General features: G+C 61.9%; 52 protein-coding genes and 1 pseudogene (2 of these 53 cut by a window edge). 15 read left to right on the top strand and 38 right to left on the bottom strand.

The window, feature by feature from the left end; all coding sequences use genetic code 11:
- From BLW25_RS22320 to BLW25_RS22185, 28 genes are all read right to left on the bottom strand, one after another.
- Positions 1–678, bottom strand: the 5' portion of a protein-coding gene (locus BLW25_RS22320; RefSeq protein WP_092904286.1) for a membrane dipeptidase. The gene continues 327 nt to the left of window position 1, outside the view; only the first 678 of its 1005 coding nucleotides appear in the window; its start codon is at positions 676–678; its stop codon lies beyond the left edge, outside the window.
- Positions 679–727: 49 nt separating this feature from the next.
- Positions 728–1360 (bottom strand): glutathione S-transferase family protein, encoded by a 633-nt coding sequence (locus tag BLW25_RS22315; protein WP_092904284.1) that lies wholly within the window; start codon positions 1358–1360, stop codon positions 728–730.
- Positions 1361–1372: 12 nt separating this feature from the next.
- Complete coding sequence (locus BLW25_RS22310; RefSeq protein WP_171909717.1) at positions 1373–2788, bottom strand: amidohydrolase family protein; 1416 nt, start codon at positions 2786–2788, stop codon at positions 1373–1375.
- Positions 2789–2946: 158 nt separating this feature from the next.
- A complete protein-coding gene (locus tag BLW25_RS22305) occupies positions 2947–3924 on the bottom strand; it encodes a LysR family transcriptional regulator (RefSeq protein WP_092904280.1) in 978 nt (325 codons plus the stop codon).
- A 357-nt stretch (positions 3925–4281) separates the two neighbouring features.
- Positions 4282–4986 carry a TRAP transporter large permease subunit gene (locus BLW25_RS22300; RefSeq protein ID WP_216279489.1) on the bottom strand — a complete coding sequence of 235 codons (705 nt, stop codon included), beginning with the start codon at positions 4984–4986 and terminating at the stop codon, positions 4282–4284.
- Positions 4987–5266: 280 nt separating this feature from the next.
- Complete coding sequence (locus BLW25_RS22295) at positions 5267–5734, bottom strand: TAXI family TRAP transporter solute-binding subunit (protein WP_253188623.1); 468 nt, start codon at positions 5732–5734, stop codon at positions 5267–5269.
- A 233-nt stretch (positions 5735–5967) separates the two neighbouring features.
- Positions 5968–6564, bottom strand: a complete 597-nt coding sequence (locus BLW25_RS22290; RefSeq protein ID WP_092904278.1) for a dihydroxyacetone kinase subunit L — start codon at positions 6562–6564, stop codon at positions 5968–5970.
- A complete protein-coding gene (locus BLW25_RS22285) occupies positions 6561–7559 on the bottom strand; it encodes a dihydroxyacetone kinase subunit DhaK (protein ID WP_092904276.1) in 999 nt (332 codons plus the stop codon). Before BLW25_RS22285 ends, BLW25_RS22290 begins: the two co-directional genes overlap by 4 nt.
- A 41-nt stretch (positions 7560–7600) precedes the next feature.
- Entirely contained in the window at positions 7601–8644 is a 1044-nt protein-coding gene (locus BLW25_RS22280; RefSeq protein WP_216279488.1) for an ABC transporter permease, read from the bottom strand.
- Positions 8641–10158 (bottom strand): sugar ABC transporter ATP-binding protein, encoded by a 1518-nt coding sequence (locus tag BLW25_RS22275; RefSeq protein ID WP_092904274.1) that lies wholly within the window; start codon positions 10156–10158, stop codon positions 8641–8643. Before BLW25_RS22275 ends, BLW25_RS22280 begins: the two co-directional genes overlap by 4 nt.
- A gap of 65 nt (positions 10159–10223) precedes the next feature.
- Positions 10224–11213, bottom strand: coding sequence for an autoinducer 2 ABC transporter substrate-binding protein (locus BLW25_RS22270; protein ID WP_092904272.1), 990 nt, complete (start codon positions 11211–11213; stop codon positions 10224–10226).
- Positions 11214–11240: 27 nt separating this feature from the next.
- Positions 11241–12737 carry an FGGY-family carbohydrate kinase gene (locus BLW25_RS22265; RefSeq protein WP_092904270.1) on the bottom strand — a complete coding sequence of 499 codons (1497 nt, stop codon included), beginning with the start codon at positions 12735–12737 and terminating at the stop codon, positions 11241–11243.
- Positions 12737–13843 (bottom strand): M20/M25/M40 family metallo-hydrolase, encoded by a 1107-nt coding sequence (locus tag BLW25_RS22260; protein WP_092904268.1) that lies wholly within the window; start codon positions 13841–13843, stop codon positions 12737–12739. Before BLW25_RS22260 ends, BLW25_RS22265 begins: the two co-directional genes overlap by 1 nt.
- Entirely contained in the window at positions 13840–14820 is a 981-nt protein-coding gene (locus BLW25_RS22255) for an ABC transporter permease (protein WP_092904266.1), read from the bottom strand. The genes BLW25_RS22260 and BLW25_RS22255 overlap by 4 nt, the downstream gene beginning before the upstream one ends.
- A gap of 56 nt (positions 14821–14876) precedes the next feature.
- Positions 14877–15026: a hypothetical protein gene (locus BLW25_RS24560; protein WP_171909716.1), complete on the bottom strand. Its 150-nt coding sequence runs from the start codon at positions 15024–15026 to the stop codon at positions 14877–14879.
- A 623-nt stretch (positions 15027–15649) separates the two neighbouring features.
- Positions 15650–16339: a GntR family transcriptional regulator gene (locus BLW25_RS22245; protein WP_092904262.1), complete on the bottom strand. Its 690-nt coding sequence runs from the start codon at positions 16337–16339 to the stop codon at positions 15650–15652.
- Positions 16340–16414: 75 nt separating this feature from the next.
- Positions 16415–17743 (bottom strand): aspartate aminotransferase family protein, encoded by a 1329-nt coding sequence (locus BLW25_RS22240; RefSeq protein ID WP_216279487.1) that lies wholly within the window; start codon positions 17741–17743, stop codon positions 16415–16417.
- Positions 17744–17748: 5 nt separating this feature from the next.
- On the bottom strand, positions 17749–18897 hold the full coding sequence (locus BLW25_RS22235; RefSeq protein WP_253188622.1) for a phosphotransferase: 1149 nt from the start codon (positions 18895–18897) through the stop codon (positions 17749–17751).
- Positions 18898–18943: 46 nt separating this feature from the next.
- Positions 18944–19738 carry an SDR family NAD(P)-dependent oxidoreductase gene (locus BLW25_RS22230; RefSeq protein WP_092904260.1) on the bottom strand — a complete coding sequence of 265 codons (795 nt, stop codon included), beginning with the start codon at positions 19736–19738 and terminating at the stop codon, positions 18944–18946.
- Positions 19735–20844 (bottom strand): ABC transporter ATP-binding protein, encoded by a 1110-nt coding sequence (locus BLW25_RS22225; protein WP_092904258.1) that lies wholly within the window; start codon positions 20842–20844, stop codon positions 19735–19737. The genes BLW25_RS22230 and BLW25_RS22225 overlap by 4 nt, the downstream gene beginning before the upstream one ends.
- A 13-nt stretch (positions 20845–20857) precedes the next feature.
- Complete coding sequence (locus BLW25_RS22220; RefSeq protein ID WP_092904256.1) at positions 20858–21280, bottom strand: diol dehydratase small subunit; 423 nt, start codon at positions 21278–21280, stop codon at positions 20858–20860.
- On the bottom strand, positions 21277–23556 hold the full coding sequence (locus tag BLW25_RS22215; RefSeq protein ID WP_092904254.1) for a propanediol/glycerol family dehydratase large subunit: 2280 nt from the start codon (positions 23554–23556) through the stop codon (positions 21277–21279). Before BLW25_RS22215 ends, BLW25_RS22220 begins: the two co-directional genes overlap by 4 nt.
- Positions 23553–24446 carry a carbohydrate ABC transporter permease gene (locus BLW25_RS22210; RefSeq protein ID WP_171909715.1) on the bottom strand — a complete coding sequence of 298 codons (894 nt, stop codon included), beginning with the start codon at positions 24444–24446 and terminating at the stop codon, positions 23553–23555. Before BLW25_RS22210 ends, BLW25_RS22215 begins: the two co-directional genes overlap by 4 nt.
- Before the next feature lie 75 nt (positions 24447–24521).
- Positions 24522–25823, bottom strand: a complete 1302-nt coding sequence (locus BLW25_RS22205) for an extracellular solute-binding protein (RefSeq protein ID WP_092904250.1) — start codon at positions 25821–25823, stop codon at positions 24522–24524.
- A 53-nt stretch (positions 25824–25876) separates the two neighbouring features.
- A complete protein-coding gene (locus tag BLW25_RS22200) occupies positions 25877–26698 on the bottom strand; it encodes a carbohydrate ABC transporter permease (RefSeq protein ID WP_092904248.1) in 822 nt (273 codons plus the stop codon).
- A 200-nt stretch (positions 26699–26898) separates the two neighbouring features.
- Complete coding sequence (locus tag BLW25_RS22195; protein WP_092904246.1) at positions 26899–27549, bottom strand: HAD family hydrolase; 651 nt, start codon at positions 27547–27549, stop codon at positions 26899–26901.
- Positions 27546–29030 carry an FGGY-family carbohydrate kinase gene (locus BLW25_RS22190; protein WP_092904244.1) on the bottom strand — a complete coding sequence of 495 codons (1485 nt, stop codon included), beginning with the start codon at positions 29028–29030 and terminating at the stop codon, positions 27546–27548. Before BLW25_RS22190 ends, BLW25_RS22195 begins: the two co-directional genes overlap by 4 nt.
- Before the next feature lie 29 nt (positions 29031–29059).
- The gene (locus BLW25_RS22185) at positions 29060–29935 is read right to left on the bottom strand and encodes a DeoR/GlpR family DNA-binding transcription regulator (protein ID WP_249497604.1); all 876 of its coding nucleotides are present in this window, start codon (positions 29933–29935) and stop codon (positions 29060–29062) included.
- Between the two features lie 239 nt (positions 29936–30174).
- On the opposite strand from BLW25_RS22185, the gene BLW25_RS22180 reads away from it, so the two are divergent.
- From BLW25_RS22180 to BLW25_RS22155, 6 genes are all read left to right on the top strand, one after another.
- Positions 30175–30975 carry an SDR family NAD(P)-dependent oxidoreductase gene (locus BLW25_RS22180; protein WP_092904437.1) on the top strand — a complete coding sequence of 267 codons (801 nt, stop codon included), beginning with the start codon at positions 30175–30177 and terminating at the stop codon, positions 30973–30975.
- Positions 30976–31050: 75 nt separating this feature from the next.
- Positions 31051–32160: an ABC transporter ATP-binding protein gene (locus BLW25_RS25255; RefSeq protein WP_092904242.1), complete on the top strand. Its 1110-nt coding sequence runs from the start codon at positions 31051–31053 to the stop codon at positions 32158–32160.
- Positions 32157–32957 carry a carbohydrate ABC transporter permease gene (locus BLW25_RS22170; RefSeq protein WP_216279486.1) on the top strand — a complete coding sequence of 267 codons (801 nt, stop codon included), beginning with the start codon at positions 32157–32159 and terminating at the stop codon, positions 32955–32957. Before BLW25_RS25255 ends, BLW25_RS22170 begins: the two co-directional genes overlap by 4 nt.
- Before the next feature lie 43 nt (positions 32958–33000).
- Positions 33001–34272: an extracellular solute-binding protein gene (locus tag BLW25_RS22165; RefSeq protein WP_092904240.1), complete on the top strand. Its 1272-nt coding sequence runs from the start codon at positions 33001–33003 to the stop codon at positions 34270–34272.
- Positions 34273–34335: 63 nt separating this feature from the next.
- Positions 34336–35211, top strand: a complete 876-nt coding sequence (locus BLW25_RS22160; protein ID WP_092904238.1) for a carbohydrate ABC transporter permease — start codon at positions 34336–34338, stop codon at positions 35209–35211.
- Between the two features lie 73 nt (positions 35212–35284).
- The gene (locus BLW25_RS22155; protein ID WP_092904236.1) at positions 35285–36091 is read left to right on the top strand and encodes a BtpA family protein; all 807 of its coding nucleotides are present in this window, start codon (positions 35285–35287) and stop codon (positions 36089–36091) included.
- Between the two features lie 345 nt (positions 36092–36436).
- On the opposite strand, the gene BLW25_RS22150 is transcribed toward BLW25_RS22155, so the two are convergent.
- The 4 genes from BLW25_RS22150 to BLW25_RS22135 all read right to left on the bottom strand — a co-directional run bounded on the left by BLW25_RS22150 (position 36437) and on the right by BLW25_RS22135 (position 40905).
- Positions 36437–37114 (bottom strand): cupin domain-containing protein, encoded by a 678-nt coding sequence (locus tag BLW25_RS22150; RefSeq protein WP_092904234.1) that lies wholly within the window; start codon positions 37112–37114, stop codon positions 36437–36439.
- Positions 37115–37201: 87 nt separating this feature from the next.
- Entirely contained in the window at positions 37202–38485 is a 1284-nt protein-coding gene (locus tag BLW25_RS22145; protein ID WP_092904232.1) for an NAD(P)/FAD-dependent oxidoreductase, read from the bottom strand.
- An 8-nt stretch (positions 38486–38493) separates the two neighbouring features.
- Positions 38494–39399, bottom strand: a complete 906-nt coding sequence (locus tag BLW25_RS22140; protein ID WP_092904230.1) for a dihydrodipicolinate synthase family protein — start codon at positions 39397–39399, stop codon at positions 38494–38496.
- Positions 39400–39411: 12 nt separating this feature from the next.
- The gene (locus tag BLW25_RS22135) at positions 39412–40905 is read right to left on the bottom strand and encodes an aldehyde dehydrogenase (RefSeq protein WP_092904228.1); all 1494 of its coding nucleotides are present in this window, start codon (positions 40903–40905) and stop codon (positions 39412–39414) included.
- Positions 40906–41072: 167 nt separating this feature from the next.
- On the opposite strand from BLW25_RS22135, the gene BLW25_RS22130 reads away from it, so the two are divergent.
- The 7 genes from BLW25_RS22130 to BLW25_RS22100 all read left to right on the top strand — a co-directional run bounded on the left by BLW25_RS22130 (position 41073) and on the right by BLW25_RS22100 (position 48443).
- The gene (locus BLW25_RS22130; protein ID WP_092904226.1) at positions 41073–41672 is read left to right on the top strand and encodes a helix-turn-helix domain-containing protein; all 600 of its coding nucleotides are present in this window, start codon (positions 41073–41075) and stop codon (positions 41670–41672) included.
- A gap of 117 nt (positions 41673–41789) precedes the next feature.
- Positions 41790–42641: an ABC transporter permease gene (locus BLW25_RS22125; protein ID WP_092904224.1), complete on the top strand. Its 852-nt coding sequence runs from the start codon at positions 41790–41792 to the stop codon at positions 42639–42641.
- Positions 42638–43447 (top strand): ABC transporter permease, encoded by an 810-nt coding sequence (locus tag BLW25_RS22120; protein ID WP_216279485.1) that lies wholly within the window; start codon positions 42638–42640, stop codon positions 43445–43447. Before BLW25_RS22125 ends, BLW25_RS22120 begins: the two co-directional genes overlap by 4 nt.
- Entirely contained in the window at positions 43444–44595 is a 1152-nt protein-coding gene (locus tag BLW25_RS22115) for an ABC transporter ATP-binding protein (RefSeq protein ID WP_253188621.1), read from the top strand. The genes BLW25_RS22120 and BLW25_RS22115 overlap by 4 nt, the downstream gene beginning before the upstream one ends.
- A gap of 27 nt (positions 44596–44622) precedes the next feature.
- A complete protein-coding gene (locus BLW25_RS22110; RefSeq protein WP_216279484.1) occupies positions 44623–45684 on the top strand; it encodes a polyamine ABC transporter substrate-binding protein in 1062 nt (353 codons plus the stop codon).
- 160 nt (positions 45685–45844) lie between these two features.
- Positions 45845–47293, top strand: coding sequence for an FAD-binding oxidoreductase (locus BLW25_RS22105; protein ID WP_092904220.1), 1449 nt, complete (start codon positions 45845–45847; stop codon positions 47291–47293).
- A gap of 43 nt (positions 47294–47336) precedes the next feature.
- A complete protein-coding gene (locus tag BLW25_RS22100) occupies positions 47337–48443 on the top strand; it encodes an alpha-hydroxy acid oxidase (RefSeq protein ID WP_092904218.1) in 1107 nt (368 codons plus the stop codon).
- Positions 48444–48578: 135 nt separating this feature from the next.
- Here BLW25_RS22100 and BLW25_RS22095 read toward each other — a convergent pair whose 3' ends face one another.
- From BLW25_RS22095 to BLW25_RS22075, 5 genes are read right to left on the bottom strand one after another with little or no spacing between them, the layout of a single operon-like run.
- Positions 48579–49385, bottom strand: a complete 807-nt coding sequence (locus BLW25_RS22095) for a carbohydrate ABC transporter permease (protein WP_092904216.1) — start codon at positions 49383–49385, stop codon at positions 48579–48581.
- On the bottom strand, positions 49382–50260 hold the full coding sequence (locus BLW25_RS22090; RefSeq protein WP_092904214.1) for a carbohydrate ABC transporter permease: 879 nt from the start codon (positions 50258–50260) through the stop codon (positions 49382–49384). The genes BLW25_RS22095 and BLW25_RS22090 overlap by 4 nt, the downstream gene beginning before the upstream one ends.
- Positions 50261–50270: 10 nt before the next feature.
- On the bottom strand, positions 50271–51566 hold the full coding sequence (locus tag BLW25_RS22085; protein WP_092904212.1) for an ABC transporter substrate-binding protein: 1296 nt from the start codon (positions 51564–51566) through the stop codon (positions 50271–50273).
- A 7-nt stretch (positions 51567–51573) separates the two neighbouring features.
- The gene (locus BLW25_RS22080; RefSeq protein ID WP_092904210.1) at positions 51574–52623 is read right to left on the bottom strand and encodes an ABC transporter ATP-binding protein; all 1050 of its coding nucleotides are present in this window, start codon (positions 52621–52623) and stop codon (positions 51574–51576) included.
- A gap of 9 nt (positions 52624–52632) precedes the next feature.
- Entirely contained in the window at positions 52633–53409 is a 777-nt protein-coding gene (locus BLW25_RS22075; protein ID WP_092904208.1) for a DeoR/GlpR family DNA-binding transcription regulator, read from the bottom strand.
- Between the two features lie 357 nt (positions 53410–53766).
- On the opposite strand from BLW25_RS22075, the pseudogene BLW25_RS25130 reads away from it, so the two are divergent.
- Positions 53767–53945: pseudogene (locus tag BLW25_RS25130) on the top strand (TraM recognition domain-containing protein); the annotation flags it as partial.
- Between the two features lie 253 nt (positions 53946–54198).
- Here the strand turns inward: BLW25_RS25130 and BLW25_RS22070 are convergent.
- Complete coding sequence (locus tag BLW25_RS22070) at positions 54199–54993, bottom strand: helix-turn-helix domain-containing protein (protein WP_092904206.1); 795 nt, start codon at positions 54991–54993, stop codon at positions 54199–54201.
- A gap of 139 nt (positions 54994–55132) precedes the next feature.
- Here BLW25_RS22070 and BLW25_RS22065 point away from each other — a divergent pair, with 139 nt between their 5' ends.
- Positions 55133–57093, top strand: the 5' portion of a protein-coding gene (locus tag BLW25_RS22065) for a CocE/NonD family hydrolase (RefSeq protein WP_092904204.1). 19 nt of this gene lie beyond the right edge of the window; the window shows 1961 of its 1980 coding nt (coding positions 1–1961); the start codon lies at positions 55133–55135; the stop codon falls past the right edge of the window.

Genomic DNA, 57093 nt, shown 5'->3' with positions numbered 1-57093 from the left:
CGCGGGGAACAGCACCATCCCGAACATGCCGCCGGTTTCGGCAACCTTCTTCAGCACATCATCGGATTTCAGCCGGTGGGTCAGCTCGAATTTATGGCCGTATTTCGTGCCGAAGCTGGACGGGTTGGAATGGGTGACGGCGATCGGCTGGCTCGAATGCTCGATACTGTCCAGCGTGGTGCGCAACCCGCAATGCGACACATCGACGATCATGCCGAGGCGGTTCATCTCGGAAATGATCTTCTTGCCGTAAAGCGACAGCCCGCTGTCATTTGGCTCCAGGCAGCCCGAACCCGCAAGACCCTGGTGATTATAGCTCATCTGCAGGCAACGGATGCCCAGATCATAGAAGATCTCGACCAGCGCCAGGTCATCTTCCAGCGGCAGGGTGTTCTGAAATCCGAGGATGACGGCGGTGCGGCCGCTTTCGGCGATCCGGGTGATGTCATCGGCGGTCCGGGCCTGCTCGATCAAATCGGGATGGTGCCGGAAGGCACGCCGCCAGCGCGAAAGGGCGGACAGCGCGTCACGTGTGTTGTCGAAGGTGTAGTTCATGCAGGTGGTGTGAACACAGGACAATCCGCCCCGGTTCCATTCCTGGAAAACCTCGACATCGCATTCATCGGCCTGCAATCCGTCGATCAGGATGCGGCGTTTCGGAGGGGTGAGTTCGGACATGGTTGCCTCGTCGGTCAGTGATCGGGGGTCGGGTCAGGGAGTGGAGATGTCAGAAGAAAGGGGCGGTGATGGATTCCGCCTGGAAACTGCGCTGTACCGCCGGCCGTTCGACCAGGCTGTCGAGATGGCGGGCGAGATCGGGGAAGCTGCGGGTCGGCTTTGACAGCAGGCGGCACCAGCGCCCGAGGAGCAGCAGGTAGAAATCGGCAATGGAAGGCTGTTCACCGGCAAGCGCGCGCCGCCCCTGCAAGGCCGTATCCAGCACGGCCAGATGGCGCAGAAGATGCTCCTCCATCCGCGCCCGATAGGCAGGCTCGTCTTCGGGCGACACGTAGAATTCGGGGCGGTAATACTGCCAGAAATCCACCTGGACCGTGTTGGTCAGAAAGGTCAGCCACTGATAGGTCAGGGCGCGTTCGCGGCTGCCGGGCGCAGCAATCAATCCGGAATCGGGATGACGGTCCGCCAGATGCAGGCAGATCGCCGCCGCCTCGAACAGCGTCAGATCGCCATCGACCAGCGTCGGAATTCTTCCGTTCGGGTTCAGCGCCAGATAATCCGCGCTTTGATGCTCGCCCTTCTTGCGGTCGACGAGGATCAGCTCATAAGGCGCGCCGATTTCGTTCAGCACAAAATGGGGCGCGAGACTCGCAAGTCCCGGCGCGTAATAGAGTTTGTACATTCTGGAGTTTCCTCAGGTGAGGCCGTTGCTCTGCGGCCGGTCCGGCTGCCATCGCGGTTTCATATCGAGGCGTTCCAGCATCCGCAGATGCGAGCGCCGCGCCTCGTCATAGGCTTTCGCGGCATCAACCAGCTGCGGATGACCGTCCGCCCAGACGAGGACGCCGTTGACGATCACCCTGTCGACCGATTTCGAACCGCAATTATAGACCAGTGACTGCACCGGGTCAGACCAGGGATGGGCCTCGGGCAGATCGGTGCTGCGGATGACGATATCGGCGTATTTTCCCGGCTCCAGCGAGCCGAGATCGGCTGCCATTCCCACCGCTTTCGCGCCGCCGATGGTGGCCAGTTCCAGCACATCCATCGCGGTCATCTGCTGGCCATCGCCCTTGGCGCGGGTGCCCAGAAGCGCCACAAGCCCCTGAAACCCCACATCATAGCGGCAGCCGGAGGCAACACCGTCGCTGGCCAGCGAGACATTGGCGCCGTGGCGCCGCAGCTCGAGATGCCTCGCATGTTTTGCCGCCTGCGCCCCGAGGTTCATCGAGGTCACCGGGCACCAGACCGCCGTCACCCCGGCTTCTGCCGCCAGCTTCGCCTCATCGGGATCGAGGTCATTCATATGGCTGAACGTCATGTTCTCGCCCAGCAAACCGTGATCGGCATAATGGCAGATCGCCCGTTTCCCCAGACGCGCGGCATCGGCCCCGGCATCATGGTGGTCAAAGGACTGATGCATGGTCAGGATCGCGCCATTTGCATCCGCCACCGACTTTGCGGCCAGAAGCAGCTCGTCCGAGGCCGAACCCAGCCCGAAAACCACGACACAGCCGCGGATCAGCGGCTCCTTCTCAGCCGTATTGCGCTTCAGCTGGCCACCCAGCAGACCAAGGCTGCGGTCAAGATCGCGCGCGGCCCGCGACATGTCGTATACGCCATCGCTGATCGGCAGATCCCACAGGAACGGATCCCCGATAAAGCCCCTGATGCCAAGCTCAGCGGCAGCTTCGGCGGCGGCATCGGCATATTTCAGGGTTCCGGCCTCAAGAAAGCAGGTCGTGCCATTCGAGAGCATTTCGAGGCAGTTGAGCATGGTCGCCGCGCGCTCATCGGCAAGATCAGAGAGATCCCACCACCGGCGCAGCACATTCATCATCGTGCCGGTTTCCAGCGTATCCGGCAGCGCGCCCCGGGCCGTGTTCATGAAATGCACATGGGTGTCGATGAAGCCGGGATGAACCGTGCCGCCCTTGGCGTCGATCACCTGATCCGCGCGGTAGCGGGCAAGGAGCTCCGCCTCTGGGCCGACATCAACGATACGCCCGCCACTGATCGCGATCGCCCCGTTGGGCAGGCAGCGCCGCCCGGTATCCATGGTGATGACAAAGCCGTTGCGGATCAGACTATCGACAGGCAGCTGCTCCATGACATAGGCTCCGCTAAGGCTATTACCTCTGGCACCCCTCAGGCAGGCGCGCCGGTTCTCCTCAAGCATAAAGGGTCAGCCGGTTCGCTCAAATACTTATTACGACTTTGTTGATAGATATTTCGTATCAATAGCGCCAGGGGAGGAGCCGGCCCTGATCAGATAATCCCTGCCGGCAGTTTTGCGGCATGGGTCGGGGCCGCCCTGCCGGGGCTTCCGCCCGGAGGTTTTCCGGCACTGACGGAACCTGGGCGGGCAAGGGCCCGGCCTGACGCCTGATCGCGGATCGCATCCATGATCGACATGACGGCCGGGCTGCTGGCCGCTGTCTCAGGAAAGACCGCGTGCAGCGTGCTGACGGCCGTCAGATCCGGTGGGCACAGGACAGCGACCCCCCTCGTCACGGCGGCCACGCTTTCCGGAACGAGGCTGTAGCCGCAACCGGCCGAAACCAGCGCGACCATCGTCAGGGTGGAGCCCACGACCTGCGACACTTCGGGCGAGAAACCGGCGGTCATGCAGGCCCCCATGACGGCATCGAAATAGCCCGGTCCGATATCGCGGGAAAAGAACACAAAAGGTTCGACGGCCAAATCTGCCAGCCGCAGCGTCGGATCTCCGACCCGGGGATGATCCTCGGCCAGCACAAGGACGAGACGGTCAACCGACACTTCTTCCGTCACAAAGCCCGGCGCGCGCCAGGGGCCCCGGATCAGGGCGACATCCAGTTCGCCTTCCAGCAACATCTCGCCCTGGCGCACCGAATTCGCCTCGGTCAGACGAAGCTCGGTTTCGGGCCAGGCCTCGCGGAACCCTTTCAGGATCGCCGGCAGCAGCACCGAGGACGAGCTGACAAAGCCGAGGCGGAGCGTCTCTCCCTCGGCCCGCTGCACGGCCCCGAAAGCGATCTCGGCTGCCTTAAGCGCGCGCCGCGCATGGGGAAGGAGCCGGCGCCCTGCCGGGGTCAGCCTGACCCCTTTGGTGTCACGGTTGAACAGCGCCTGCCCGACATAGTCCTCAAGCTGGCGGATCTGCTGGGACAAGGGCGGCTGCGAGATATGCAGCTTTTGCGCTGCATTGCGGAAATGCAGCTCCTCCGCGACGGCGACGAAATATCTAAGCTGACGCAGATCCATATTTCATCAACTCCCTTGCGGCAGAATATGAGATGGGCGGGGACGCAAAGTTTCTGGCTGCCCCGGTGAAGGCGATGACTATAGGGCCGGATCCGGGCGCCAGCCACCTGAGGTCCCGGAACCATGTTCTCTTCTTCTTCGCTTGCATAGCGTTAACCTGCTAAAGGTTGCCCGCATCGCAAAACTGGACCCGATCTGCCCGGAACAGTCACGCCTGTGACAGATTTCTCATGCGGCGTGACGCCCGCCCTGATGGGCGCGCTCACTGACGATAGCCTTCCCCGAAATTCCACCCGGAAACGCCTTGCGATCCGCCTGCGGGAGGGATGACAGGTTCGGGGCTGTGCCCCTGACGCCTCAGGAAGGCAGCCTGCCGCAGTGCCGGCGGAACAGCGGGCGCAGGAAGATCGGCAGGAAGATCGCCGTGCCGATGATGGTGGTGACGATCTCGGGGGCGACCAGCAAGACGGCGGCAATCGCGAGACGCCAGCGCTCCCACATGTAAAGACGGTCGGTCAGATAGTCCGGGAAAGCCGCCGTGGTGGGGCCGCCGGTCCCCATCAGGATACAGACGATTGCGGTCAGCAAGAGCGCCAACAGCAGCGTCAGGCCCTCGGGTGTCATGATCCCGACCGTGGCTGCCGCCGCCCCTGCCGCCAGCGCATATTTCGCGGCGACCACAAAGGCCGAAAAGACATCGCCAATCGTCATCCGGTCGCGCGGATTGACGAGGCCGATGATGATGCAGAAGGTGATGCCCCAGAAGGCGGCAAGGTAAGGCGTATTGCCGTTCGTCAGCACACCGAAAAGGTGCATGAAGGCCGACACCAGTGCCGCGATCATGATATGGGTATAGGGGATGCCGAGGAATTCGATCCTCAGGAAGGCGGCGGCAAAGTGGCGCTGATAGCCGTCCCGCACCAACGTGGGAATGGTCAGCGCACCGGTTGTGACCGCATTTGCAATCGACGAGCCGGTAATCGTTCGCATCATCGCCGATGAGAGCACCGCGACCTTCGCCGACCCGCCGGCATAGCGCCCGGCAATAAAACGTGGCGGCATCAATGAACAGCTGGCCAAACCCCATCCGGGCCGCCAGGCCGCCTGCGAATTTCCCCGGCTCGCGGAACCGCATTTCGGGGTTGAACTTCTCTTCCAGCGCGCAGGCTTCTGCCTCATCAGGCCGGATGTCGCGGGGCACTGCCGCCCCTTGTCTTTGCGGATCGCTCATCGGAACACTTTCTGTTCTGGAGGTTGGCACGGAAAGACGAAAAGCCGAAAGGTCGGGGCGCCGTGTGCAGAGGGGGCGGGGCTTTCACCACTCCGCCCACGGTTTCATCCTTCAGCACAGCTCACTCAGCGGCGGGGATCTCGGGCCCTGCCTCGCGGCAGAACCTTTCGGCGCCCGGATGCAGCGGAATGCCAACGCCATCCAGCGCATGAACCGGCACGATTTCCTTGCCTTTGGCGTGACCCGCATCCTGAAACCCCGTGAGTTCTTACTCCAGAGGGCCCTGGTGATCCAGAGCGAGCCCACCGCCAGCGTTGCCACGTCCTGATCAACACCCTGACAGGTGCCTGCCGGAATGGTGTTCGGCGCAAAGAAACCATAGTCTTTCAACACAGCCCCGGCCTCTGGGCCGGTCAGCGAAACCTTCCTACCGCTGAGGTCAGCGACCGCATTGCCCCCCGAGCCAGCCCGCGCCACCAGGTGGATCGAGCCCGGGTAAAGGTTTGAGATGGCATACAGTGCGGCTACCGGCTCCTGGCCGTCGAAAACGCCGGTGCCGGTCCAGGCGCAACAGGCCACGTCAGATTGCGAAAAGCCCGATTCAATCGCGCCGCCCCTGTCGCCGGAGACCGAGTGGACAGCCCTCAGGATTTGTCGGATCCGGAGCAGACTGCATGCTGACGACCTTGCCCCAGAGCGTCTCAGCGACCCGTGGAGAGGGCATCCGCAACCGCGCCAGCTCAACCCGCGCTATACCAGTACAATCGAACGCCCACGAAACCGGCCGCCGCGCAGGGTGCTGCGCCCCGGGCCTAAGCGGGATGCAAGCCTTCTAGGATCCGCTGAAACGCCAGCTGGCCGGGATCGGGAAGTCCGACAGAACGCTCTCCAAACATCCGGGCCCGGCCGAGAAGACAGGGCCGGGACCGAAAAGCTTCGACGACCTCGCCTGCGCTGGTTGCTGCGACGCGCGCCATCTGCTCAGGTGGCACCCCCACTAGCGAGCTCGCCACTGCGTCGAGACTGTCCAGCACCGTCTTGTCACCCAGATTGCCCTTACCGCGCGCCATCATCGCGTCCCGTCCCCCTCCGACGAGGTCCGCAATCCGGGCGGGATCAAGGCTGTCAGAGCCTTTCAGCTCTTTCGCTGCCGACATAAATCCAGTTGCAATCAGCGTGCCATAGGAAGAGGACGACACCCGCTGAAAGGCCTTTGCCACTTCCAGAAGGGCGAGGCCGAAATCAGCCGGGAGATCAATCCGCGCCGCCTCGGCAAAGCCATTGGTGACGGTGATCCCCAGATCGCCGTCACCAAGTTCGCCATCAGCGCGGCAAAGCTCATCCGAAAAGCCGGCGGTATAGGCTGCCACCCGCTCCAGCCCCGCTTTCAGATCGGCAACCGTAATCATGCGACGCTCCAGAAGGCACAATGCGCCGGCGCCTTCAGCCAGCGCTCCAGATCCGCGTCCAGTTTAAGTACCGTCAGTGTCATGCCCGTCATCTCCATCGAGGTGGCGTAACGCCCGATCAGCAGCCCGGCTACAGTCACGCCAAGAGCGTCAAGCCTGGCACTGAGACGGCGGTAAAGGATGTAAAGCTCCTCCTGCGGGGTCGCACCCAGCGAATTGACCAGAAGCGCGATGCGCGCCCCCGCTTCAAGCGGCTGATCAGAAACCAGCTGGTCCAGCATCTCATCGGCGATCTCGTCGGCGGTTTTGATGGCCGAGCGGTAAATGCCGCGCTCGCCATGAATGCCCATGCCCATTTCCATCTCATTCTCGCCCAGCTCGAAAGTGGGTTTGCCATGCTGCGGAATGATGCAGGGCGTCAGCGCCATGCCGATCGACACGAGATTGTCGGCGGCCTTTTGTGCAGCGGCGGTCACGCCTGCGAGGTCAAGCCCTTCATCCGCAGCGGCTCCGGCGATCTTGAAGGCGAAAACCATGCCTCCGACACCACGGCGCTTTGCAGCCTCGCTCCTCGGGGCCGAAACCACGTCATCGGTCAGAAGAACGGTCGATGTGGAAATGTCATTCTCCAGATCGACCATCTCGCAGGCCATGTCGAAATTCATCACATCGCCACCATAATTGCCGTAGAGGCAGAGCACGCCTTTGCCGCGATCGGCAAGCCGGATCGCCTCGGCCATCTGTTCCGCTGAAGGGCTGGCGAAGACATCCCCGACCGCGCAGGCTGAAAGAAACCCCTCGCCGACATAGCCGGTGAAAACCGGCAGATGGCCCGAGCCCCCCCCCGAGACGATGCCGACCTGGCCCTCGGCCGCGCCGCGCGCCCGCGCCACCACCCGGCGCGACGGCTGGGCATAGATGTCCGGATGGGCGAGGATCATGCCCTCAAGCATCTCATCAACGTAATGCGCGGCCTGGTTCAGGATTTTCTTCATCGTGGCGTCCTCCCGGGGTCTGTGGTTCTGGTTTTTCTTCGTCACGCCCGGCTGCGGATGCTGCGCGCCTGCCAGCGCTCCATCGCGATGGGCAGTGCTGTGCCGATGATGATCAGGGCGCCGACCACCACTTTCTGCCAATAGGATGGCACACCCACCATCAGAAGGCTGGTATTGATCATGGTGATGACCAGAACGCCCAGCATCGTACCGACCACCGTGCCGTAGCCGCCCGTTATCCGCGCGCCACCTAACACGACAGCTGCGATGACATTCAGTTCCTGCCCGACCAGATCGAAAGGGTTCGCCATACGGGCCAGCGTCATATGGGTTATCCCGGCAATCCCGGCAATCGCCCCTGCCATCACGAAGACAGCAACCTTGACCCCCGCCACATTGATCCCAAGCCGCCGCGCGCCTTCCTCTGAACCGCCGATCGCGTAGACCTTGCGGCCAAATATTGTGAATCGCAGAATCAGCCCGACCAGAACCGACACAGCTGCGAGAGCCCAGAAGGCCTTTGGCAGCGAGACCATCTGGCCCATCTCATTCTCGATCCGCACAATATTCGATCGTGCAAAGCTGACCACTTCGCGCGGCATATTGGTGACATAGACGGTGCCAAGGAAGGTCAGAAGCGCACCGCGGATCAGGCTCATAGTGCCCAGCGTCACAATCAGCGTGTTCAGCCCGAACCCACCAACCAGAATTCCGTTTATCAGGCCGAGCAGCGCCCCGATCAGTGCCCCCATCGCAAACCAGGCCCAGATCGACAGGCCGGGATCGATGGCCATGATGAGTTTTGCGGTTGCATACATCGCAAAGGCGCCGATGGCCGTGCACGAGACGTCAATCCCCCCGGCGCAGAGCACCAGCATCACGCCGATGGCGAAAATTCCGGTCACCAGCCCGTTGCGCGTGATGTCGATCAGCGTGGCTGCGGAAAAAAAGGCCGGGTTCAGGGCACCCAGAAACAGCGCCAGAGCCAGCGCCATTGCCATGACCACCCCCTGGGGCGAGCGCAGGGTTTGGGTCAGAATGACTGTCATATTTCCCATCGTTTTTCCTGCCGGATCAGCGGTCATGCGGCGCTCTCCCCTTGCGGATGATCGGCAGTGACGGCGGCATAGATTTCGTCTTCAGTGACGGATTCAGCATCGAAAGTGGCGGTCAGGCGGCCCCCGGTCATGACCCTGATACAATCGGACAGCGCCATGGCCTCGTAAATGTCATCGGTCACCACCAATACCGCACAGTCCTGACGCGACAGCGCCAGCACCAGTTCATGGATGGCCCGTTTCGAGCCGACATCTACGCCGACAGTTGGCCCGTTCAGGATCAGCAGCTTCGGGTCGGTTTCCATCCACCGTGCCAGAACCACCTTCTGCGCATTGCCGCCCGAAAGGGTCGAAATACTCGGTCCCGGCCCGGGCGCGCGGACCGAGAGTCGCCGGATCGCGTTGTTTGTGCGGGCTGCCATGGATCTGAGGCTGAGGAACGGGCCGCGCAGGTCATGTTCCATCGTTGCCACGCCGAAATTGTCCCGGATCGGCTGGTCGGCGAACAGGGCCTCGGTCAGCCGGTCTTCGGGAACATAGGCGATACCGCGCGCCATGGCATCTTGCGCGGAGCGCAGGCGGATCACCCCGGATGCGTCCTCAATCGTGCCACTGTCGGGCTGCAACAAACCAAACAGGGACAGGGCCAGCGGCGTGCGCCCCGAGCCGAGCAGGCCGACAATCGAGGTGATCTCGCCAGGATGCAGATCAAGATCCACCCCCTCATAATCGCCCCGGCGCGTCAGACCGCGCAACCGCAGAACCGGGGCCGCTGCAGCGACCGGGCTCCGCGCCAGGCGCTGGCTGTCGATGGGGCGCCCCGACATCGCTTCGACAAGGCCGGCTGGCCGGAATGCCGTGATTGGCCCCGCGACAACCGCCTTGCCGTCGCGCAGCACCGTGACCGTATCGCAGACTGCGAAAACCTCTTCGATCTTGTGAGACACGAAAAGAAAGGCAACGCCATCGGCCTTCAGCTGGCGCACGATCCCGAACAGCTGCGCCACTTCGGCCCGGGTCAGGGCGGTGGTCGGCTCGTCCATCACGATGATGCGCGCCTCGTTTGCCAGCGCCCGGGCAATGGCGACGACCTGTTTTTCGGCCACGGGAATTTCTTCCAGCACCCGGTCGGGATCAAGGCTGACGCCCATCCGTTCCAGGACCTCCAGCGCCAGAGCCCTGCTCCGACGCGCCGAATAGACCTTTGCCCCCGACGAAAGCGCTGACAGGAAAGAGATGTTTTCATGGACCGTCAGATTGGGCAGCAGCGAGAAATCCTGCCAGATCACCGAAAGACCCATCGCAATCGCCGCGCGCGCGCCCTTTGGTGCGCGCTTGCCATCGAACAATACCTCCCCCGCATCGGCGGCAATGACCCCCGAGAGGATCTTGATCAGGGTTGATTTGCCCGACCCGTTCTCGCCGGCAAGACAACGCACTTCACCCGGCCAGAGCGTGAAGCCGACCCCTTCCAGCACCGGGATCGGCCCATAGGCCTTGGCAAGGTTTCGCAGGTCCAGCAGGGGAACGGGTGAGGGCATGGAAATATCCCGAAGAGCGCAGCGCGTGCCCTGCCCGGACCAAACCGGGCAGGGCATGAAACGGATCAGAAGTTGTAATCGCCCATATTCGCCGAGGTCACATCTTCCCATGCCTGGCCATAGATCACATGGCCATCAACCTTAACGTCATTATAGCCCGGGATCCCCAGGTCATCGCCGGTTTTGACCTCCTGCCCCTCGATCGCCATGACCGCCAGCTTGTTCATCGCTTCGCCGGCCTTGGCCGGATCCCAGAATGAAATCATGCTGATGGTGCCTGCCTCGAGATAGGGGCCGGAAACAGATACCAGCGAGGTGCCGACAATGGTCACCTTGCCTTCAAGCCCGGCTTCTTCAACCGCGAGGGCGGCGCCAACCACATCCTCACCGGCCGACCCCTGGATGCCCTTGAGGTTCGGATAGGTGCGCAGCAATTCCTTGGTTTTGGCATAAGCGGTCTGCTGCTGTTCGTTCGATTCCACCTTGCCGCCGACCAGCGTCATTTTCGGATAATGGGCCTCCTGATAGGCGATGGCGGCATCGACCCATTCATTATGGGTTTTTGCGGTCAGATGGCCGACGAACACGGCATATTCGCCTTCCTCGCCCATACCTTCGGCCAGCGCCTTCATCAGATGCTCGCCGTAAGCGCCATTGTCGAAGGCCTCGATATCCCAGGTGACATTCTGCAGCGAGGAAGCCTCGTGGCCGATCACCTTGATCCCGGCATCGAGCGCCTTTTTCAGGACCGGCTCCAGCGCCTCGGGCGAATTCGGCACCACGGTGATTGCGTCAACGCCGCGCGCGATCAGATCCTCGATCATCTGAACCTGCAACGCGGCATCGGCCGAAACCGGGCCAATCGTGGTGGCATTATGGCCAGAGGCTTCTTTGAAGCCGGCCACGCCCTCGGCCATGCGGTTGAACCAGGCGATGCCTTCCAGCTTCACCACGGTCACGATCTCATAGCTTTTGGTTTCGGCCAGCGCCGGGCCGGCGAGACATGTCGCGCCAAGCGCCAGTGCCAGAGCGCCTTTGCGGATGGAAAAACTCATATCGTCCTCCTCTGTTTTGTTTATTTTTCAGTTTTTGCCACCGGCCAGCAGCGGCCGGGTGCTGTGGTAAAGTCTTTGGAAACGCGCTGCACCGTCGTGGTAAAGCTGTGTCAGATCAGAATCAGGTGTCAGCATGCGCGCGCTCGGGTTCCAGCGCGTGATATCGCGGGGAGCGACCATGCCGACCCCGACCGCAGCGAGAAAGGCATCGCCATAGGCTGCACCGGTCGAGCGGGCGCGGATCGTCTGCTCCCGTCCCGTGATATCCGAGATCCCCTGCGCCCAGATCGAATTGCGGGTGCCGCCCCCCACCGCAATCACCTCGGTGATGCGCGCGCCTGCCGCGTTATAGGTATCGAGGATCTGGGCGATGCCATAGCCAACCCCTTCCAGCAGGGCCCGATAGAGATCACCGCGCTGATGGGAGAGGTCGAGCCCGAAAATAACCCCTTTCGCCGCCGCATCATGGATCGGCGTGCGCTCGCCCGAGAAATAGGGCAGCATCAACAGGCCCCGCGCGCCGGGGGGTGAGGCTGCCGCCTCGGCGCTGAGCACCGCAAAAACCTCTGTCTCGGGCAAATCGCGGGCGAACTGGCTGACAAACCAGCGCGTGAGCGTGCCCGCAGTGGCGGTTCCCGACATCAGCGCGTGCTGGCCCGGGAAAAGCCAGGGCGCATACCAGAGGTGCGGGTCCGCAATTCTCTCGTCGGTCACGAGGATCAGGAACATTGACGACCCATACATGAGCATCATCTGACCGGAATCCTGCACGCCCACAGAAACCGCCTCGGCGGCGGCGTCGATTGTTCCTGCGATCACCGGCGTGCCTTTGGCAAGGCCCGTCAGCTGCGCGGCCTCAGAAGAGATATGTCCGGCGATATCGGTGGCCCAGGTCAGCGCGGGCAAAAGCGCGGCCGGCGCGATCAGATCATCGTAATCACGCGTCCAGGACTGGCTTTCGATGTCATAATAGGGATGATAGCTGGAGGCAGAATAATGGTCGATCACCACTCTCCCCGTCAGCCGGAACACGAGCCAGGTGGTCGAATTCATGATGTATTTCGTGCGCGCGAAAATCTCGGGCCGGTTGCGTTTCAGCCAGAGCATCTTGGGCCCGACCGATTGCGAGGTCAGACCATTGCCGGTGCGCCGCAACAGCGTTTCGACGCCGATTTCCGCCGTCAGCTCTGCGATCTCCCGGCTGGCGCGGGTGTCGACGCCGTAAAGCACACCATTCATCAGCGCGACGCCCGCCGCGTCGACCGGCAACATGCAGGGGCCGATTCCCGAGATGCCGACCGCGGCAATCTCTTTCGGATCAACGGCACTTTTTGCCAGCAACTCCCGCGTCAGCGTGACAAAGCCCTGCCACCAGTCGGCCTCGGCATCATGTTCAGCGTAGCCCGGCTCAGGGACCTGCATGTCATGGCGACGCGCAGCCTCGGCCATCACCCGCCCTCTCTCATCGACAAGGCATCCTTTCGCCTCATAGGTGCCGATATCAATGCCGAGCGTATAGCGCATCAGGTCACCAGATCACGGTCGAGACTGAAATCACCTGCCATGCGCGCAATGGCCGCACTGACCAGCCGGGTCAGTTGTGAAAGGTCACGCAAGTCGCACAATTCCAGCGAGGTATGGGTGTAGCGACAGGGAAAACACATATCAATGCAGGCGACGCCGGTGCCGACCAGCTGCACATAAGAGCTGTCGGTAAGAGCGCCGGTATGGGCGGTACGCTGCAGGGGGATACCTTCGGCGGCGGCAGTCTCATCCATCAGTTTCGGAAGCGCCGGATGGGGGATGGTGCCGTTCAGCGTGCCCCGCCCGTGAAAGGAATACAGTGCCATTGCCGGGCCACCGCCCAGGACGACCTCTCCGCGGCTGGTCATGTCCGGCGTGTCCGAGTTCAACGCGAGGTCAATCTGAATCGCCACATCGGGCCGCAGCCCCTGGGCTGCCACCATCGCGCCACGCAGGTTGAATTCTTCCAGCACGGCAAAGACGAAATGCACCGTCGGGCGCTGAGCAGCCGGCAGTTCCGCCAGGGCCGCCGCCGCAGCCATCACCACCGCGCAGCCTGCACGATCATCAATCCAGGTGCCCGCAACGCGGTGCTCGTTCAGATGCACCACCCGGGGCGTATAAACCACCGGCGTGCCGATCCGGATCCCGAGCGCTTCGACAGCGCCCGCACTTTCGGCGCCGATATCAATGAAAAGATCCGCATAGGGCGTGACCTTGTATTTCTCATCTGCCGGGGTCGCGTGGTGCGATTTATTGGCGATGATGCCATGCACATCGCGCCCCTCACCCACGCAGAACGTGACCAGCTGCGCCGGAAGCGCTTTCTCGGGAATGCCGCCAAGCCGCTCGATGCGGATCAGCCCGTTCGCTTCAATCTTGCGGGTCACGAAACCGAGGCTGTCCATATGGGTAAACAGCATCACCGAAGGTGCGGTGTCGGCGCCCGGCAGCGTACAGATCAGATTGCCCAGCATATCGACCGAGACCTGCAATGGCAGATGCGCAAGCTGCCCGGTGATATGGCGGCGGACCCGGTCCTCATGCCCGGCGAGGCCCGGGATCAGCATCAGCGCTTCGAGTGACTGGCGAAGAGAGTCGATCATATCCGTTTTTTCCGCATGAAAAGAGGGCCGAGGCCCAGATTGCCGGCCATCCAGCGCCCCAGCATCACCGCCACCAGCAGGCCGCCATAGAAGAGGTCGCGCGAATAGGCGCTGAAGGCCATAAAGTTCAGACCGCTTGAGATCAGCTGCAATGTCAGCACCGCCAGCACCACTCCGATCACGGTGCCACGGCCGCCATTGGGATCCACCCCGGCCAGCACATTGATCAGGATCACAAGAAGCAGATAAGAGCTGCCGTAATCGGGATTGGCCGAGCTGACCCGCGCCAGCACAACCAGCCCGGCCAGAGCCGCGATACCGCCGCAGATAGCATAGGTCAGCACAAGGGTTGTCGTCTCGGAAATGCCGGCGAAGCGGGCGGCAGTTGCATTGGCACCGTAAAGTCTGCCACGCAGTCCAAGCCGCGTCCGCGCCAGCACAAGTCCCAGCACCAGGGCCACGCCTGCGAAGATGACCAGCGGCAGCGGCAGGATCCCGAAGACCGACCATGTCCCCAAAGCGGCATACCAAGCCGGCAGCCCCGTCAGCGACGGGCCGCCCGTTATGACGATAGCGATGCCGCCAAACAGCTGCATGGTGCCCAGTGTCGCAAGGATCGCGGGCAGCCTGAGCCATGAGATCAGGAGCCCGTTGACCGCACCGCAGCACAGCCCCGTGAGGATCGTTACCGGTATGGCGACTGACGCCGCAACGCCGCCTTCACGCAGCAGAACCGCGCAGATCACCGCGCTCAGATTGGCGACGGCCACGACAGAAAGATCGATCCCTCCGGCAATCATTGCAGGCAGAATTGCCAGGGCCAGCAGCCCGAATTCCGGGAACTGGAACCCCATCGAGGAGAGATTGTTGAAGGAAAGATAGCCCGGCGCGGCCAGTGACAACGCGACGAAAATCCCGACCGCCAGCGCTGCGAGGCCGTACAGATAGCTGGTTGTCGTATCGCGTCTTACGTCCATCGTCTCTCCCCGGTATGGTCTGCCTGAACGTCAGCCCAGGCTGGCTCTCACGATCCTCATGAAGTCATTGCACTCTCCGGATCGTCGGCATTGACATCTGCTGCCTGCAAAGCCTCCGGATCGCAGGCGACCCCTTTGACGATCCCCTTTGTCACCGCCGCCTCATCATAAAGCCGGACCCCCGGCAAAGGCTTCAGGTGGACCATGGCAGTCACCGGTTTCGTGCCCGGAAGCAATTTTGCGAAGTTTGACATAGCTGCCCGCATGGCAATCTAAACATGCCGCGAAAATTGCGCCCCGGGCAAACCTGCCCTGCCTCTCTCTCGATGATAATCCCCCTGCAACCCTGTTTGCGGGTCTGGAGAAAAGGCTAATGGATGGCCTCGACAAGCGTCAACAGGATTCGAACACAATCGAAAAAGAATTCTGTGCCGACATCTGTGACGATCAGAGATTCTCGTTGAATTCTGCCGGTAACTTCATGGCCATCTGTATGGAAATTTTCATACATCAATGATTTTGCTGATGAAAAGTAGTTTATGGGCAAAATCGTGGCAACCGGAGGCATCTTGCGGCATTAAACATTATCGAACATATCAAACAAAATGTTTCACCCGATATGCCAGAAATTCCACCTGCCTCTGCCCCTGCCACGTGGTCAGAGGCCGTGAATGCGATGAACAAACGGAAGCACCCCGGACCAGCGCCACTCCGGGGCTAGGCCGCAGGCCAGGCTCTGCCGCCTAAACTCCTGTGGCACGGCCCCGGGCGCGCAACGCGCCGAAAGGCCCGGCCGCCGAACCGACAATCTGTTAAGGCGATGACCGGCTCAGGGCCGGCCTTTCGGGGCACCGGTATCCTCGGCATAGATCAGATGGGTTGCCAGCACTTCGGCGGCGTCCCCTATGTCCTTCACCAGCGCTGCGGCGATCGCGTCGGGGTCCTGTCTGCGCAGTGCCGAGATCATCTGGCCATGTTCTTCATTAGCGATGACATGGAAGCGCCCTTCATCCGCGAGACGGTTCAGCCAGGGGCCGGTCCGCAACCAGCACAGCCCGATCATCTGCTGAAGGAATGGCTGCTTCGCGCTCTCGTAGATCAGAAAATGGAAGCTCTGATTATCCGCCAGATAGTCGGAAAAACGGCCCTCGGCGATTGAAGCGAACATGCGTTCGTTCAACACTTCCAGCTTTGTACAAAGCTCTGCACTGGCATGGGACAGCGCAGCCTCACCGGCCAGAGGTTCCAGGCGCAGGCGGATCGCGGTGATCTCGGCAAACCGGGCACGCGTCATGACCGGCACCTGCACCGTGCGGTTGGCGGCAAGTTCCAGCGCCCCTTCGGCGATCAGGCGCTGCAGGGCCTCCCGGACCGGAGTGGCCGAAATGCCGAGGCTCGCCCCCAGACCACGGATGGTTACGGATTGTCCGGGGGTGAAGCGCCCCATAAGAAGCGCATTTCGCAAAGCCGAATAGGCCTGCTCGTGCAAGGGTTCGGCGGTCAGTTGGGCAAAATCCATTTTGCTATCTTTCAGGCACTTTGACCGAAACTATCAGTTTCCCCTGCACGGCGCGAGCCTGCTGCCAGCCAGGCCTCAGGCGGCGGCAACCGCGGCACTGATTGCCTCAAGAAACCGAGTCGCTTCGGGCTTTTGCAACACCAGTGGCGGGCGGATCTTGAGAATGTTCGCGCCGGGTCCGGTGGCGCTGATCAGCACACCATTGCGCCGCAGATGGTTGACGATATGGCCCGCTAGCCGGGCATTCGGTTTGTTCGTGCTCTGGCTCTCGACACATTCCATCGCCAGAAACAGCCCCGCGCCCCGCACGTCACCGATATCGTCGCGTCCGCGTACAATCTCGGAAAGCCCCCGCTTCAGAAAGGCCCCGATCTCGCGCGCGTTTTGCTGAAGCCCTTCGGTTTCGATCACATCAAGCACCGCCATTCCGGCAGCACTGGCCACCGGATTTCCCCCGAACGTGTTGAAATACCTGGCTTTCTCGCCGAATTCCGCGACGACTTCCGGGCGGATAGCCGCGCCTGCAACGGGGAAACCATTGCCCATTGGCTTGCCCATCGTTACGATATCAGGCGTGATGCCATGCCGCTGAAAGCCCCAGAAACGATCCCCCGTGCGGGCAAAGCCAGGTTGCACCTCATCGGCGATGAAGAGCCCGCCTTCGGCGCGGATCAGATCGGCGGCCGGTTTCAGAAAGCCCGCCGGATCGGGGTAGAGCCCGTCACTTGAGAAGATCGTGTCGACGATGAAAGCCGCGGGCTCGATCCCGTCAGCGCGCATTTCTGCGATGGCTTTCGCCAGATCCGCCGCCAGTTTCGCCCCCTGTTCGGCGGGCGGGACAAACAGAGCATTGGGCGCATCGATCAGGCGCACCCTCGCGCCCCTTTTAACGAAGCCACCCAGCGAGGGAGAGAATTCCGATACCGACTCGGTCAGCCCGTGATAGGCCAGCCGGGTCACGATCACCCCCTGGCGCCCGGTGTAAGACCGCGCGATACGCAGTGCGAGGTCATTGGCTTCTGACCCGGTGCAGGTGAACATCATATGGCCCAGCTCGGGGGGCATGGTGGCAAGCAGCCTCTCGGCATAGCTGACCACGCCCTCATGCAGGTAGCGGGTATGGGTGTTGAGCGTGGCAAGCTGGCGGCTGATCGCCTCAACCACTTTTGGATGGGAATGGCCGACAGAGGCCACATTATTATAGGCGTCAAGCCAGGCATTGCCTTGGGCGTCGTAAAGCCAGACCCCCTCGCCCCGCACAAGGTGGAGCGGTTCTTCATAGAACAGGCGGTAAGCCGGCCCAAGCGCTTTGCCGCGCCGCTGGATCAGCGCACGATCCTCAGGGGCAAGACCAGCGGTCCGCGTCGGATCAAAAGCATTTACCATGGTGGTATCGGGTTTCATCCGGGTCACTCCGTCGTTTTTGCAGGCAGGGCGGCGCGCAGCAGCCGCGCGGTTTCATCGGCGCCGATGTGATCGATCGCATCAAGTCCGCGCAGCGAGGCGGCCGCGTTCCTCAGGATATAGGGCGCATTTTCGGGATAGCGGGCCGCGCGCCAGGAGGTAACGGCCAGCGTGGTGACATGGCGCATCCGGATCAGATCGGGGAGCAGCGCGATCTCTTCCTCTTCTGGCATCAGAACCGAGGCATAGCCCGCAACCATATCCGCGACCCGCGCAAGCGGCGCGGGACCCTCGGTGATATTATAGGAGCAGGCGACCGCCAGATCACAGGCCAGCGGCGTATGAACCATATCGCCGAAGTCAATGATCCCGGTCGGGATATTGGCCTCAACTCCGTCGACAACCAGATTGTGGGGGTTGAAATCATTGTGCACGACCCAGGCCCGCAGATGCGGCAGGCGCGGGGCGATCTCAGCCTCAAACCGATCGAGATGGGCGCCAAGCCGGTCGCGCAACGCGGTATCGCTGACCGCGGACAGCATCGGGCGCAGGCTGGCCGCCTGTTTAATGTCCCATTGCAGGACATGACCCGCGGCGGGATGGAAAAAGCCGCGCATCCCTTTGCTCAACCGCCCCAGCAGCGCGCCTATGCGGTAGTGCAGATCCGGGCCGGGCGTTGCGGCATGCAGCATTGTGCCGTCAAGCCATGTCAGCAGCCGCACGATATGCTGCTGCCCAGAAGGGCCGGTGACAATGTCCCAGGCCTCACCGTTCAGCGTCTGACAGATCCGTTGCACCGGCAGGTCGGGATCAATCACTGCCAGATGCATCAGCGCCGCCGTCTGCATCGCGGTGACACTGCGGTCCTCGCTGGCATTGGTGATCTTCAACAGCGCCTGAGTGCCACAGGCCAGGCTGACATGAAAATTGGAATCCCGCTCGGATGACAGGCTGCGGAACTGGCCGGCAATGCCGAAGGTCCGCAAGGCGATCTCTTCGGCCTGGGTGATGGAAATGCCGGGCGGGTCCTGCGAAAGCAGTAAATTGGCGTCTGCCGCGCGGGCATCCGGTGCCAGAGCGGGATCGGTGGTCATCCTGAAGGGCGGCAAGCCGCCATGCGCCAGGCTGGCGCTGAGGTCGGACGGGATCTGCACGTCTTTATCCTTGTTCCTGTCTTCGGTAGCGGCCCCCCGGGGCGGCTTACACAGAGGAATTGCTGCCACCGGCGAGGCATTCGCCGCCATCCGCCACAAGGGCATGGCCGGTGATGAAAGAAGAACGGTCCGAGCACAGGAAAAGGATCGCTTCGGCGATTTCTTCCACCCGTCCGAACCGGCCCATCGGCACCAGGGTGCCGACCACCTTCTCCAGCGCAGCCCGTCCGCCAAGCTGTGCCTCATAGGGGCCATTGAAGGGGGTATCCACCCAGCCCGGGCAAAGCGCATTCACCCGGATGCCATCTTTGGCGTAATCCAGTGCGATCTGCTTTGTCATCGTAATGACGGCGGATTTGGTGGTGATATAGGCAAGCATGCCCTTGTCGAGGAACACCCCCGCATTCGAGGCCGTGTTCAGGATCACGCCGCCGCCTTGCGCGCGCATATGCGGCAGCGCCGCCTTGCAGGCCGCAAACTGTGCAACGACATTGATCTCATAGCTTTTGCGCATCTCCTGCGCGCCGATATCCTCCATCGCGCCCGCGATCTGGATGCCGGCGTGATTGTGCAGGATGTTCAACGCGCCCCGATCAGCGACCAGCGCTGCAAAAACCGAGGTGATTGACGCTTCATCCGCCACATCAAGCGCGGCAGACCCCGCCTCGCCCCCGGCGTCCCTGATCCGTGCGGCCGTCGCAGCCGCAGCAGAAGCGTCGCGATCCGTCACCATGACGAAGGCGCCGTTTGCTGCAAGAATTTCTGCCGATGCCGCCCCAATCCCAGATCCGGCGGCGGTCACCAGGGCGGTCTTGCCGTCCAGAAGCCTTTGCGTGGTCATGCTTTTTCCCCCTCACCCTTGGCGGGCTCCCGCAGGCTGCGCTCGGATGCGGCATCAAACAGATGGATTGCGCCGGTATCGGCAAAGAAGCTGCGGCTCTCGCCACGGGCAGGGGCGGTTCCGGGGGCCAGCCGCAGGGTCACCTCCTGGCCCGCGAGATCGCCGATCACATAGACCTCGGCACCGCAGGGTTCGATCAGCGAGGCCGTGACCTGGAAAGCCGGCCAGTCCGCCTGAAGCGGCGCAAGGTGGAAGGCTTCGGGACGAATCCCAAGCAGAACCTTGCGGCCCGTCTCGCCGCGCAGATGGGCAAAACCGGCGGGAAGGGCGAAGGAGGGCCCGGCCCCGACGCGGATTTCACCGCCGGTCAGTTCAGCGGGCAGCAGGTTCATTGCCGGCGACCCGATGAATTTCGCGACGAATGTGCTGGCCGGGCGATTGTAAAGCGTATCGGGGCTGCCGATCTGTTCGATCTTGCCGGCCCGCATCGCGACAATGCGGTCGGCAAGTGTCATGGCCTCGATCTGGTCATGGGTGACATAGATCACCGTCTGTTTTTCTTCGAGATGCATCCGCTTGATCTCGGCCCGCATCGAGGTGCGCAGTTGCGCATCCAGATTGGAGAGCGGCTCATCGAAGAGATAGACCGCCGGTTCGCGCACCATAGCGCGGCCCATGGCAACCCGCTGACGCTGACCGCCCGACAGTTCACGCGGCTTGCGGTTCAGAAGGTGGTCGATATGCAGGAGCTTTGCCGCACGCGCCACCTGATCGGTGATCTTTGCCGCCGGAACTTTCGCAAGCTTCAGGCTGAAGCCCATATTTTCAGCCGCCGTCATATGCGGGTAAAGCGCGTAAGACTGGAAAACCATCGCGATGTCACGGTTCTTTGGTGACAGATGCGTCACATCCCGCGCCCCGATGCGGATTTCCCCTGCCGTTGTCGGCTCCAGCCCTGCGATCATGCGCAAAAGCGTGGTCTTGCCGCAGCCCGAGGGGCCGACCAATACGACGAATTCCCCGTCTTCGATCTTCAGATCGAGATCGCGGATGATGTCATGGGTCCCGAAACTTTTGGCGAGTCGGACGACTTCTACCTCTGCCATAGCCCTGTCCTTCCTAGAATCTTTTGGTGAAAAGGCCGCGTTTCTCGCCGATTTCGGCGGCCTCTTCGATCAGCGCCGCAATCAGGGGCGCATTGAAACTGTCGCGCATCAGCTGCGCGCGGGCGCGCAACTCAGCTGCGGAGCCGGCCCTGCCAGGGCGCAGCAGCTCGTAGGTGTCGAGCAGCATTTCCTGTGGCACAGCGGTCAGCTCGGCCGCGCGCTCAAAGTTCTCGGCCAGTTTATCGCGCCTTGCCGCGCGGGCGATATCCGCCTGAAGCCGCAGCACCTCGGGCGTGATCGCAAGGTCCTGCGGCCCGATCAGCCCCGCCACGGCGGCATCAACGGTGAAGTCATCAAGCCCCAGACCGCCGGGGGTACGCACCAGCTCCGGCGCCTTTTCCGAAAGCGGATAGAGATCAAGTGGAGACTGGCTCATGCGTTGCGCTCCGCGCTGGCGAAAAACATCTCTTCGGGGGCGGCTGTGGGGTCGGTCATCTCGGTCTCGATGGCGTAGAGCAATGCGACACGCGGATGGAACCGCGCTCCAAGTGCCTGGCCGTCATTGGTCACGATGATCGGCTCTGGCAACTCACCCCAGGTCATGCGGCCCGCGTTGCGACCCATTGCGCGATACTGATCAAGGCGGACCAGAGGCGCATTGGAGAAAAGCTCCAGGTTCATATGCGGCAGCCGGTCTTTCTGGTGAATGATCGCTGTACCCTTGGCCTGAATGCCGATGCCGAACCCCGAACCTGCCAGTCGTGCCGCCGTCAGCCCGAGAAATGAGGTATCGGCGGTGTGACGGATGCGGACGACACGCGGCAAGGCCCCGCCTTCGAGAATACCCTTTGTCAGGGCATCCAGCACATCGCTCACGGCGTGGCCGGCGGTGGTCTGGTGCAGCCTTTCCCCGAAGGCCGGAGAGATGCCAATCACCACCTCATGCGGATCACGGCCCGGAGCGGCCTCGCCGATCGGGTAGAACTGCGCGGCGCCCGAGGGGGCCTGGTGGCGGCCCTCGCCAGCGAGGATATGATTGCGGTTGATCGTTCCCCGCACCGCTTTGACGCGGTTCCAGCGGTCTTCGTCCATGCGGTAGCCGGTGCCCGGGCCGGAATAGCGGTTCGGGTCGTTGACGGCCGATACGACGCGCCCGTCGCGCACGATGGCCGAGGTCTGCAGATAGTCACCGCTGACGCGCTGGCGCAGCATGGACATCAGGTTTTCTGCCATCTCACGATGCCCGCGCAGCGCCAGAGCGCGTACCACGTCAATCGCGGTCAGGTCGCGTGCTGCAATGTCCTGGCTGATCTGCAGCGTGCGCAACGGCGAGAATGTCTCTGTTTCATTCGAACCGGAGGCATGGATCACGCTTTCGATCATCTCGGCCCCGGCCTTCGCAAGGCCCAGCTCGTCCAGCACATCTGCCAAAGCCAGGACTGCCTGACGGCGCAGGGCCAGTGCCGTTGTCTCTGCAACCGGCGCAAGCCCGCCATCGGCCTGGAAATCGCGTTGCAGGGTCAGATAGTCCTCCAGTTCTTCGGCATTGAACAAGGAGGGATTGAACGAATTATCATAGGCGCGGATCGAGCCGAACCCCGAGGTGATCAGGTCGGATCCTGCCAGAAGATAGGGCGTGATCTTCGCACCGATCCTGACCTCGGATTCCGAGGTTTTGGTGTCATTCCCGGAGGCGCATTCGAGGCCCAGCCAGACCGCCAGCAGATTTTCTGCCATCAGTTCGCGCACGCCACCGGGCATGGAGGCGGTCAGCGGCGCCCCATCGACGCCACCGTTCTGGGTGCCCTGCACCCCCATGGCGCGTTGCAGACACAGGCAGCGCGCCTCAAGATAAAGGACCGAGCATTTCTCATGAAAGCCCATCAGCAGCTCGGACCCGGCGCCCGACGTGCAGCGCGCCTTGATGCCGCGCGAGGCATAGGCTGCGGTCAGGAAGGTCTTGGACCAGGGCGTGTCATCACCGTCAACAAAGCTGCGCTCAGAGCCGTAGACCGAAACCGTCTCGGCGTAGGTGGCAAGGCCCGCAAGACCGATCTTCAGTTCCTCAGCCTCTTCGATGGAACATTGAAAAAGGGTCGAACCACGCCCCGAAGCTGCGCCTACGGTGCAGGCCAGCGCATTTGCCCATGCATTGCCCGCCACCCGCATCGTCGTCTCGATCTCATCAAAGCCAAGCGCAACAGCAATGGCGCTGTCTGCCGCCAGTTGCAGCGGGTCATCCTTGGCATTGGTCACATGCGCCTGATTGCCGGGGCTGTGGCGCTGGCGCATCTTGGAATAGGCGAAAGTCGCCTCCAGCATCGAAAGCCGCCCGACCACCTCGGCCAGTTTCGCAGGCGTCATGCCGCGGGCCAGCCGCTCCAGCTCTTCGCGCGGCACGTTCACATCGACCAGCATCCGGGCGATCCCGGTGCTGTCGAGTGCCATCGCCTCGGGCGCAACGGCAACATCGAGGTGATGCGCGGCGATGAATGCGTCGAGAATGTCGAAATCCGCAGCCTTGCGGCCATCCATCTCAAGGATCTCGCCTGCCGCACCCAGTACGAGACCCGGCACAGGATCCCAGGGAGAATGGAAGACGGCAAAGCCATGTTCCGGGTTTTCTTCTGAGAAGCTGTCAAGCCGCAGGGGGCGCTGGTCCCATTCCAGCATGCGCTTCCAGCGCGGGGTCTGACCGGCATCCATCTTCATTTCTCTTTCATGATGCGCAGGAGAAGCACGGTCAGGGCCACGACCGCAGCCAGCAGAATGAAGGACACAGCCGCCGCCTGGCCGATATCAAGGAAGCGAAAGCCCAGCCTGTAGGCATAGAAGCTGATCGTTTCGGTGACTTTACCCGGACCGCCCTGGGTCAGCATGTAAATCAGGTCATAGCTCTTCAGCGCGGTGATCAGGCGGATCAGCACCGTCACAAGGATCACCGGCCTGAGCATGGGCAATGTCACATGCCAGAGGATCTGCCAGGAGCTGGCGCCATCAATCCGGGCCGCCTCCACCGGGTCCTGGGGCAGCGATTTAAGCCCGGCATAAAGCATGATCAGCATGAGGGAGGTCTCGTTCCAGATATCAACGAAAACCACTGTCGCAAGGGCAAGATCGGGATCTCCGAACCAGCCCTGTTCGGGAATGCCGACTTGCGACAGTACCCAGTTGATGATGCCCAGATTGGGGTTGAACATCAGCCGGAACATCAGCGCCACCGCGACGGGCGTCATCAGGATCGGCAGCATCAGCACGACCAGATAGAAATTGCGCATCTTCAGCCAGGGCTGGTTCAGAAGCAGTGCAAGCCCGAAGGCGATCAGAAACTCCAGCACGACGACGATCACGGTGAGCTTCATCGTCACCCATGAGACGCCGGCGAATTCCTCGCTCATCATCAGGGTGTAGTTCTCGAACCAGATCAGATCACCCATTCCATAGGTGATGATATATTCGTGCAGGCTGAGCCAGAGCGAGTAAAGCAGCGGCCCCGCCACCACCAGCGCCAGCACGAGGATCGTGGGCGTCATGAAAAGCAGTTTGTAAAAGCCGACAGAGAAGCCGTCGCGGCGGGAACTGTTCGGGGTGGCGCGTGTCATGTCTTCGGGCATCCGTCGCTGGGATCGGGTATCACGGCCCGGCAAAGGCGGGCCGTGACATGTTACAGGTTCCGCTTATTTCAGCAGCGGATCGCCGCGGGTCAGACGCGCGAGCTTGTCTTCCGCATTGGCGATGGCGGTGGCCGGATCGGTGTTATTTGCCAGAACATCGCCCATCACCTCGGCAAAGACCTCGACAAGCTGGGTTGCGCGCGACATCACAGGCAGGCCCTTGGCATGGGCAAGGGCGTCACCGACCGCGCCCATCGCCGGCCAGCGCTCCAGATAGGCGGCATCGTCATAGATCCAGGCCTGGGTCGGCTGTCCGCCCGCCATAGCGCGCTTCATCGCGACATCTTTCGATTCCGCCCATTTGATGAATTCCCACGAGCAGTCGGGATTGGTCGCGTTGGAGGGAATTGCCCAGCCCCAGCCGCCAAGCAGGCTGTCCTTGCCTGGCATCCGCGCAAAGGCCATCTTGTCGACAACCTGGCTTTCCTTCGGATCCTGAAGCGTCGGCATCAGGAAGAGAAACTGGATTGCCATGACGGCTTTATCCTGTTTCAGCGCATTGGCCACATCGTCAAAATTGGCCCCGAGTGCGCCCGGCTGGGCGGCATTCTTCATCAGGTCGGCATAGATCGTCACCGCCTCGATGGCCTCAGGAGAGCTCAGTGCCGGCTCCCAGGTTTCACGGTTGTAGAAATCGCCGCCAAGCGAGAAGAGGTAATTGGTCGCCTCCATCACCACCGGATCGGCGCGCTGACCGGACATTGCGACACCGGCCTTGCCGGTAAACTCGCCCGCCCATTTCGCCAGTTCGGCATATTCCTGCAGGGTCTCGGGCAGGCGCCAGTCACGGCCAAACTTCTCTTTATAGGCTGCCTGGAACTCTGCGCTGTCAGTGATGTCCTTGCGGTAAAGCATCCCCATCGCATATTGCCAGAAGGGCAACATATAGGTGCTGCCCTTAACGTGGCCATTCACCTCCATCAGCGCCGGATAATAGGCCGAGGTATCGACCCCGTCCGCCGCGATCCGGTCATCGAGCGGCAGGATCCAGTTCGCAGTGACAAACTCCCCGGCCCAGTAACTGTCGACCACCAGCACATCATAGGAGCCGGACGAAGCGGTAAGGCTTGGCACCAGCTTTTCATGCATCAGCGAGTAGTTCACCGCTTCCAGATTGAGCTTTGCACCGGAGAGAGCTTCGAATTCAGGCGCGACTTCCAGAAGTGCGGTGCTGTCGGGCACAGTCTCCAGCAGCAGGTTCAGCGTCTTGCCCTGGCAGACGGCGGCCGCATCAGCCAGCGCGCCCGAGGTGGTCAGCAGAAGCGCGGCGGTTATACCGAGCCCGGTTTTCGTCAAACGGGTCATTTCTGTCTCCTTGTTGGTTGTTTCAGGGCTTTGCCCTTGTTTTATTTTGGGGCTCAGCCCTTCACCGCGCCTGAGTTCAGCCCCGAGACGAGGAAACGGCGCATCGCGAAATAGAGGACTGCCATGGGCAGCATGGCGAGGATCGTCGCTGCACTGACCGCGCCGATTGCTGTGCCTTGCTGCGTTACGAGGCTCGAAATAGCGACCGGAAGGGTTTTCGAGTCATTGCCGGAAAGCATCAGTGCAAAGAGAAACTCATTCCAGCTGAGCACGAAGCTGAGGATTGTGGCGGCGCCGATACCAGGCAGAAGGGCCGGCACGATGATCCGGATAAAGGCGGTGAATGGTGTGCATCCATCGATCAGCGCTGCCTCGTCGAGCTCTCGCGGGACGCGCTTCATAAAGCTCATCAGCAGCCAGACCACATAGGGCAGGTTGAAGGCCAGATAGGTGATGATCAGCCCAAGATGGGAATCGGTCAGCCCGATATCTTTGAAGATCAGGAAGAACGGGATCACCAGCACGATGGGTGGCATCATCTGGGTCGCAAGGATGATCACCGGCATTGCCTTGCCGCCAGCCTGGTAGCGGTCGATCGCATATGCCGCCAAAGCCCCGATCACCACCGCCAGCACGGTCGAGGCCAGGGAAATCACCAGGCTGTTAAGGAAGAACGTTCCGAAGTTCATCTCGGAAAGGATGGTCCGATAGTTCTCCAGCGTCGGAACGAAGAAGATTTCCGGGGGCAGCTGATAGGCCACCACCTTATCGGCAAACGAGGTCCTGAGCACCCAAAGCAGCGGCAAAAGCACCACCAGGCTGCAAAACCCGAGGATTGTATGGGTCAGAAGACGCTGGACGAGAGAGGGTTGCATCCGCGATGCCTGTAATTTGTTATAACAGATAACGACCTTGCAAAGAGTCCCGGGGACTTGTCAACTGAAATTCGCAAGACTTGCGCTGGTGAGGAGCAAATTGCCCGCAGTCGCCGCGAAGCGGTTCTGCCAACGGCGAATACCCCCGCCAACAGCGGGGGCCTTGATAAGCGCGGATCAGAACGAGGGTTAAGCCGCGATCAGCGACGCAGACCGGGGATCTGGTTCAATGCGGTGATGCGGTAGTCCGGCTGCAGGTCTCCTGCAGGGTCGGGGTGGCCCGGGGGCAAGAGCAATGCAACACGCATACCGGCACTCTGCGCGGCCCTTATTCCGGTCAGGCTGTCTTCAACTGCAAGAACCTCGCCCGGCGCAACGCCGGCCTGCTCTGCGGCGCGAAGATAGGGATCGGGCGCCGGCTTTCCCTCGCGGACATCGTCAAGCGAGATGGTGCCGCGCATGATCTTGTCGATTTGCAGGGCCGCCAGATTGGCATCCACCACCTCGCGATCAGAATTGGAGGCGCAGACCTGGATCACCCCGAGCGCATCCAGCGCCCGCACCACAGCCACAGCACCGGGAATTTCAGTCAGGCTGCCCGACCCCGCCACATAATTGAGGTTAATTTGCCGGTAGAATCCTGCCTCGGTCAGCCCTTCTTCCAGATCGGCACGAAGGGCCTGCCAGACATCGCGCAGATGGATGCCAACAAATCTGCTTTCCGGCAGAGCGGACAGATCAAGGCCATGCGCCGCACAGGTCGCGAGCAAGGCCCGGTGATGCAGCGGCTCACTGTCGATCAGGGTTCCGTCGATATCCCAGGCAATTGCCTTCCAGGGAAAACCTGTCACGACTGGGACCCGTCCAGTCGGCGATAGAGATCACGGAACGCGGCATAGCCCTCATCATATACTTTGCGATTGGCGGGGTCGGGGGTGAAAAGGCGGTCCTGGCTGGTAAATGCGGTGATCCCACCCCATTCCGCCGCACCAAGCCCCACCGCCGCCGTCCATGCCGCGCCAAGGCAGGAGCCCGGATGCCCGCCAGGCCGGTGCAGCGGTTCCCCGAGCAAATCAGCGACAATTCCCATCCAGACCGAGGATTTCGCGCCGCCATCCGAGACCATGAAGCGCCGCGTCTTATGCCCGATCTCGCGGAAAATCTCGATATGGTGGCGGATCGCATAGGCATAGGATTCAAGGATCGCCCGCCAGATATGGCCCAGATCATGTGACAGCGTCAGCCCGTTCAGGGCGCCACGTGCCGCCGGGTCATGCAGGGGGGTTTTCTCGCCCAGCAGATAGGGCAGGAAGGTAAGCCCCATGGCGCCGGCGGGCCGGTCTGCCGCCAGCGCATCAAGCGCGGCATGACGCGAGCCATCGAGCGGAGCGATCCCGGACGCAAAGGCGTCTGCAAACCAGTTCAGCACTGAACCGCCGGTCGACATGCAGCCATTGGGCATCCAGAGGCCCGGGATCAGGTGGTAATCGAGAAAGAGGCGAGGATCCGGGCTCAGCACATCGGTTGCGGTCAGGATATCCACCGCGCCGCCGAATTTCAGCAATACATCGCCGCCAAAAACCACACCGGCCCCAAGACATGAGGCGATCATATCCGCAGCGCCGCCGATGACGGGGGTGCCCTCGGCAAGGCCTGTTGCCGCCGCTGCGGCAGCTGTAACCTTTCCGAGCACGGCCGAAGAGGCAATCAGCGGCGGAAGCAGATGCGGCGGAATCCCGGTCCGCGCCGCCTGGGAAAGATCGATCCTGCCCGAAGCGACATTGACGATTCCCGCCTCCAGCGCCCAGTTCTGCTCGACCGCCGCGACGCCGGTAAGGCGGAAATTGATATAGTCATAAGAGCCAAGCAGCACCTTTGCCCGGGCCAGAACCTCTGGCTCATGGCGGGCCAGCCAGCGGATCTTGGCACCCACAAGCTGCTGATTGACGCCGCAGCCTGCGGCTTTCAGGAAGTCCGGCTCGTCAATCTCGCGCTTCATCTCCTCGACTTCTGCGCCAGCACGCCCGTCACTTTGCTGGATCGAGCGGCGCAGCACCGCACCCGTCTCATCCAGCAAAACCGTGGCAGGCAGCATTCCGGCCACGCCGATGCCTGCAATCTCAGCACCGGAAATTCCTGCGGTTTCCAGAAGTTCGGGGATCAGATCGCAGCAATTCGCCCACCATTGCGCGGGGTCTTCCTCGGCCCAGCCCGGCTTTTCAGCATAAAGCGTGACAGGGCGCGAGGCGAGCGACAGCACCTTGCCCGCAGTATCCGCGAGGATGCCGATGGTCGAGGTTGTGCCGATATCGAGGCCGAGAAAGACAGTCATTCAGAAGATCCGCTGCGCAGGGTTTCGGGTCAGGCAAGGATCACCCGCACCCCGGCCCCATCCAGCACAGAAGCCAGATCCGGGGGTGGAGGCGCATCGGTGATCAGGGTGGAAAGTTCCGCAAGAGAGGCGATCAGCACCGTGGAGACGCGACGGAACTTTGTGCTGTCCAGCAGCAGCACACGTTCGGCCGAGCGCTGCAGGAAAACCGTCTTCACGGCTGCCTCCTCCGGCGAATAGTCAAAGACACCTTCGGCCGTCATCCCCGAGGCACCGAGCAGCGCGACGTCGAAATAATAGCGCGAAAATCCGTCAACGGCCTCGGTGCCGGTCAGCGACATTTCTTCGGCCCGGATCAGGCCGCCGCTCATGTAGACAGAGAGCCCGGCGCGGGCCATCGCCTGGCCGGCGCGCATGCTGTTGGTGAAAACCCGCATCTGTGGCTGCGGTCCCGCAGCAGCAACCGCACGCGCAGCGGCAAGGACCGTGGTGCCCAGATCAAAGGCAAGCGCATTGCGACCCGCCACATGGCGGGCGGCAGCAAGAGCGATCCGGGCCTTACGGTCGGCATTCTGCCGGGCGCGGGCTTCGAAAGCGGGCTCTATATCATCAATCACCGTCAGCGGGCCGCGGCTCAGACCGATGGCACCGCCATGGACGCGCTCCAGCAAGCCGTCACGTTCAAGCTCCGCAAGGTCGCGGCGCACCGTCATATCTGAGACGCCGAATTCATGGGCCAGATCGGTAACCGTGACCGAGCCCCCTTCATTCAGCCTTTCAAGAATGCGGACCATGCGGGCCTGAGCCGGAGCGCGCGCAATCCCGGTCGCGGCCTGTGGCGCTGCTGCTCCGGGGGAGGCGGGCTCAGGGGGTTCGGTGGCAATCATCTGTTCGGGCGGTATCATGTCCTGGCCTGATCCTTTTCGGGGTAGGGGTATGGTATTCCCTGGCCCGTATCACATCGCGCCAGGAATCTCCCGGCCTTTCCATGTTTTGCCTGCGCAAGTGCTTCGCCACAAGGTCGGAGCGGCGCAAGATCGATCAAATCAAAACATATAAATCGCAGAAATCGAACATACTCAAACATAATTCTTGCGTCATCCAGAAAGTTTTGTTTGATTTCTGCCAGCAAGGGAGATTCCAAATGCGTGCAGATCAGCTGGCCGAGCAGCAACACCCGGGCCTTGACGGCAAGCGGGCCTTCGTCACCGGCGCAGCGACCGGGATAGGGTTTGCGATTGCGAAGGCACTGGCAGCGCAGGGAATTCAGGTGGTGATTGCCGACCTGAACCTTGAGGCGGCAAAGGCTGCGGCGGCATCGCTCGGCGCTGGTCATCATGCTGTCAGAGCAGATGTGCGCGAACGCGATTCGGTTCAGGCCGCGTTCGACCAGGCGCTGGAACTGGCTGGCGGAATCGAGATCTGCATCGCCAATGCAGGGGTATCCACCATGCGCGCGGCCGTTGATCTGACGGACGAGGACTGGGACTTCAATATGGATGTGAATGCGCGGGGCGTTTTTCTGACGAACCAGATCGTTTCGCGCTATTTCCTGCAGCAAAGCCGTGGTGTCATAGTCAATACTGCCTCGCTGGCGGCCAAGATTGGCGCTCCTCTTCTGGCACATTACTCTGCCTCGAAATTCGCGGTGGTCGGCTGGACCCAGGGCCTTGCGCGGGAACTGGCGCCGAAGGGCATTCGGGTGAATGCGGTTTGCCCGGGCTTTGTGCGCACCTCTATGCAGGAGCGCGAAATCCTCTGGGAAGCCGAACTGCGCGGCATGACCCCTGATGAGGTAGAGCAGGATTACATCCGCCAGACGCCGCTCGGCCGGATCGAAACACCAGAGGATGTCGCAGGGGTTGTCGTCTTCCTTTGCTCGGATGCGGCCCGCTTCATGACCGGCCAGGCGATCAACGTGACCGGCGGTGTTTACACGACCTGATCCCGCCTCCACCGCGCGTGTTCGGTAATGTCCGGACCCGCCTTTTTCACATAACCGCCCGGGAATGAGGCTCTTTTGACAGCGATCACACTCGACAATATCAGCCGCGATTATGGCAGTGGCGTGTTCGGGGTCAGGGAGGTCTCCCTCACCATCGGCGAAGGCGAATTCATGGTGCTTCTGGGCCCCTCGGGCTGCGGAAAATCCACAACGCTCAGAATGATCGCCGGGCTGGAAGAGGTCACCTCGGGACGGATCCGCATTAGCACGCGCGACGTGACCGAGCTTGCGCCGAGGGACCGCAACGTCGCCGTGGTGTTCCAGAGCTACGCCCTTTACCCACATATGTCAGTGCGTGAAAACATGCGCTTTGGCATGAAGATGCGCGGCACACCTGTCGCAGAGCAGGACCGGCGCATCGCCGAAGCCGCGGCAATCCTCGGGCTGGAACCCTATCTCGACCGCCGGCCCGGTGCGCTTTCCGGGGGGCAACGCCAGCGCGTAGCGCTTGGCCGGGCCATGGTGCGCGAGCCGGATGCCTTCCTGATGGATGAGCCATTGTCCAATCTCGACGCCAAGCTGCGCGGTGAGATGCGCCAGGAGCTGGTGAAACTTCATCGCCGTCTTGGTAAGACCATGGTGTTTGTCACCCATGACCATGTCGAGGCCATGACCATGGGTGACCGCATCTGTATCATGCGTGATGGCCATATCGAACAGGTCGGCCCGCCGCTTGAGGTCTATGCCAACCCGGCCAATACATTCGTGGCGCAGTTCCTTGCGTCACCTGCGATGAACCTTATCCCGGCCAGCCTGACCCTCCATGGCACAGAGCTCGTGCTGAAAGCCGGACCTCTTGAGGGCGCGCTGCCGCCGGCCCAGGCCGCGCTTTATGCAAGTGCCGCGCAGGAACCGGCCATTCTGGGGCTGCGGGCAGAGGATGTCCTGTCGGAACCCTCTGCCGGCACTTTGCCGGTCACCGGCAGGGTCGTGGTGCGCGAAGCGCTTGGTGCCGAAAACCTGATCGGCATCGAGACGGCAGGAGGCGTTGCGATTTCAGCGCGCACCGGGCGCCATTTCCTGCCGGCCTTCGGCGATCAGGTCACACTGCACGCCGATATGGCGCAGATGCATCTCTTCCGTGCCTCGGATGGCAAGGCCTGGCCAAGGCGGGCTGCGCCATGATACGCCGCGCGTTGTCGCATCTGGGGCTGATCCTGGCCTGCCTGATTGTGCTTTTGCCGATCCTGTGGGTATTTCGCACCTCGCTTGTGCCGGAACATGCCTCTTATTCGAGAGAGGTTTTCCCCGCAGTCACGCTGGACAATTACCGGGCGCTGTTTGCCGAGAAAAATTTCGGCCGCAACTACATGAATTCCCTGATTGTCGCCCTGCTTTCCGTGGTGCTGACGATGCCTCTGGCCGCCATGACGGGCTATGCCTTTGCGCGGTTCCGCACCGGTGGGCGCTTTGCCCGTTTCGCCACGCTGGCAAGCCAGATGCTGCCGCCGGTGGCGCTCGCGCTGCCGGTTTTCATGCTGTACCGCGTCACCGGCCTCACCAATTCGCTGACCGGCCTCGTGCTGGTCTATTCCGCGATCAATCTGCCTTTCCTGACCTGGATCCTGATGGGGTTTTTCGAGTCGATCCCCGAGGATCTGGAGGGCGCAGCTATGACCGATGGCGCCACCCGCTGGGGGGCGTTCTGGCGTGTGGTTCTGCCGGTCGCCGCGCCAGGAATTATGGCGGCGGCTGTGCTGGGGTTCATCCTGTCCTGGAATGAATTCCTTTTCGCGCTGATCCTCGGCGGCTCAAAAACCGCCACGGTTCCGGTGGCACTTGCCGCGCTGCAAACCTCAAACGGGGTGCAGATCTCGCAGGTTTCGGCCGGCGTCTCGCTGGCCATTCTGCCCCTGCTGATCGCGGTGAGATTCATCCAGAAATACCTGGTTCAGGGCCTGTCATTCGGCTCAGTTAAATAAGTCCACTCAAGAAGACTATTTGCGAAAACAGAGAGGAAAAACGATGAAATCCAATGCTTTCCTTGTCGCAGGCAGCCTTGCTGCCGCATTCTGGGCCAGCACTGCACTGGCCGATGGCGTGACGCTTCGCGCCCTGATGGAAGACGTGCCCGAAACAAAAATCATTGAGGCTCTGCTGCCCGAATTTGAGGCCGAAACAGGCATCAGGGTCGAGTTCGAGAAGGTTGGTTACGGCGATATGCATGACAAGCTGGTGGCACAGCTTGTCGGCGGTGAAAGCTACTACAACCTCCTTTCGGTCGATTTTCTCTGGGCGGGGGAGTTCCCGGCGGGCGGCTGGCTGGAAGACCTGAACCCCTATGTCGCAAAGACCGGCTTCGACATGGCACCCATTGTTCCCGCGATGCTGGATCTGCTGGGCCGCAGCGACGAGGCGATGCCGATCCTGCCGATGTACAACTACTCGATGGGTCTGATCTATCGCAGCGATCTGCTTGAAAACGCGGATCTGGCCGCGAAATATCAGGCGGCAACCGGCAAGGCGCTGGCGGCGCCCGCAACGCTGGAAGACTATGTTGCCATCGCGAAATTTATGAAGGCCGAGGGCGGCGTCAACGGCGCCGCAATGCAGGGCCAGCGCGGTGACCCCAATTCGATGGAATTCTCCAACTATCTCTTCGCAGCGGGGGGCGATTATCTGGCCGCCGATGGCAGCGTTGTGCTGAACTCTGATAAAGGCCGGCAGGCGCTTGGCCTTTACACCGATATGATCGCAAACGCGGCCCAGACCGGCGCACTTTCTGCCACGCTTGACGATACGATGCGGCTGATGTGCGCCGGCGAGAGCTTCTCGATGGTCACCTATTGGTGGATGTTGCCGCAGATCGACAATGCAGAGACCTGCCCAAATGCGGCGGGCAAGCTGTCGATTTCGGTGATGCCGGGCGGTCATGGCGAGAGCGGCGGCTGGGGCTGGGGCATCCCGAAGAACATCCCCGACGAGCAGAAAGACGCGGCCTGGACCTTTATCTCCTGGGTGCAGTCGAAAGACATCTCGGCGAGGCGCGCGCTGGAAGGCCATGCGCCGGTGCGCTCGGACACTTTCGAGGATGCTGCGGTTCTGGCGAAATACCCCTTCTATGCCCAGGCCGGGGAGATTGTGGCATCCGGCAAAAGCTTCCCGATCTTCACCTACACGCCGCAATATCAGGATGTGATCGGCACCCAGATCTCGCTGGCGGCAAGCGGCGATGCCACGGTCGAGGCCGCGCTCGAGGCTTCGGCGAAAGGCCTTGAGGAACTGCTCGCGAAGTAAACTCTGCCCGCCTCCGGGCCCGTCCGGGTCCGGAGGCCCCATAACCCCTGGAAGGAGCGCTCCATGAGCGTGATTGCAAGAAACAGGATCCGTGCCGGCTGGAGCTTTGCCGCGCCTGGCCTTGCCATGCTGGCGCTGGTGATGGGGATTCCGCTGTTTTATGCGCTGGCAATCTCGCTTTCCACCATGACAATGATCCGCCCTGATCTGCATTTCGCAGGGATTGTGAATTTCGCGAAGATCATGTCAGAGCCGCTGTTCTGGCACTCGCTCTGGCTGACGCTGCGCTATTCGGTTGCAGCGGTGATCGGCGAGTTCATCATCGGCCTCGGGCTCGCATTGATGCTGCGCCAGGTATTCGCGATGCGGGGCTTCTATTTTGCAATTCTCACTCTGCCCATGGCGATGTCGCCGGTGGCGGTTGCTTTGATCTGGCGGATGCTATTGCAGCCCAATCTCGGCATTATCAACCAGAGCCTGGCGGCGATGGGCCTGCCGATGATCGACTGGCTTGGCGACAGCTCCCTCGCGCTTTCCACGCTGATCTCGATCGATATCTGGCAGCAGACCTCTTTTGTCGTGCTGCTGCTCTCCGCAGGCCTCGCGTCACTGCCGCGCGAGCCCTATGAAGCCGCCGAAGTTGATGGTGCCGGGCCGTTCCAGCAGTTCTGGTATATCACGCTGCCGCTTTTGCGCCCGGTCTCGGCCATCGCCATCGTGATCCAGCTGATCAATGAATTCCGCACCTATGATCTGATCTATGTGCTGACCAAGGGCGGACCTGGGGTTTCGACCGAACTGCTGTCCTTCTTTGCATATAAGCGCGCCTTCCAGGGGCTTCAGGTCAATGAGGGCAGCGCGGCCGCCTTCCTGCTTTTGCTGATCATCCTGGTGATCACCGTTTTCTTCTTCTGGCTGCTGGAACGTCGCAAGACCTGAGCCCCCTTTCATCAACCCTCTAACCCATTTCCGCCAGATCGCCGCTTGTGGCCGGCGGAGCAAGGAGACTGATATGACCAAATTCGCCCAGCTTTTCCCGGGGATCAGGCCTGTCATTGCGATGGTTCACCTGAATCCGATGCCCGGCACCCCCCTTTACGATGCCGATGCAGGGATCGAGGGGATCTATCAGGGCGCATTGAAGGATCTCGAGGCGCTCCAGGCGGCCGGTGTCGATGCGGTTATGTTTGGCAATGAAAATGATCGCCCCTATGAGCTGAAGGTCGATATCGCCACGACTTCGGCGATGGGTTTCGTGATCGGTCGCCTGCGTGAAAAGATCCAGAAACCCTTCGGCGTCAATGTGCTCTGGGATCCCGACAGCACCGTGGCCCTGGCAGCGGCGACCGGCGCCTCCTTTGTGCGTGAGATTTTCACCGGCACCTATGCCTCGGATATGGGTCCCTGGACCCCGAACGCCGGTCGGGCGATGCGCCGGGCACGCCAGCTGGACCGCAAGGATCTGGTGATCCTGAACAACGTCTCTGCAGAATTCGCGGCCTCGCTTGACAGCCGGCCGCTTGCAGACCGTGCGCGTTCGGCGGTTTTCTCATCGATCCCGGATGCCGTGCTGGTATCCGGTGCGATCACCGGTGAATCGGCAAAGATGATCGATCTGGAATCGGTCAAGAAGGTCCTGCCTGATACGCCGGTTCTGGCCAATACCGGCGTGAAACATGCCACCGTCGAGGATGTGCTGAAGATCGCCGATGGCTGTGTCGTGGGCTCTTCGCTCAAGCTCGACGGTCACACCTGGAATGCGGTCGATCCCAAACGCGCGCAGGACTTCATGGATATTGTTCGCAAGATGAGGCGCTGAAGCGCGCTGCGGGGGCCGGCAGATCCGGCCCCCGGTCTTCTCTACCGGCGCGCCACCGGGCAGATTGCCGGGGCCTGCGCCTAAGGCGAAACGGCTTCTTTTTTCTGCCTCAGCCCCGGCGAGTGCGATCCACGCCACCCGTTGCGTGACGGGGCACGAGATCGTGCCCGCAATGACCACCTCCGCTTCTCCTGCTACATTCCTGCTGTTCGGGACCAGAAATACGGACAAGCCTCGATGGGAGAGCTCCGCAAAGCCCCCAAGTCAACGCAGCAATCATGGGATCCAGGGCAGGTGACATGCGACGCGAGCCCGGATCTGTCATCCACACTGACATTGGCTGTTTCAACGATTTACGGACAAGAAAAACTTGCGCACCGTTTCTGCGCTTTCCCAGGCAAGTTCCACCCCTTCCGGAGCGAGAAGAACATCGCCCGCAGCAAAGTCAAATCCGGTACCATCGGGTGTGGAGAGCGTCACCTTCCCCTCCAGAAAATACATAACCTCGCTGAAGCCCATCACAATGCCGCGGCGCGCATAGGGCGTGGCTTCCCAGAGCCCGAAAGTCAGGCCGGACGCCTCTTGCAGAGCCGCGCTTTTGCACTGCGGCGCATCGGTCAGCAGCACGGATGGCGGCGGGCTTGCGGAGGGGCTCATGACGGTTGCCAGATTGATCCGGGACAAAGCCTCCTGCCCGGCCAGCGCAGGATGCGAGATCACGACAAGCGCACAGCTCGCATCTGCTTCCCAGGCGAGTGCAACGCCGGCATTGACCCGCAGGGCACTTTGCTCCGCAACCAGCGCCGATGCCTCGCCCGCAACCGTAAGATTGAGCGTGCCCCGCAGGAGGAGGAGAACCACAGGCACCCCTGTGACGGCACTGCCGGCGCCGCGCGGCGCGAGTTGCCCGATGCCAAGGGCCGGATCCGTTCCCGTCACCAGATGGCGCGCGGGATCCTGCAGCACCTCGGACAATGTGACCGTAATGGCAGCGTCTTTGCCAATGTTCAGCGGAATGTTCACGGCTCTCGTCCTTCGATCCTGGATATCATCTGGCGCGCCCCGGGGCACGCCAGTTCTGTGTAACGGGTTACTGCGGCGCGATAATTTCTAACGCGAAAGCGAAGCTTTCAGCCGCGACCATGCGATGGTTGCATGCGCCCCGACCGGCCAGAAGCTGTGAAACCTGATCGGCTGCAAAGGCGAAAGCGGCAAAGGCAGATCCGCTGCCTCGATCTCGCCCGCAAGACAGGGCGCGAGGGCGCGTCCCATAGCAGTGGCAAGCGCAACACCGCGCCCGTTATAGCCCCCCATGGTCAAAAGCCCCTCGGCCGGCTGATGCAGATGCGGCAGATGGTCGGTCGTTACGGCCACGCGCCCGTTCCAGGCCGCCTGCCAGCCCATCGAAGCCAGCTCCGGCCAGAGCCGGTATGCGTGTCTTGCAATCGGACGCAAAGCCGAGGGCCGCGAGACGGGGCGCATGGGGCCGCGCCCTCCAAGGATTAGCCGGTTCATCGCATCCACCCGGTAATAGACCGTCACCAGCCCGGATTCGTAGAGAACATGGCGCCCCGGCATGATCTTTTCGGACAGAGCGGCGGGCAGGGGTGCGGTGGCCAGCGCCGAACTGAAGACCGGCACGACCGACTTTTTCAGCCCCGGCACCAGCCCGTCGGCATAGCCGTTGCAGCACACCAGCACCCGATCTGCGATCAGGCTGCCGCCTGCGGTGGTGATGCGCCAATGCGCGCCTTCGCGGGTCAGGCTCTGCGCGCGGCTGTCGCCAAAAATCACCGCGCCCGCCGCCGTTGCCGCCTTTGCCAGCCCGTGGGAATAGCGCAAAGGTTCCAGATCGCCGCCGCGCCGGTCAAGAAAACCGCCATGATAGTGATCATGGCCAGTCAGCCGCGCCATCCCGGCGGGCTCAAGCCATTCGACGGGCATGCCGTGGCCCGCCATATCCTGCTGGCTGGCGCGCACGCCCGCCACATCGGCCGACCGCGCCGCCGCCCTTAACGTGCCATTCAGCCGCAGATCGCAGTCGATCCCCAGCCGGTTGATCAGATGCGCGGTCTGCTGAACGCTTGACCAGGCGAAGGCCACAAGCCGCTGTCCCGCCTCTGGTCCCAGCTTTGCGATCATCTGCGACGGGTCATATTTCAGGCCCGGATTGAGCTGCCCTCCATTGCGCCCGGAGGCGCCCCAGCCGGGCTGATGTGCCTCAAGCAGCACGACCCCGGTTCCCGCTTCCGCCAGATGCAGCGCGGTCGAAAGGCCAGTGATGCCGCCGCCGATCACGGCAACGGTCGTTCGCCGCGCGCCGCTCAGGGCGGGCCAGTGCGGCGGATCCTTCAGATCCTGCACATAGATCGAATGGCGGGCCGTTTCATCCATTGTAATACTCAGGCAGCAGCTGGCAGGCTGTGACCGGCCGCGCGCAAATCGGCAAGCACGGTGGCGATGCGTGCGCAAAGCCCCCCGGAGACCGGCGGGATCGGCAGCAGCGACTGGCCGGTCTCGATCCCGATCTGGCGCAGGGCCTCACGCGTCGGGCCTGGGTTCTCTTCGGCGAAAAGTGCGTCCATCAGCGGGATCAGCTGGCGCTGTCCGGCAAGGGCGGCGGCGAAATCACCAGCCTCGGCAAGTGCCTGCACCCTGACCCAGGCCTCCGGCACCAGAACCGCCGAGGTCAGCACACCCCCGCAGGCCCCCATCGAGACCTGCTGCGCGAAAATCGTGTCAAAGCCGCTGAGCGCTGCGAATTCCGGCCCCACCCGCCGCATGATCTGATCGAAATGATAAAGATCGGTGTTCGAGGCTTTCATGCTGTTGATCGTGCCCTCTTCCGCCAGAATGGCTATTGAATCGGGATCCATGATGAAATGCGAGCGCGCCGGATTGTCATATAGCATGATCGGCAGATCGACCGTGTCTCGCACCTTGCGGAAATAGTCGATCACTGTGGCCTGGGTCGCGCGGGCATAATAGGGCACGATCAGCATGATCCCGTCGGCCCCCGCTGCCCTGAAGGCGCGCGCGGTCGGCAGCGCCTCGCCAAGGCCCGGCGCCAGCACCCCGGCATAGACCGGCGCGCCGCCTGCCGCCTCGACGCAGGCCTCGACGCAGGCCACGCGGGTCTCGGGTGAAAGTGCGGTGAATTCGCCGGTGCCCCCGAGCGGCACAAGGCCACTGGCACCGCCCGCGATCAAATGGCGCACGATCTGCTGCATCGCCGGTTTTACGAGATTGCCATCGGCATCAATGGCGGTGGGCGGCGCGGGCATCAGGCCGCGAGGTGTCATGGTCATGGGGCGATCCTCTCAGCCAAGGTTGATCCAGGTGGTGCGGATATCTGAGTATTTATCAAGCGCATGCAAGGATTTGTCCCGCCCGAAACCCGATTGCTTGAACCCGCCGAAGGGCGAGGAAATATGGCCATGGTCAAAGCAATTGACCCAGACCACCCCGGCCTGCAGCTTTTGCGAAACCCGGAAACTGCGATTCAGATCGCGCGTCCAGAGACCTGCCGCCAGACCATAGATCGTATCATTCGCGATGCTGACGGCCTCTGCCTCATCCCTGAAGGGCAGGACCGACAGCACCGGCCCGAAGATCTCTTCCCGCGCGATCCGCATGTCATTGCGCACCCCGTCAAAGACGGTCGGTTCGATGAAACAGGCGCCCTCCTCATGCCGTTTGCCGCCCGAGGCGAGCCGTGCGCCTTCCTGCTGGCCGATGGCGATGTAATCCATCACACGATTGGCCTGGCCCTGGTCGACCATGGCGCCGATCTGGGTCGCGGGATCCAGCGGATCGCCCTGGCGCATGGCGCGGCCGGTCTCGATGATCGTCTCGACCACCTCTTCCCGCACAGATTCCTCCACCAGCACCCGCGAGCCCGCATTGCAGACCTCACCCTGATTGTAAAAGAGGCCCCAGGCCGCCGCGACCGCTGCCGCCCTGATGTCAGGGGCATCGGCGAAAATGATGTTCGGGGATTTGCCGCCACATTCAAGCCCGACCCGCTTCAGGTTCGACTGGCCGGAATATTGCATGAAATATTTGCCGACCTCGGTTGAGCCAGTGAAAGCGATGCAATCCACATCCATATGCAGACCAAGCGCACGGCCAGCGATTTCGCCCCGGCCCGGCACCACATTCAGAACGCCCGGCGGCAGGCCCGCCTCGACCGCGAGCGCGGCAATGCGGATCGCCGTCAGCGATGACTGTTCGGCGGGCTTGAGCACAACCGTATTCCCGGCGGCGAGGATCGGGGCGATCTTCCAGCAGGCCATCATCAACGGGAAATTCCACGGCACCACGGCGGCCACCACGCCCAAAGGCGCGCGCCGCATCATCGCGACTGCGGTGCCCGGTGTCGGCGCGATTTCATCATAGATCTTGTCGACCGCCTCGCCATACCAGCGCAGGCAGGTGATCGAGAGCGGCAGATCAATGGCGAGACTGTCCGAGATCGGCTTGCCGACATCGAGCGTCTCCAGCAGTGCGAGTTCCTGCGCATGTTCTTCAACGAGCTCCGCAAAGCGAATCAGCCGGCGCCCGCGATCACTCGGGCTCATGCCCGACCACACACCACTGTCAAACGCTCGCCGCGCGGCCCTGACCGCCCGGTCGATATCTTCGACGCCGCCATCCGCGAGCAGCCCGAGCACCTTGCCGGTCGCAGGATTGACCGTCTCGAGTGTGGCGCCCGATGCCGCATCGACATAAGCGCCGTCAATGAAACAGCGCCCCTCGGGGGAAAGCTGCGCCGCAAGCGCCTGCCATTGCGCCTTATCGAGAGATGTCGTCATGGGGATGGTTCCTGTCTTCGGATATGCGGACTTTAGAAAAATAAAAATTAACCGCAAGCTTTTTCGTATTCTGAATTGTGTTGCCACGTGCCGGAAGGCCACTTATTCTGAAGTCACCACCCCTGCCCTGTCCGGGCGAGGGATTTTCAGGAACAATCCCGGGCGCTATGGAAGATCAGGCAATTACACCGAAGCGGCGCGCCTCCGGCGCCCAGGCCGAGTCACCCGAGCTGGGCGCAAGGATCCGCGATCTGCGCCAGTCCAAGCGGCTGACACTTGCAGACCTTGCGGCAAGCTCGGGCATCTCCATCGGAACCCTTTCACAGATTGAACGAAATCTGGTCTCTCCGACGGTCAGAACCCTGTTTACATTGGGAGAATCGCTTGGAGTTTCCCCGGCAAGGCTGATTGATCCTTCGGGCGAAGAGTCAAAAAGCGACCCCTATGTCGTGACCGCAGACCGGCGTCAGCCCTTTGTTCATTCAGAGGGCTTGCGCAAGGATCTGATCTCTCCACTGGGAAGTCAGCGCCTGAAGGGCTTTTATCTGGTGATCGAGGCGGGATCCGGGTCGGGCACTACGCCCTATGTCCATGCCGGCGAGGAAATCGGCCTTGTCATCTCCGGCATCCTTGAGCTGGTGATCGACGGGCGGGCGCGGATTCTGCGGGAAGGCGACTGTTTTTCGTTTCCCAGTGACATTCCGCACAGGTTTTCGAACGTCGGCACCGCGCAATGCGTTGTATTCTGGGTGAATGCCACTATCTGAGCACGCGTTTCGATTTTAGTTTTCAGAATACTGCTTGTCATATGATGAAAAGGGTGTAAGGCTGCACCAAAATCGCGCCCTGTGAACAGCGCCCGCAACCAACCTCAACGGGATTATATGGCAGAAGATACCCCCTACCTCGGCCGCATGGTCGGGCTGGCATTGCTCATGCCCATGGCTTTGCTGCTCGCCATCTTTTTCGTCTGGCCGCTGGGGCAGACGATCTGGCAAAGCATTCATGACGGCACCTATACCTTGCGGGCCTACCGCGATCTTCTGAGCAGTTCGCTGTTTCTCAAAGTGTTGCAGAACACCTTTGCGATCAGCGCCACTGCAACCCTTGTCAGCCTGATTGCGGGCTATCCGGTCGCGCTGCATCTGTCGCGGCTCGATCCGGCAAAGCGGGTGCCCTATCTTGTGATGGTCATGCTGCCCTTCTGGACATCGGTGCTGGTCAAGAGCTTCGCGCTGACGGTTCTTCTGGGCTATGACGGGGTCATCAACAATCTTCTGTCCTGGATCTGGGGCGCGCCGGTTCATATTCCCATGGTGTTCAACCGCGTGGGCGCCATCCTCGGGATGATCAACTATCTGCTGCCCTTCATGATCCTCTCGATCCTCGGCAGCCTGCTGGCACAGGATACGAACCTTGGCCGCGCCGCCGAAGTCATGGGCGCATCGCGCTTTACCGTCTTTCGCCGCATCACCCTGCCGCTGAGCATGCCGGGCGTTCTGGCCGGTGTTCTGATCAATTTCACCCTCTCGATCGGCATGTACATCACGCCCGCACTGCTGGGGGGGCGCCAGGACATGATGGTTGCCAACCTGATCGATTTCTACACCCGCCAGACGCTTGACTGGCCACTGGCCTCGGCGATCTCGGTGGTGCTTCTCGCGATTTCGGGCGTGCTTGTGGCCATGCTTGGCCGGGTGCGTGGCGGTGGCGGCATGAAGGAGATGGCAAGGTGAGCAGCTTCAGACCCGGTTTCAAACCAGCCCTCGGCCCGCTTCTGGTGCCGCTGATTGCCTGGATCACCTATCTTTTCCTGCTGGTTCCTTCGCTGATCGTGATCCCGATTTCCTTCGGTGGTCCTGGCGAGATGGAATTCCCGCCGCGCCAGTGGACGCTGGAGCTTTACCGTCAGTTCTTTACCGATGCGAGCTGGTGGGGCTCGCTCATGCAAAGCCTCAAGGTGGCGGTTTGCGTGATGGTTCTGACAGCGGTGACCGGCGTGCCGGCGGCCTATGTGCTGCAGCGCAGCAGAGTGCCGGGGCGTGTGCTGTTCAGCGGGCTTGCAATGGGGCCGTTGCTGGTGCCGGTGATCGTGCTGGCGCTTGGGCTCTATCTGCAAATGGCCCCGCGTGGCTTTCTGAACAGCAGCCTGACCATCGTGCTGGCCCATACGATGCTTGCCATGCCCTTCATGCTGATCTCGGTCGGTGCGGCGCTGCGCCATATCGATCCGGCCTATGAACAGGTCGCGCTGATCATGGGGGCGGGAAAGCTGCGCATCTTCTTCCGGGTGGTGCTGCCGCAGCTGCGGTCCGGCATTATGGCGGGCGCGCTTTTCGCCTTCCTGATCTCACTGGATGAGGTGATCGTTTCCTACTTCATCACTGGCCCCGAGACCGAGACGCTGCCCGTGAAAATGTACAGCGCGCTCAGATGGGAAGTCTCGCCGGTGATCGCTGCTGTCTCCACCCTTCTGACCGTGATCTCGCTCGCTTTCGCGCTTGGCGTGATGTGGCTTGAGCGCAAGGACAGAAGCAAATGAGCGGGCCCGCCAAAGCCCCCTCACCTCCACGAGCCCAGGTTGACGAGAATATGACCCAGACCGCACAATCGATGATCCGTGTCCGTGGCCTGAGCCGCCGCTACGGCAATTTCACCGCGCTGGATGCGCTTGATCTTGATGTGAAACGGGGCGAGTTCGTCACGCTGCTGGGCCCGTCGGGTTCGGGTAAATCGACGCTGCTCAACCTGATTTCGGGCATGGCCGAAGCGTCGGAGGGCGCGATCGAAATCGATGGCCGCGATGCCACCCATCTGCCGACCAATCAGCGCGGCCTTGGCATGGTGTTCCAGAACTACGCTCTGATGCCGCATATGACGGTGTTCGAGAATATCGCCTTTCCGCTGCAGGTGCGCAAAGTCCCCAGGCCCGAGATCGAGACCCGCGTGCGCGAGGTTCTCAGGCTCATCCAGCTGGATCATGTGGCCGACCGCAAGCCGAAACAGCTTTCCGGCGGACAGCAGCAACGGATCTCGCTGGCGCGCTGCATCGTCTACCGCCCCTCGATCATCCTGATGGATGAACCGCTTGGCGCGCTCGACAAAAAGCTCCGCGAAGATATGCAGCTCGAGATCAAGCGGCTGCATGCCGAGCTGGGCGTCACGATGATCTATGTGACGCATGACCAGGAAGAGGCGCTTGCCATGTCGGACCGCATCGTCCTGATGCGCAAGGGCCGGGTCGAGCAGCAGGGCGCGCCGGAAGAGATGTATTTCCGGCCTGAGACGCTCTTTACCGCCGATTTTCTGGGCAGCTCGAACCTGTTTCAGGGTGAGTTGGATCAGACTGCGGGCACGCTTGTGACCCCGCAGGGCCGCTTGCCGCTGCCGCCTGCCCGCGAGGGTGCCCCCGCATCGGGAGAGGCCGTGCTGATGCTTCGCCCCGAATCCCTGCAGCTGGTCGCGCCCTCTGAGGCGACCGGCGGCCTGACGGGTACCGTCGAGGACAGCATCGTTCTGGGCAGCTTCGTGCGCCATTTCATCAATCTGGCAGGGGGCAAACGCGCCATCGTGCAAGAACCAAGCGGCCCGGCCCATCCGCGCCCGCAGCGCGGGACGCAGGTGGGCCTCTGCTGGAAGCCGGAAGCTGCGCGGCTGCTGCCGACCGATCCCGATTTTTCTTCACTTTAAGACGCACAGAACAGGGAGACGCTGAGAATGACCAATAAACTGGCAATGAGCCGCCGTAACTTTGCGAAAGGCCTTGGCCTGACCGGCCTTGCGCTGGCCGCACCGACCGTGTTCACCGGGCGCGCTCTGGCTGCCGATACGACGATCACCGTCACTTCCTGGGGCGGCACCTATCATGAGATGGTGAAAGAGACCTTTGTTGAACCTTTTACCGCCGAAACCGGCATCGCGGTTCAGCTGGTCGACAATGGCGATATGGCCAAGGTCAAGGCGCAGGTTCTGAGCAATTCCGTGACCTGGGATGTGATCGATGCTCCGGCGGGCTTTGCGACCTCTGGCGCGAAAGAGGGGCTGTGGGAGCAGCTTGACCCGGCGCTTTCGGGTATGAGCGGGCTGTTGCAGGCCCCGAACGAATTCTACATGCCTATGTATCTCTACAGCGGCGGCATCCTCTGGCATGACGAGCGCACCCCGGCCGGTGCCCATCCGGTTAATTTCGCGGACTTTTTCGACACCGAAAAATTCCCCGGCCGCCGCTGCATGCGCTCGCTTGCACAAGAGACGCTTGAGATGGCGCTGATCGCCGATGGTGTGGCACCCAAGGATCTCTACCCGCTCGACGTTGAACGCGCCTTCGCGAAACTAGATCAGCTCAAGCCCTTTGTGTCGAAATTCGCGGGCTCGACCCCCGAGCAGGTCAGCTCGGTCGCGCAGAATGAGGCCGATTTTTCTTACAGCTACTACAACCGCGTCAAGGCAACCCAGGACAGCGGCACGCCGCTCGATTTCTCGTTCGAACAGACCAACAACGCGCTTGATTTCTTCGCCATCCCGAAAGGGTCGAAGAACAAGGAAGCCGCTCAGCGCTTCATCGAATTCTGTCTGCGCCCCGAACAGCAAAAGGCCTGGGCTCTGGCCGGGTTCTACATGCCAAACCATACAGAGACGCTGACCGCATTGCGCGCCAGTCCCGAAGGCAGCTTCCTGCCCGACCTCGACAACGGCAAAAACGCGATCATCGACCCGGTCTGGTGGGGCGACAACCTGACCGAAGTACAGCGCCGCTATTCGGAATGGATGATCTCGTGATCATGCCTGTCTGACCGGTTCTGCCGGTCAGTCATCCCTGATCGGGGGCTTCTGCCCTCATGCTCCCGGGGGGAGCCCCTGATCAGGAGATCCTAATTCTCCCTGCGTCCCGGGATCCGGCGTGCGCAGCATTCCCCCGTCTTCAGCCCTGATCGCAATCATGACCCAAGCGCCCACCCTGCTGTCCCGCCTTGCCGAAATCGTCGGCGACAAACATGTTCTGGTCGAACAGGACCGGATCGCAGGCTTTCTGATCGATGTGCGCCGCAGCTATGAGGGCAAGGCGATCTGCATCGTCGAGCCGGGCTCGACCGAAGAGGTCGCGGCGATCCTGCGGCTTTGCACGGAACTTGACCAGCCGGTCACACCGATCGGTGGCAATACCGGTCTAGTCGGTGGTGCCGCTGTGCGCGGGCGGCCCGGGCCCGACGGCCAGGACACGCCCGGACTTGGCCTGTCCCTGCGCCGGATGAACCGGATCCGCGGGATTTCACCGCTTGAGGGCACCATTACCGTCGAGGCGGGCTGCGTATTGCAGACCATTCAGGAGGCCGCGAAAGCCGAAGGCCTTTACTTCCCGCTCAGCCTCAGCGCGGAAGGCAGCTGTCAGATCGGCGGCAATATTTCGACCAATGCGGGTGGTACGGCGGCGCTGCGCTACGGCGTGACGCGTCAGCTCGTCATGGGGCTTGAGGTGGTTCTGCCAACGGGCGAAATCCTCAATGGCCTTGCACCCTTGCGCAAGGACAATACCGGATATGATATCCGCCAGCTCTTCATCGGGGCCGAGGGCACTTTGGGGATCGTCACTGCAGCCGTGATGCGGGTGATGCCGGCCCCGGCCTCTGTCGCGACCGCGATGGTGGCCTTGGCTTCGGTCGAGGACGCGCTGGAACTTCTGCGCCGCATGCACAAGTGCTTTGGAGAGCGTGTAAGCTCGGCCGAAATCACCGAGGCCGATTATATGCGCCTCGTTGTTGAGCGTTGCCCCGGCGCGCGTCTGCCGTTTGACAGCCTGCCCGACTGGTCATTGCTGCTTGAAGTGAGTGACAGCCGCGAGGGCCAGAACCTGACCGAGCCGCTTGAGGAAGTCCTGGCCCGGGCCTTCGAGGACGGCCTGGTCTCGGACGCGGTAATCGCCCGCAATGAGGCCCAGGCAGAGAGCTTCTGGTATCTGCGCCATGGTGTCTCGGAATCAATTCGTCATGCGCCGAACATGTCGCATGACAGTTCGGTCCCGCTGGAGAAACAGGGCGAATATGCCCGTCTGACCCGGGCCCGGATCACCGCCCGCTTCCCTGAGGCACGCACGCTTTATGTGGGCCATATGGGGGACGGGAACATGCATCTTGTTGTGCTGTTTGAACCCGGCACTTTCGCAGACCGGGCGGCCTATCTCGCTGTCTCGGGCGAGCTGGATCTGATCATTGACGATGTGGTGATGGAACTGGGCGGCAGCATCACAGCCGAGCATGGTATCGGCCTGAGCTATCGCAAACGCCTTGCGCGCAGCACTGATCCGGCCGAGCTGCGGCTGATGCTCGGCATCAGAGCGGTGTTCGATCCGGCGGGCATCATGAACCCCGGCAAGCTTTTCCTGCCCGAATGAGCGACAAGGGTGACAAGCCCCGCAGCAGCACGAGGCCCGTGTAATGACATTTCTGGATTTCGAAGAGGCGCGGGCCATGGCGCGCCGCCGTCTGCCGCGCGGGATCTTTGAATATATCGACCGCGGCACCGAGGCCGAGACCGCGCTCGCGCGCGGGCGGGCGGCGCTTGACGATGTGACCCTGGTTCAAAGGGTGTTGACCGGCACCCCACCCGACCCGACGGTAAGCCTGTTCGGCCGGCAGCTGCCATTGCCACTGATCATGGCGCCGACCGCTTTTGCGGGCCTGGTGCGCCATCGGGGCGACATAGGGCTGGCAAAGGCGGCGCGGGCGGCAGGCATTCCCTTTTCGGTTGCAACCGAAGCGGTGGTTGCAGTTGAGGATGTGGCCAGAGAAGCGGGCGGTGATCTGTGGTTCCAGCTTTACATGTGGGAGGGGCGCGAAAACTGGCAGCGTCTGCTTGATCGCGCCCGTGATTGCGGCATCGATACGCTGTTCTTCACCGTCGATACCCCCGTCTTCCCCAAGAAAGTTTTCAATATCCGCAATGGTTTTGGCCTGCCGATGAAATTCGGCTGGCGCAATATGGCCGATGTCGCGACCCATCCGCGCTGGACCGCAGATGTGCTGGGACGCTCCCTTTTGCAAGGCGGTCTGCCTCGCTTCGCCCATTATCCGCCGGCCGCCCGGCGCTCTGTCCTGGGGCGCGGCGGGGTCTCGCTGTCGCATAAGCCGGGGCTGTCATGGGACGATGCAAAAGCGGTGCGGGACTATTGGCCGGGGAAACTGGTGCTCAAGGGTATCATGCATCCCGATGACGCCCTGTGCGCGCAAAAGACAGGCGCGGACGGGATTGTCGTATCGAGCCACGGCGCGCGGAACTTCGACAGTACAGTCGCGCCGATCACCATGCTGCCCGCGATCCGGAAGGCGGTCGGGCCGGATTTTCCCTTGCTGGCCGACAGCGGCGTGCGCACGGGCGCGGATGTGCTCAAGCTGATGCTCGCAGGTGCGGATGTGGTCCTGCTCGGACGTGCGATGCTTTATGCGCTCGCCGCCGATGGAGAGCGAGGTGCAGCGAACATGATTGCGATCATCGCTGAAGAGCTTGCACAGGCAAAAGCGTTTTCGCCTGTGCGTCTTCAATAGAAAGCACGTGAAGACGCCAGGGCCAGCCAGACAAGATAAGCGTTTGATTTTCTGCCGTCGGCCATCACGGCTGTCGCGACTACAAATAGATAAAAGACCATGCATCATGGCCCCCCCTGACACCGCATAAGGGTGTCATCGAATGCCGGAGCGCATGAAACTTTGCACAAACTGGCGCTGGAAGATGAGAAAGGCGATCAGCAAAGGCGCGACCGAAGTCAGCGTGGCGGCGGTGATCGTCGGCCAGTCGATCCCCTGTTCGGGCGCGGCAAAGACCGACAGACCCACTGTGATCGGCCGTGTATCCACGGAATTTGTCACCACCATCGGCCAGAGGTAATTGTTCCAGTGAAACGAGACCATCACGAGGCCATAGGCCAGATAGGCGGGTTTGGCCAAAGGCACATAGACGCGCCACAGGATCTGCATCGGCCCGGCCCCTTCCATCCGCGCCGCCTCGTCCAGCTCTTTCGGAACCGATTTGAAGCTTTGCCGCAAAAGGAAGATGCCGAAGGCAGAAGCCAGGTAGGGCAATGCAATCGCCAGCGGCGTGTCCATCAACCCCAGCCATGAGATGGTTTTGTAATTCCGCACCAGCAGGATTTCCGGCAAGATCATCATCTGCACCAGAAACAGCATGAACAGGGCCTGTGCGCCGCGAAACGGAAAGGCCACGAAGGCATAGGCCGCCAGGGTGCAGATCACATATTGTGATGCCACAACCAGCGTCACGAGGATCAGCGTGTTCAGGAAATAGCGCGGGAAGGGCAGCCTTTCCCAGACGCGGGCAAAGTTCTCGCCGGTCAAGGGCGCGAAAAGGTCAAAGCGCGTGGCGAATTCTGCCGGATGGATCGCGGTCCAGACCGCGTAAAGCAGAGGCAGGATCCACAGGATCGCGAGGGGCAGTGCAAGCGCGGTCAGGACAGGGCTCGGACGGTTCATCTGTAGAAGATCCTTCTGTCGGCCCAGCCGAATTGCACCAGCGCGATCAGCGCAAGGATGGCCAGCAGCACAACTGTCAGCGCGGCCGCATAGGCGGTGTCCCAATAGCCGAACCCGGTCTGCCAGATGTAATAGAGCAGGAGCTGTGTCGAATTGTCCGGCCCGCCCCGGGTCATGGTCATCACATGATCGACCAGCCGGAAGGCCTCGATCACCGCATTGATGGCCACGAACAGCGTGGTGGGCATGATCATCGGCAGGATGACGCGGCGCAGGCGCTGCAGGGGGCTGGCGCCTTCCAGCTTTGCGGCCTCGATCAGCACGGGCGGCACCTGCTGCAGGGCCGCGAGGTAGAAGATCATGAAAAACCCGGCATTCTTCCAGATGGTGATCACGATCAGCGCGCCAAGGGCTGTATCAGGGCTGCCCAGCCAATTGTTGCCGCCCAGCCCGAAAGGGCGCAGAATCTGATCGATCAGCCCGTAATCGGGGGCGTAGAAGAACATCCAGATATTGGCGACCGCGACCATTGGCAGGATGGTCGGCGTGAAGAAGGCCAGCCGCGCGAAAGCGCGCCCCCGGATCCTGGAATTGACCAGAAGCGCCATCCCAAGCGCCGTTATGATTGAGGCGGGGATGGTCACAGCGGCATAGAGGACGGTGTTGGACATCGCCTTCCAGAAGACCACATCCGTCAGCATCGTCTGGTAATTTTCGCCCCCCACCCAGACCGCCGCGCGGCGACCGCGCGGGGTCGAATGAAAGCTGTCCCACAATGTCGCCACCGTGGGAAAGAGGGTGAAGCCCACCAGGAGCACCAGAGCAGGTGTCAGGAGCAACCAGCCAAAGATCAGATTGCGGGAGGTGGGCTGCATCGTCCGCGCCTCAGTTCTGGTAAGGCTTGAGGATGCGATCCGCTTCGGCCTGCGCGCGGTCGAGCGCCTCCTGCGGCGTGGCGGATCCGGTCAGCGCCGCCTGGATCGCATCATTGATCAACTGGTTGATGCGGTTGTTCTCATAGGTCGAGAATTCCGGCACAGCGACCGGGATCTGCCTGCGCGCAACCTCGGCGGCGGGCACTTCGGCGATATAGGCTTTCATCGCCCCGGTTTCCCAGCTGTCATCGCGCGGCGCGACATAGCCGGTTTTGATCGACCAGTCCGCGAGCAATTCGGGCGTTGACAGGAAGCGCACCAGTTTCCAGGCGGCGGCCTTTTCCTCATCCGAGGCATCCTCGAAGATATAGAGACTGCCGCCACCCAGCACGCTGGCCGGCTCCGGGTTGCCCGGCAGCGGTGCAATGCCGAAATCGAATTTTGCATTCTGGCGGATATTGCCCAGATTGCCGGTTGTGGTCCAGGCCATCGCGAGGCGGCCTTCAAGGAAATCTGCGGGCGTGGTGGCCCATTCCTGAATGCCTTTCGGATGCGCCTCATATTTATTCGCCAGATCGACCCAGAATTGCAGCGCCTCGACCGCTTCGGGCGTGTTCAGCATCGTGGTCGTGCCATCATCCGAGCGCAGTCGAGCCCCGTTTTGCGCCACCATCGGCTCGAACAGCCACTGGCCCGACCCGGAATTGCCGGGAATGCCGATGCCCCATTGCGTGACATTGCCGGCATTGTCTTTCAGGGTCAGTTTCGACGCGGCCTCTGCCAGCGCTTCCCAGGTCATCGGCGGCGCTTCGGGGTCAAGGCCGGCGGCGCGGAAGGCGTCTTTGTTGTAATAGGCCACAAGCGTCGAACGCTGGAAGGGGATCGACCAGAGATGCCCCTCGGCCTCGCCCGACTGGCGGTAAGGCAGCATGAAACCATCAAGCCAGGCACGGTCCTCATCGGTTTTGATGAACTGATCCAGCGGCGCGATCACTTCGTTATCCAGGAGCTGGAAGAGATCGACAGACAAGAGCACCGCAGCGGTCGGCGGCGTGCCGTTCTTTGCGGCGGTCAGCGCGCGGTTATAGGTATCGACATAATTGCCGGAATAGACCGCCTCAACCTTGATGTCGGGGTTCGCGGCCTCGAATTCGGCGACATAGCCGTCGATGGTCTGGGTCAGCGCACCGCCGACCTGCACGGGATAGAAAAAGGTGATCTTCGTCTCGGCGAGGGCCGGCGACAGGGCAAGCATGACCAGGCCGGCGCTGCCAAAGAGCGCCCGCTTCAGGGAGGTGAGTTTCATGATATCCTCAGGCTGGTTGGAGGGAGGAAGGGGATTGTGCCCGGGCGATATCCGCCCTGAGGCCAGTTTTGGGGTCGAAAAGGTGAAGCGCCCCGGCGGGCCAGCGCAGATGCACGACAGCGCCCACCCCATGCCCCGGGCGGCCCTGAACACGGATGTTCAGATGCGCGCCGCCGATATCGACCGAAAGAATGGAATCGGCACCGAAATATTCGAGTGCGGCAACACGGCCCGGCAGACCGTCCCGGGCAAGCGTGATCTCTTCAGGGCGCAGACCCACAAGCCCGCCAGGCGGCAGATGTGCGGCCATCGGCCCGAGATCCCCGACCGTGACGATATTCATCGGTGGCTGACCGATGAAACGGGCCACAAAGGTCGAGGCGGGGCGGGAATAGATCATCTCGGGCGTGTCGAACTGCTCGATCCGCCCCTCATTTAACAGGGCCACCCGGTCGGCCATCGACATGGCCTCGGTCTGGTCATGAGTGACGAAAATCATCGTGATGCCAAGGCGTTGCTGCAGGCCCCTGATCTCGGCCCGCATCTCGGCGCGCAGCTTTGCATCAAGGTTCGACAATGGTTCATCCAGCAGACAGACCGGGGCCTCGGCAATCAGCGCCCGCCCAAGTGCAACCCGCTGCTGCTGGCCGCCAGACAATTGCGCTGGCCGCCGGTCGAGCAATTTCTCCAGGCCCAGCAATGGCGCCACCCGGGCCAGACTATCCGCCTGGACCTTGCGGCTTTCCCCCCGGACCGACAGGCCGAAAGTGATATTGTCGCGCACCGTCAGATGCGGGAACAAGGCGTAGGACTGGAAGACCATTGAGACGCCGCGCCGGGACGATGGCAGCGAAGTGATATCACGTCCGTCAATATGGATGGTGCCGGATGTTGGCTCCTCCAGCCCGGCGATCAGCCTCAGCGTGGTCGATTTTCCACATCCCGAAGGGCCAAGCAAAGCGATGAATTCACCTTCGCGGGTCTCAAACGAGATATCACGGACAACCTGGGTTTCACTCCATGCCTTGTTCAGGGATCTGACAGAAAGAATTGGCATCACAGTCTCTCAGGCGAAGATCAGTTTAGCGGCGATATCGGGGCTGACATCGCCCAGAACCCCGCGCGTCGCGGTATCGGTGACGATGTGATCCACCGCGCTCAGCGGTGCGATGACCGACAAGGCGCTGCGGGTGAATTTGGAATGGTCAGCAACCACCACCACCTTTTGCGCGATTTCGATCATGGCGCGCTGACCATCGGCCAGGGCGGGGCTGGAGATGGCGATCTGCCCCCGTGTCAGATCCACCGCCGAGACCGAGAGGAAGACAAAATCGACATTGAAGCGGCGGATCGACTCGGCCGCCAGCGGGCCAGTCAGGCTGTGGTTGAAATCATGGTATTCACCGGCGGTGACGAACAGCTTCGGCGTGCCGGCAGCACTCAGCGCGGCCAGAATATCGGTGCCATTGGTGATGAAGGTCAGATCTCTGCGATCGGCCAGATGACGACAGACCGCCAAAGTCGTCGTGCCCGCATCCAGATAGACCGCATCGCCGGGTTTCACCAAACCGGCAGCCGCCCTGCCGATCCGGGCTTTTTCGGCCGCGTTTTGCATCAGACGATCGGCGTTCGGGTATTCTTGCGTAATCTGGCGGGGGGCCAGTGCGCCGCCATGCGTACGCTGCAGAAGCCCCCGGCGCTCTAGCTCGGCCAGATCGCGGCGAATCGTTGCTTCGGACACTGCCAGCACCGAGCAAAGCTCCTGAATGTCGACCCAGCCGCGGCTTTGCAGCCGTTCCAGCAACTGGTCATGTCGTGTGTTGAGCTGTGGCAAGTTGTCCAATGAAGTCCTCAGCCTGTTGATCAGCTTCTCGGCCAGGATAGACCTGATCTGTGACAGCGGAATGACGTAATGCAGTCATGTGATCGAAAGCAGTCATTCCGGCCGGACGCCGCCCGACCCGCGACCAGGGCACCCGAGCGGCATCGCGGTCCGGCTGCACCACGTCCGGCAGGCAAGGGAGATGCCGGTCCGTGCGACAAAGCCATGAGATATCCCGGATGGAGCGAGCACAGCCTCTGCGCAGTCGAAGTGACCATTAATGGGTCGGCCACGGTTATATGCCGCACCTGTCATAGAATTTACGGCACAAGGGAGACGAACGGCCAGCGCAGGCATAACGGATGCGTTCCGCAATGATTGGACGAGATCTATGGTGAGAACACCCGCCGCTCCTTGCAAGGCAGGGCGGGAGAGAGCTCTGTCTGACGCCATCCGACCAGAAGACCATCGAGGAGCTAAGCCACGCCGTCGGCAAGACCACCAAGCGGGTGGTCATCGGCGGGCAGGATCCGGGTGCGGATGTTATGCACGGCAAGCCGTGCCGAAAGTTCGCTTTCGGCTTAAGGCCCGGTATGATGACGATGGCGCATCTCTCTATGCTACACCTGCAACCGGCAGCTTTGTCCGAATAGCCACCACGGTCGAGCCTATCCGGCAAGGCTTTAGCTGCAATGCCGGCATGTGGCTTTCAGTGTCGGGTTTAAGAACCGACAACGACGTCGGACAACGGCACCCCGCCAATGGCACGCAAGATTTAAGACCCTTATGACAGGCGCATAGGGCAGCTGCTCAACCCGTCATCAACATGTTTTCGCCGGAACTGAAGAAGTTCCGGACAATCGGGTCGAGATTGCTGCCATCGACCCGGAAAAGCCCGCATTGCGCCAGGGCCTCGCGCAGCGAGAGCGTCATCCGCAATCGACGGATGATCAGCCGCGATGCAAAGGGTCCGCGATGGGGATGCCAGCCGATCCCGGACGCCATGCCGGTCAGGTAATTGGCCTGGTGGCGATGCGCGGCATAGAGAATTGTCTGGCCAAACCCATCCACCGGACCGCGCGCATGTTCCAGAATGAAGATCCGGTCGCCCCGCAGCACAGCATGGCCGTCAAAACGCGACCGGGTGATCCTGCCATAATCAGGATTCTCGACGCGACCGACATAGCGGGTCAGCACCCGATGATCGCGCTCGTAAAGCTGCAAAAGGCCGCATTGCACCTGACCGGGCCACGACGGGGTCAGGAAATAATAATGATAGAAGCCCAGATAGTGCCGCAGCGATGCCAGTTCGCCCGGCTCGGGGCGCAGGGCGGCGGCGAAAGAGGATTGCGGATCGAGGCCAGGCCCGCTGCGCGAATCCTCAAGGCGGGGCGAGAGGAGTTCCTTTTCGCTCAGCGCGAAATAGGCCGCGATACGGCGCAGGTTATGCGCCGAGGGCATGGCGGAGCCGGTAAGATAGCGGTCAAATTGCTGCCGGTTGATGCCGATTTCGCGGCAAATCAGCGAGACTGACACCCTGGTTGCACAGAGATTTCGCAAATTGCGGGAAAAATTCTCGCCGATGCGCGCTGACAGCACGGACATTTTACGCTCCTTTGCATCTGTTCGCGTAAACCAGCACAAATTGATATAAATCCGCGCAATTGGCAAGCAGTCCTCAATCCTCATTCTGCGCGGCAGTGCTTCGCTGCGAGGCCAGAATAACCAGGGAAGAGTGCCGGGCATGACCGTGATCCATGAAACCGTCGATTTGGCGATCAATCTCCCCGATGGCACCAGGCTCTCGGCGCGCAGCTGGATCCCGGAGGATGCCGTGGCGAAGCCGGTTCCGGCGATCCTCGAATTTCTGCCCTATCGCAAACGCGATGGCACCGCAGAGCGCGATCAGATCACCCATCCCTGGTTTGCTGCTCGGGGCTACGCCTGCCTGCGCGTCGATATGCGCGGCTGTGGCGAATCCGAGGGCCTCTTTGACGACGAATATTCGCCCCAGGAGATGCAGGACGCGCTGGATGTGATCGACTGGATCTCACGGCAGGACTGGTGCTCGGGTAATGTCGGCATGATGGGGATTTCCTGGGGCGGCTTCAATTCACTGCAGGCTGCGGCCAATCGCGCGCCCGCGCTGAAGGCGATCATCACGCTTTGCTCGACCACCGACCGCTTTGCCGATGACATCCATTTCAAGGGCGGCTGCCTTCTGGGCGAGAATATCGGCTGGGCGGCGACGGCGGCTTCCTGGTTTTCGCCACCGCCGGACCCGGCGCTGGCGGGCGAGGCCTGGCGCGATATCTGGCTGAACCGGCTGGAGAAAATGCCCTTCCTCGCGCAGACCTGGCACGAGCATCAGAACCGCGATGCCTATTGGAAACATGGCTCGGTCTGCGAGGATTATGATGCGATCACTGCGGCAGTCTTTGCCATTGGCGGCTGGCATGACGGCTATCGCAACACCCCTGCCCATCTCGCGGCCAATCTGAGCGCACCAGTCCGCGCGCTGATGGGCCCCTGGAACCACAAATATCCGCATATGGCAGTGCCCGGACCCCGGATCGGCTTTTTGCAGGAAGCGCTGGCCTGGTGGGATCACTGGCTGAAAGGCATCGGGAACGGCGCCGACAGGGCCCCGGCCTATACCGCCTGGCTGATGGACAGCGTAAAGCCCGCAACCTCTTTCGGGCATCGTCCCGGGCGCTGGATTACCGAGGCCGAATGGCCCTCGCCCCGGATCACGCCACGCATCTTCCACCTTGGCGAGGCCCGGCTGGGCGACACCCCTGCCCCCGCCTTCACGCAGCTGGCGCGCCCCTCAACGGCGGTCGGGATGGCGACGGGAGAGTATTTCCCCTTTGGCTTCGGCCCGGGTGAATTGCCCGATGACCAGCAGGGCGATGACGCGCTTTCGGCCTGCTTTGACTCGGACATGTTGAGTGACACCTGCGACATTGTCGGTGCACCGCGTGTCAACCTGACGCTCAGCGCCGATCAGCATCGCGGACAAATCGCCGTGCGGCTTTGCGATCTGCGTCCCGATGGCAGTTCGGCCCTGATCACGATGGGCGTCCTGAACCTGCGCCACCGTGAAGGCTTCGATGCGATGAAGGATATCGTCCCGGGCCAGCCCACAGAGGTCACGCTGGATCTGGACCAGATCGCCTACCGCCTGCCCGAAGGCCACCGGCTGCGGATTGCTGTTTCCACCAGCTACTGGCCCTTCATCTGGCCCGAACCCGAGCCTCTGACGGTGACGATCTCGGGGGGCAGCCTCTCGCTGCCGCTGCGCCCGCTGGCGACAGGTGACGAGATCAGTTTCCCTGAACCGACCGGCGCACCGCCTCTGGCGCTGAAATACCATTCGGAAACACTCGAATCGAAACATGTCGAGACCGACCCAGGGACCGGCGAAACCCGGATCATCATCTCCGGCACCACACCGCTGACCGAAGATCTGACCCATGGCCTGACCACCGGATCGAAAATCGAGGAAATCTGGTCGATTCGGGACGGCGAGCCCGCCAGCGCAAGGGTCGATATCACCTGGGATCGCAGCCTTGGCCGGGGGGACTGGCAGACCCGCAGTCGCGTTCTGACCAGTCTCTGGGGCGATGCGGAAGATTTCCACATCGTTCAGCGCATCCAGGCCTGGGAGGGCGAAAGGCTGGTCTTTGACCGCCATCACCAGGA

Source organism: Rhodobacter sp. 24-YEA-8 (assembly GCF_900105075.1).
Lineage (GTDB): Bacteria > Pseudomonadota > Alphaproteobacteria > Rhodobacterales > Rhodobacteraceae > Pseudogemmobacter.
Note: the sequence above shows the minus strand (reverse complement) of the source record. Positions and strands in the feature narration are given on the sequence as shown.

Bases quoted from the DNA above. Each gene is read 5' to 3' on its own strand.
- BLW25_RS22315 (WP_092904284.1), bottom strand. From the start codon at position 1,360: ATGTACAAACTCTATTACGCGCCGGGACTTGCGAGTCTCGCGCCCCAT.
- BLW25_RS22310 (WP_171909717.1), bottom strand. From the start codon at position 2,788: ATGGAGCAGCTGCCTGTCGATAGTCTGATCCGCAACGGCTTTGTCATC.
- BLW25_RS22305 (WP_092904280.1), bottom strand. From the start codon at position 3,924: ATGGATCTGCGTCAGCTTAGATATTTCGTCGCCGTCGCGGAGGAGCTG.
- BLW25_RS22300 (WP_216279489.1), bottom strand. From the start codon at position 4,986: ATGCCGCCACGTTTTATTGCCGGGCGCTATGCCGGCGGGTCGGCGAAG.
- BLW25_RS22290 (WP_092904278.1), bottom strand. From the start codon at position 6,564: ATGATTACGGTTGCCGATCTGAAAGCGGGGCTGGAGCGGGTGGCAGCC.
- BLW25_RS22285 (WP_092904276.1), bottom strand. From the start codon at position 7,559: ATGAAGAAAATCCTGAACCAGGCCGCGCATTACGTTGATGAGATGCTT.
- BLW25_RS22280 (WP_216279488.1), bottom strand. From the start codon at position 8,644: ATGACCGCTGATCCGGCAGGAAAAACGATGGGAAATATGACAGTCATT.
- BLW25_RS22275 (WP_092904274.1), bottom strand. From the start codon at position 10,158: ATGCCCTCACCCGTTCCCCTGCTGGACCTGCGAAACCTTGCCAAGGCC.
- BLW25_RS22270 (WP_092904272.1), bottom strand. From the start codon at position 11,213: ATGAGTTTTTCCATCCGCAAAGGCGCTCTGGCACTGGCGCTTGGCGCG.
- BLW25_RS22265 (WP_092904270.1), bottom strand. From the start codon at position 12,737: ATGCGCTATACGCTCGGCATTGATATCGGCACCTATGAGGCGAAAGGA.
- BLW25_RS22260 (WP_092904268.1), bottom strand. From the start codon at position 13,843: ATGATCGACTCTCTTCGCCAGTCACTCGAAGCGCTGATGCTGATCCCG.
- BLW25_RS22255 (WP_092904266.1), bottom strand. From the start codon at position 14,820: ATGGACGTAAGACGCGATACGACAACCAGCTATCTGTACGGCCTCGCA.
- BLW25_RS24560 (WP_171909716.1), bottom strand. From the start codon at position 15,026: ATGGTCCACCTGAAGCCTTTGCCGGGGGTCCGGCTTTATGATGAGGCG.
- BLW25_RS22245 (WP_092904262.1), bottom strand. From the start codon at position 16,339: ATGGATTTTGCCCAACTGACCGCCGAACCCTTGCACGAGCAGGCCTAT.
- BLW25_RS22240 (WP_216279487.1), bottom strand. From the start codon at position 17,743: ATGAAACCCGATACCACCATGGTAAATGCTTTTGATCCGACGCGGACC.
- BLW25_RS22230 (WP_092904260.1), bottom strand. From the start codon at position 19,738: ATGACCACGCAAAGGCTTCTGGACGGCAAGACCGCCCTGGTGACCGCC.
- BLW25_RS22225 (WP_092904258.1), bottom strand. From the start codon at position 20,844: ATGGCAGAGGTAGAAGTCGTCCGACTCGCCAAAAGTTTCGGGACCCAT.
- BLW25_RS22220 (WP_092904256.1), bottom strand. From the start codon at position 21,280: ATGAGCCAGTCTCCACTTGATCTCTATCCGCTTTCGGAAAAGGCGCCG.
- BLW25_RS22215 (WP_092904254.1), bottom strand. From the start codon at position 23,556: ATGAAGATGGATGCCGGTCAGACCCCGCGCTGGAAGCGCATGCTGGAA.
- BLW25_RS22210 (WP_171909715.1), bottom strand. From the start codon at position 24,446: ATGACACGCGCCACCCCGAACAGTTCCCGCCGCGACGGCTTCTCTGTC.
- BLW25_RS22205 (WP_092904250.1), bottom strand. From the start codon at position 25,823: ATGACCCGTTTGACGAAAACCGGGCTCGGTATAACCGCCGCGCTTCTG.
- BLW25_RS22200 (WP_092904248.1), bottom strand. From the start codon at position 26,698: ATGCAACCCTCTCTCGTCCAGCGTCTTCTGACCCATACAATCCTCGGG.
- BLW25_RS22190 (WP_092904244.1), bottom strand. From the start codon at position 29,030: ATGACTGTCTTTCTCGGCCTCGATATCGGCACAACCTCGACCATCGGC.
- BLW25_RS22185 (WP_249497604.1), bottom strand. From the start codon at position 29,935: ATGATACCGCCCGAACAGATGATTGCCACCGAACCCCCTGAGCCCGCC.
- BLW25_RS22180 (WP_092904437.1), top strand. From the start codon at position 30,175: ATGCGTGCAGATCAGCTGGCCGAGCAGCAACACCCGGGCCTTGACGGC.
- BLW25_RS22170 (WP_216279486.1), top strand. From the start codon at position 32,157: ATGATACGCCGCGCGTTGTCGCATCTGGGGCTGATCCTGGCCTGCCTG.
- BLW25_RS22165 (WP_092904240.1), top strand. From the start codon at position 33,001: ATGAAATCCAATGCTTTCCTTGTCGCAGGCAGCCTTGCTGCCGCATTC.
- BLW25_RS22160 (WP_092904238.1), top strand. From the start codon at position 34,336: ATGAGCGTGATTGCAAGAAACAGGATCCGTGCCGGCTGGAGCTTTGCC.
- BLW25_RS22155 (WP_092904236.1), top strand. From the start codon at position 35,285: ATGACCAAATTCGCCCAGCTTTTCCCGGGGATCAGGCCTGTCATTGCG.
- BLW25_RS22145 (WP_092904232.1), bottom strand. From the start codon at position 38,485: ATGGATGAAACGGCCCGCCATTCGATCTATGTGCAGGATCTGAAGGAT.
- BLW25_RS22140 (WP_092904230.1), bottom strand. From the start codon at position 39,399: ATGACCATGACACCTCGCGGCCTGATGCCCGCGCCGCCCACCGCCATT.
- BLW25_RS22135 (WP_092904228.1), bottom strand. From the start codon at position 40,905: ATGACGACATCTCTCGATAAGGCGCAATGGCAGGCGCTTGCGGCGCAG.
- BLW25_RS22130 (WP_092904226.1), top strand. From the start codon at position 41,073: ATGGAAGATCAGGCAATTACACCGAAGCGGCGCGCCTCCGGCGCCCAG.
- BLW25_RS22125 (WP_092904224.1), top strand. From the start codon at position 41,790: ATGGCAGAAGATACCCCCTACCTCGGCCGCATGGTCGGGCTGGCATTG.
- BLW25_RS22115 (WP_253188621.1), top strand. From the start codon at position 43,444: ATGAGCGGGCCCGCCAAAGCCCCCTCACCTCCACGAGCCCAGGTTGAC.
- BLW25_RS22110 (WP_216279484.1), top strand. From the start codon at position 44,623: ATGACCAATAAACTGGCAATGAGCCGCCGTAACTTTGCGAAAGGCCTT.
- BLW25_RS22105 (WP_092904220.1), top strand. From the start codon at position 45,845: ATGACCCAAGCGCCCACCCTGCTGTCCCGCCTTGCCGAAATCGTCGGC.
- BLW25_RS22100 (WP_092904218.1), top strand. From the start codon at position 47,337: ATGACATTTCTGGATTTCGAAGAGGCGCGGGCCATGGCGCGCCGCCGT.
- BLW25_RS22095 (WP_092904216.1), bottom strand. From the start codon at position 49,385: ATGAACCGTCCGAGCCCTGTCCTGACCGCGCTTGCACTGCCCCTCGCG.
- BLW25_RS22090 (WP_092904214.1), bottom strand. From the start codon at position 50,260: ATGCAGCCCACCTCCCGCAATCTGATCTTTGGCTGGTTGCTCCTGACA.
- BLW25_RS22085 (WP_092904212.1), bottom strand. From the start codon at position 51,566: ATGAAACTCACCTCCCTGAAGCGGGCGCTCTTTGGCAGCGCCGGCCTG.
- BLW25_RS22080 (WP_092904210.1), bottom strand. From the start codon at position 52,623: ATGCCAATTCTTTCTGTCAGATCCCTGAACAAGGCATGGAGTGAAACC.
- BLW25_RS22070 (WP_092904206.1), bottom strand. From the start codon at position 54,993: ATGTCCGTGCTGTCAGCGCGCATCGGCGAGAATTTTTCCCGCAATTTG.